55 protein-coding genes, 1 rRNA gene, 1 other RNA gene, 1 pseudogene and 2 riboswitches (1 of these 60 running past the window's edge) are annotated in these 57,671 nt (G+C 55.7%); of the genes and pseudogenes, 39 read left to right on the top strand and 19 right to left on the bottom strand.

From position 1 onward, the window contains the following. A protein-coding gene (locus ABD76_RS23295; RefSeq protein ID WP_197259449.1) for a GNAT family N-acetyltransferase crosses the window boundary here: on the bottom strand, nt 1-415 show its 5' portion. Its footprint begins 35 nt before the window's first position; only the first 415 of its 450 coding nucleotides appear in the window; its start codon is at nt 413-415; the stop codon falls past the left edge of the window. 316 nt (nt 416-731) lie between these two features. Here ABD76_RS23295 and ABD76_RS23290 point away from each other — a divergent pair, with 316 nt between their 5' ends. Then, nucleotides 732-1,586 carry a sulfurtransferase gene (locus ABD76_RS23290; RefSeq protein ID WP_197259425.1) on the top strand — a complete coding sequence of 285 codons (855 nt, stop codon included), beginning with the start codon at nt 732-734 and terminating at the stop codon, nt 1,584-1,586. A gap of 279 nt (nt 1,587-1,865) precedes the next feature. On the opposite strand, the gene ABD76_RS23285 is transcribed toward ABD76_RS23290, so the two are convergent. From ABD76_RS23285 to ABD76_RS23275, 3 genes are all read right to left on the bottom strand, one after another. Continuing rightward, the gene (locus ABD76_RS23285; protein WP_197259424.1) at nt 1,866-3,236 is read right to left on the bottom strand and encodes an ADP-ribosylglycohydrolase family protein; all 1,371 of its coding nucleotides are present in this window, start codon (nt 3,234-3,236) and stop codon (nt 1,866-1,868) included. A gap of 23 nt (nt 3,237-3,259) precedes the next feature. Beyond that, a complete protein-coding gene (locus tag ABD76_RS23280; RefSeq protein ID WP_197259423.1) occupies nt 3,260-4,171 on the bottom strand; it encodes an AraC family transcriptional regulator in 912 nt (303 codons plus the stop codon). A 308-nt stretch (nt 4,172-4,479) separates the two neighbouring features. Continuing rightward, complete coding sequence (locus tag ABD76_RS23275; RefSeq protein WP_197259422.1) at nt 4,480-5,073, bottom strand: TetR/AcrR family transcriptional regulator; 594 nt, start codon at nt 5,071-5,073, stop codon at nt 4,480-4,482. A 173-nt stretch (nt 5,074-5,246) separates the two neighbouring features. On the opposite strand from ABD76_RS23275, the gene ABD76_RS23270 reads away from it, so the two are divergent. After that, the gene (locus tag ABD76_RS23270) at nt 5,247-5,903 is read left to right on the top strand and encodes a DUF2306 domain-containing protein (protein ID WP_197259421.1); all 657 of its coding nucleotides are present in this window, start codon (nt 5,247-5,249) and stop codon (nt 5,901-5,903) included. 239 nt (nt 5,904-6,142) lie between these two features. After that, complete coding sequence (locus tag ABD76_RS23265) at nt 6,143-6,334, top strand: DUF418 domain-containing protein (RefSeq protein ID WP_197259420.1); 192 nt, start codon at nt 6,143-6,145, stop codon at nt 6,332-6,334. Between the two features lie 214 nt (nt 6,335-6,548). Here the strand turns inward: ABD76_RS23265 and ABD76_RS23260 are convergent, their stop codons facing one another. From ABD76_RS23260 to ABD76_RS23255, 3 genes are read right to left on the bottom strand one after another with little or no spacing between them, the layout of a single operon-like run. After that, entirely contained in the window at nt 6,549-6,779 is a 231-nt protein-coding gene (locus ABD76_RS23260; RefSeq protein ID WP_338125185.1) for an ABC transporter substrate-binding protein, read from the bottom strand. Between the two features lie 9 nt (nt 6,780-6,788). Beyond that, nucleotides 6,789-7,382 carry an ABC transporter substrate-binding protein gene (locus ABD76_RS29890; RefSeq protein WP_338125184.1) on the bottom strand — a complete coding sequence of 198 codons (594 nt, stop codon included), beginning with the start codon at nt 7,380-7,382 and terminating at the stop codon, nt 6,789-6,791. Next, on the bottom strand, nt 7,352-8,434 hold the full coding sequence (locus ABD76_RS23255; RefSeq protein WP_242069754.1) for an AraC family transcriptional regulator: 1,083 nt from the start codon (nt 8,432-8,434) through the stop codon (nt 7,352-7,354). Before ABD76_RS23255 ends, ABD76_RS29890 begins: the two co-directional genes overlap by 31 nt. A gap of 252 nt (nt 8,435-8,686) precedes the next feature. On the opposite strand from ABD76_RS23255, the gene ytxJ reads away from it, so the two are divergent. Beyond that, nucleotides 8,687-9,025: a bacillithiol system redox-active protein YtxJ gene (gene ytxJ / locus ABD76_RS23250; RefSeq protein ID WP_197259419.1), complete on the top strand. Its 339-nt coding sequence runs from the start codon at nt 8,687-8,689 to the stop codon at nt 9,023-9,025. Nucleotides 9,026-9,106: 81 nt separating this feature from the next. Here ytxJ and ABD76_RS23245 read toward each other — a convergent pair whose 3' ends face one another. Next, complete coding sequence (locus tag ABD76_RS23245) at nt 9,107-9,697, bottom strand: hypothetical protein (RefSeq protein WP_197259418.1); 591 nt, start codon at nt 9,695-9,697, stop codon at nt 9,107-9,109. Between the two features lie 204 nt (nt 9,698-9,901). On the opposite strand from ABD76_RS23245, the gene ABD76_RS29885 reads away from it, so the two are divergent. The 6 genes from ABD76_RS29885 (at nt 9,902) to ABD76_RS23220 (ending at nt 15,320) form a co-directional block, all read left to right on the top strand. After that, nucleotides 9,902-10,408, top strand: coding sequence for a hypothetical protein (locus tag ABD76_RS29885; RefSeq protein ID WP_242069753.1), 507 nt, complete (start codon nt 9,902-9,904; stop codon nt 10,406-10,408). Between the two features lie 98 nt (nt 10,409-10,506). Then, nucleotides 10,507-10,923: a hypothetical protein gene (locus tag ABD76_RS29880; protein WP_242069752.1), complete on the top strand. Its 417-nt coding sequence runs from the start codon at nt 10,507-10,509 to the stop codon at nt 10,921-10,923. 290 nt (nt 10,924-11,213) lie between these two features. Continuing rightward, nucleotides 11,214-11,990 carry an exodeoxyribonuclease III gene (locus ABD76_RS23235; RefSeq protein WP_197259417.1) on the top strand — a complete coding sequence of 259 codons (777 nt, stop codon included), beginning with the start codon at nt 11,214-11,216 and terminating at the stop codon, nt 11,988-11,990. 595 nt (nt 11,991-12,585) lie between these two features. After that, entirely contained in the window at nt 12,586-13,479 is an 894-nt protein-coding gene (locus tag ABD76_RS23230) for an effector binding domain-containing protein (RefSeq protein ID WP_197259416.1), read from the top strand. 283 nt (nt 13,480-13,762) lie between these two features. Continuing rightward, nucleotides 13,763-14,809, top strand: a complete 1,047-nt coding sequence (locus ABD76_RS23225) for a DUF4097 family beta strand repeat-containing protein (protein WP_197259415.1) — start codon at nt 13,763-13,765, stop codon at nt 14,807-14,809. A 103-nt stretch (nt 14,810-14,912) separates the two neighbouring features. Beyond that, a complete protein-coding gene (locus tag ABD76_RS23220) occupies nt 14,913-15,320 on the top strand; it encodes a serine protease (protein WP_197259414.1) in 408 nt (135 codons plus the stop codon). 341 nt (nt 15,321-15,661) lie between these two features. Here ABD76_RS23220 and ABD76_RS23215 read toward each other — a convergent pair whose 3' ends face one another. From ABD76_RS23215 to ABD76_RS23205, 3 genes are all read right to left on the bottom strand, one after another. Next, nucleotides 15,662-16,135 carry a C40 family peptidase gene (locus ABD76_RS23215; protein WP_197259413.1) on the bottom strand — a complete coding sequence of 158 codons (474 nt, stop codon included), beginning with the start codon at nt 16,133-16,135 and terminating at the stop codon, nt 15,662-15,664. 3 nt (nt 16,136-16,138) lie between these two features. Then, a riboswitch (cyclic di-AMP (ydaO/yuaA leader) is annotated at nt 16,139-16,285 on the bottom strand. Between the two features lie 239 nt (nt 16,286-16,524). Beyond that, a complete protein-coding gene (locus ABD76_RS23210; RefSeq protein ID WP_197259412.1) occupies nt 16,525-17,346 on the bottom strand; it encodes a carbamoyl transferase in 822 nt (273 codons plus the stop codon). Nucleotides 17,347-17,351: 5 nt separating this feature from the next. Beyond that, complete coding sequence (locus ABD76_RS23205; RefSeq protein WP_197259411.1) at nt 17,352-19,328, bottom strand: M1 family metallopeptidase; 1,977 nt, start codon at nt 19,326-19,328, stop codon at nt 17,352-17,354. A gap of 140 nt (nt 19,329-19,468) precedes the next feature. Here ABD76_RS23205 and ABD76_RS23200 point away from each other — a divergent pair, with 140 nt between their 5' ends. The 3 genes from ABD76_RS23200 to ABD76_RS23190 all read left to right on the top strand — a co-directional run bounded on the left by ABD76_RS23200 (nt 19,469) and on the right by ABD76_RS23190 (nt 22,503). Then, complete coding sequence (locus ABD76_RS23200) at nt 19,469-19,969, top strand: YwhD family protein (protein ID WP_197259410.1); 501 nt, start codon at nt 19,469-19,471, stop codon at nt 19,967-19,969. 539 nt (nt 19,970-20,508) lie between these two features. Further along, nucleotides 20,509-21,186: an FCD domain-containing protein gene (locus ABD76_RS23195; protein ID WP_197259409.1), complete on the top strand. Its 678-nt coding sequence runs from the start codon at nt 20,509-20,511 to the stop codon at nt 21,184-21,186. A 105-nt stretch (nt 21,187-21,291) separates the two neighbouring features. Next, nucleotides 21,292-22,503: a CynX/NimT family MFS transporter gene (locus ABD76_RS23190; protein WP_242069751.1), complete on the top strand. Its 1,212-nt coding sequence runs from the start codon at nt 21,292-21,294 to the stop codon at nt 22,501-22,503. A gap of 153 nt (nt 22,504-22,656) precedes the next feature. On the opposite strand, the gene ABD76_RS23185 is transcribed toward ABD76_RS23190, so the two are convergent. Next, complete coding sequence (locus ABD76_RS23185) at nt 22,657-24,711, bottom strand: transglycosylase domain-containing protein (RefSeq protein WP_197259408.1); 2,055 nt, start codon at nt 24,709-24,711, stop codon at nt 22,657-22,659. A 399-nt stretch (nt 24,712-25,110) separates the two neighbouring features. Here ABD76_RS23185 and speE point away from each other — a divergent pair, with 399 nt between their 5' ends. Beyond that, nucleotides 25,111-25,938 (top strand): polyamine aminopropyltransferase, encoded by an 828-nt coding sequence (gene speE / locus ABD76_RS23180; RefSeq protein WP_197259407.1) that lies wholly within the window; start codon nt 25,111-25,113, stop codon nt 25,936-25,938. 36 nt (nt 25,939-25,974) lie between these two features. After that, nucleotides 25,975-26,844: an agmatinase gene (gene speB / locus ABD76_RS23175; RefSeq protein ID WP_197259406.1), complete on the top strand. Its 870-nt coding sequence runs from the start codon at nt 25,975-25,977 to the stop codon at nt 26,842-26,844. Between the two features lie 458 nt (nt 26,845-27,302). On the opposite strand, the gene ABD76_RS23170 is transcribed toward speB, so the two are convergent. The 6 genes from ABD76_RS23170 to ABD76_RS23150 all read right to left on the bottom strand — a co-directional run bounded on the left by ABD76_RS23170 (nt 27,303) and on the right by ABD76_RS23150 (nt 30,633). Further along, a complete protein-coding gene (locus ABD76_RS23170; protein ID WP_338125183.1) occupies nt 27,303-27,764 on the bottom strand; it encodes a LysR family transcriptional regulator substrate-binding protein in 462 nt (153 codons plus the stop codon). After that, nucleotides 27,745-27,990 carry a LysR family transcriptional regulator gene (locus ABD76_RS30525; RefSeq protein ID WP_338125182.1) on the bottom strand — a complete coding sequence of 82 codons (246 nt, stop codon included), beginning with the start codon at nt 27,988-27,990 and terminating at the stop codon, nt 27,745-27,747. Before ABD76_RS30525 ends, ABD76_RS23170 begins: the two co-directional genes overlap by 20 nt. 15 nt (nt 27,991-28,005) lie before the next feature. Beyond that, the gene (locus tag ABD76_RS23165) at nt 28,006-28,518 is read right to left on the bottom strand and encodes a nucleoside deaminase (RefSeq protein ID WP_242069750.1); all 513 of its coding nucleotides are present in this window, start codon (nt 28,516-28,518) and stop codon (nt 28,006-28,008) included. Beyond that, nucleotides 28,515-29,618 carry an amidohydrolase gene (locus ABD76_RS23160; protein ID WP_242069749.1) on the bottom strand — a complete coding sequence of 368 codons (1,104 nt, stop codon included), beginning with the start codon at nt 29,616-29,618 and terminating at the stop codon, nt 28,515-28,517. Before ABD76_RS23160 ends, ABD76_RS23165 begins: the two co-directional genes overlap by 4 nt. Then, on the bottom strand, nt 29,618-30,010 hold the full coding sequence (locus tag ABD76_RS23155; protein WP_242069748.1) for an ankyrin repeat domain-containing protein: 393 nt from the start codon (nt 30,008-30,010) through the stop codon (nt 29,618-29,620). Before ABD76_RS23155 ends, ABD76_RS23160 begins: the two co-directional genes overlap by 1 nt. A gap of 323 nt (nt 30,011-30,333) precedes the next feature. Beyond that, complete coding sequence (locus tag ABD76_RS23150) at nt 30,334-30,633, bottom strand: KGG domain-containing protein (RefSeq protein ID WP_197259405.1); 300 nt, start codon at nt 30,631-30,633, stop codon at nt 30,334-30,336. Between the two features lie 193 nt (nt 30,634-30,826). Between ABD76_RS23150 and ABD76_RS23145 the strand changes: the two are divergent. From ABD76_RS23145 to tenA, 7 genes and pseudogenes are all read left to right on the top strand, one after another. Further along, nucleotides 30,827-31,023, top strand: a pseudogene (locus ABD76_RS23145) (IS91 family transposase); the annotation flags it as partial. Nucleotides 31,024-32,073: 1,050 nt separating this feature from the next. Beyond that, nucleotides 32,074-32,565: a YwiB family protein gene (locus ABD76_RS23140; protein ID WP_197259403.1), complete on the top strand. Its 492-nt coding sequence runs from the start codon at nt 32,074-32,076 to the stop codon at nt 32,563-32,565. Between the two features lie 22 nt (nt 32,566-32,587). Next, entirely contained in the window at nt 32,588-34,267 is a 1,680-nt protein-coding gene (argS, locus tag ABD76_RS23135) for an arginine--tRNA ligase (protein WP_275100854.1), read from the top strand. Between the two features lie 149 nt (nt 34,268-34,416). After that, nucleotides 34,417-36,186 carry a sensor histidine kinase gene (locus tag ABD76_RS23130; protein ID WP_197259402.1) on the top strand — a complete coding sequence of 590 codons (1,770 nt, stop codon included), beginning with the start codon at nt 34,417-34,419 and terminating at the stop codon, nt 36,184-36,186. Beyond that, a complete protein-coding gene (locus ABD76_RS23125) occupies nt 36,180-36,935 on the top strand; it encodes a LytR/AlgR family response regulator transcription factor (RefSeq protein WP_197259401.1) in 756 nt (251 codons plus the stop codon). Before ABD76_RS23130 ends, ABD76_RS23125 begins: the two co-directional genes overlap by 7 nt. A 198-nt stretch (nt 36,936-37,133) precedes the next feature. Further along, on the top strand, nt 37,134-38,930 hold the full coding sequence (gene cstA, locus ABD76_RS23120; protein ID WP_197259400.1) for a carbon starvation protein CstA: 1,797 nt from the start codon (nt 37,134-37,136) through the stop codon (nt 38,928-38,930). A gap of 117 nt (nt 38,931-39,047) precedes the next feature. Next, nucleotides 39,048-39,152, top strand: a riboswitch (TPP riboswitch). A 129-nt stretch (nt 39,153-39,281) separates the two neighbouring features. After that, nucleotides 39,282-39,974, top strand: coding sequence for a thiaminase II (tenA, locus tag ABD76_RS23115; RefSeq protein ID WP_197259399.1), 693 nt, complete (start codon nt 39,282-39,284; stop codon nt 39,972-39,974). Between the two features lie 623 nt (nt 39,975-40,597). On the opposite strand, the gene ABD76_RS23110 is transcribed toward tenA, so the two are convergent. After that, nucleotides 40,598-41,752, bottom strand: coding sequence for a S8 family peptidase (locus ABD76_RS23110; RefSeq protein ID WP_197259398.1), 1,155 nt, complete (start codon nt 41,750-41,752; stop codon nt 40,598-40,600). Between the two features lie 388 nt (nt 41,753-42,140). Here ABD76_RS23110 and rpoE point away from each other — a divergent pair, with 388 nt between their 5' ends. From rpoE to ABD76_RS23025, 17 genes are all read left to right on the top strand, one after another. After that, nucleotides 42,141-42,686, top strand: a complete 546-nt coding sequence (gene rpoE / locus ABD76_RS23105) for a DNA-directed RNA polymerase subunit delta (RefSeq protein ID WP_197259397.1) — start codon at nt 42,141-42,143, stop codon at nt 42,684-42,686. A 534-nt stretch (nt 42,687-43,220) separates the two neighbouring features. Continuing rightward, nucleotides 43,221-44,822, top strand: coding sequence for a CTP synthase (locus ABD76_RS23100; RefSeq protein WP_197259396.1), 1,602 nt, complete (start codon nt 43,221-43,223; stop codon nt 44,820-44,822). Between the two features lie 216 nt (nt 44,823-45,038). After that, a complete protein-coding gene (locus ABD76_RS23095; protein WP_197259395.1) occupies nt 45,039-45,440 on the top strand; it encodes a response regulator in 402 nt (133 codons plus the stop codon). Between the two features lie 247 nt (nt 45,441-45,687). Next, entirely contained in the window at nt 45,688-46,542 is an 855-nt protein-coding gene (fba, locus tag ABD76_RS23090; protein WP_168183010.1) for a class II fructose-1,6-bisphosphate aldolase, read from the top strand. A 155-nt stretch (nt 46,543-46,697) separates the two neighbouring features. After that, nucleotides 46,698-47,951, top strand: coding sequence for a UDP-N-acetylglucosamine 1-carboxyvinyltransferase (locus ABD76_RS23085; RefSeq protein ID WP_197259394.1), 1,254 nt, complete (start codon nt 46,698-46,700; stop codon nt 47,949-47,951). Between the two features lie 288 nt (nt 47,952-48,239). Further along, nucleotides 48,240-49,532: a transcription termination factor Rho gene (gene rho / locus ABD76_RS23080; protein WP_168183008.1), complete on the top strand. Its 1,293-nt coding sequence runs from the start codon at nt 48,240-48,242 to the stop codon at nt 49,530-49,532. A 164-nt stretch (nt 49,533-49,696) separates the two neighbouring features. Then, nucleotides 49,697-49,894, top strand: a complete 198-nt coding sequence (gene rpmE / locus ABD76_RS23075) for a 50S ribosomal protein L31 (protein WP_197259393.1) — start codon at nt 49,697-49,699, stop codon at nt 49,892-49,894. A gap of 151 nt (nt 49,895-50,045) precedes the next feature. Further along, entirely contained in the window at nt 50,046-51,011 is a 966-nt protein-coding gene (locus tag ABD76_RS23070; RefSeq protein ID WP_197259392.1) for a helix-turn-helix transcriptional regulator, read from the top strand. A 6-nt stretch (nt 51,012-51,017) separates the two neighbouring features. Continuing rightward, nucleotides 51,018-51,653: a hypothetical protein gene (locus ABD76_RS23065; RefSeq protein WP_197259391.1), complete on the top strand. Its 636-nt coding sequence runs from the start codon at nt 51,018-51,020 to the stop codon at nt 51,651-51,653. Nucleotides 51,654-51,696: 43 nt separating this feature from the next. After that, an RNA gene (gene ffs, locus ABD76_RS23060) (signal recognition particle sRNA large type) lies at nt 51,697-51,964 on the top strand. A gap of 181 nt (nt 51,965-52,145) precedes the next feature. Continuing rightward, the gene (locus ABD76_RS23055) at nt 52,146-53,294 is read left to right on the top strand and encodes an ATP-binding protein (protein WP_197259390.1); all 1,149 of its coding nucleotides are present in this window, start codon (nt 52,146-52,148) and stop codon (nt 53,292-53,294) included. A 128-nt stretch (nt 53,295-53,422) separates the two neighbouring features. Then, complete coding sequence (dnaX, locus tag ABD76_RS23050; protein WP_197259389.1) at nt 53,423-55,186, top strand: DNA polymerase III subunit gamma/tau; 1,764 nt, start codon at nt 53,423-53,425, stop codon at nt 55,184-55,186. A gap of 37 nt (nt 55,187-55,223) precedes the next feature. Continuing rightward, on the top strand, nt 55,224-55,535 hold the full coding sequence (locus ABD76_RS23045; RefSeq protein ID WP_168183002.1) for a YbaB/EbfC family nucleoid-associated protein: 312 nt from the start codon (nt 55,224-55,226) through the stop codon (nt 55,533-55,535). Nucleotides 55,536-55,750: 215 nt separating this feature from the next. Next, nucleotides 55,751-56,350, top strand: a complete 600-nt coding sequence (gene recR / locus ABD76_RS23040; RefSeq protein WP_197259388.1) for a recombination mediator RecR — start codon at nt 55,751-55,753, stop codon at nt 56,348-56,350. Between the two features lie 155 nt (nt 56,351-56,505). Beyond that, nucleotides 56,506-56,778 carry a DUF2508 family protein gene (locus ABD76_RS23035; RefSeq protein ID WP_197259387.1) on the top strand — a complete coding sequence of 91 codons (273 nt, stop codon included), beginning with the start codon at nt 56,506-56,508 and terminating at the stop codon, nt 56,776-56,778. Continuing rightward, complete coding sequence (locus ABD76_RS23030; RefSeq protein WP_197259386.1) at nt 56,779-57,042, top strand: pro-sigmaK processing inhibitor BofA family protein; 264 nt, start codon at nt 56,779-56,781, stop codon at nt 57,040-57,042. It abuts the gene before it with no gap. 318 nt (nt 57,043-57,360) lie between these two features. Beyond that, a 16S ribosomal RNA gene (locus tag ABD76_RS23025) occupies nt 57,361-57,671 on the top strand; the annotation flags it as partial.

Genomic DNA, 57,671 nt, shown 5'->3' with positions numbered 1-57,671 from the left:
GCCCGGTCGGCGTCTGCCGCGTATACGTATCGGTGATCCGGAATCCGGCCCGCCGGTATGTGCGGATCGCCCGTTCATTCCAGGTCAGCACTTCCAGATCGATCATATCGCCGGGATGGCGCCGCCGGGCTTCTTCGACGATCGCCTGGACGAAGGGGACGCCATATCCTTGCCCAAGCCGATCGGGGCGCATCCCCAGACCGAGACGGGTCACGCCGAGCAGAGGGAAGAACTGCGCGAAGCCGAACAGTTCCCCGTCGGCATCCGTCACCGATACATATTGCTCGCTCCGGATGCGGGGATCGCCGAATTCGATCTCCAGGGCCTTCATTTGCTCCCACGGGAGGAATCCGTACAGTTGATAAGGCGGCTCATAGTTCCATGAGCAGATATGTGCGCCGTCCTCCTCGCTCATCGGGCGCACCCGGAAGGGCAGCCTTGGCGGGCGGGACGGGGAATGGCGGTAAGAAGCCGGCAATGCAATCACTTCCTTAGACAGGAGATACCGAGCGATGCGGCGTCGGTTCCAGGTTGCTGCATTCTGTTGCTTGATTTTTCTTAGTTGCTATTTTCGCATGTTTGCATCGGCTTGACAATGCGGGATGCAGAGCACTTGTCAACTAGCGGGCCGGCGATCCATGGGTTAAACGTTATGGCGCGAAAGAAATAACAGGCGGTTCGGTCTCTATGATACACTATGCATAAGCAGTACACGATGAAGGAGGCGCTATATGAGTGGATCAATTCTCGTATCCAAGCAATGGCTGTTAGCCCGCATGTATGAGCCAGATATCGTAATCGTCGATTGCCGCTTCGACCTTGGACGGCCCGAGGCGGGGAGAGAAGAATATGCTTCCTCCCATATCCCGGGCGCCGTCTATCTTGATCTGAATACGGACCTGTCGGCGCCGGTGATAGCCCATGGAGGCCGCCATCCGCTGCCTGATCCGGCCGTACTGGCGGAACGGCTCGGGCGCGCCGGCATCAGCAATGCCAGCCGGGTCGTCGCATACGACGATCAAGGCGGCATGTACGCTTCGCGGCTGTGGTGGACGCTGCGCTGGCTCGGGCATGACGCCGTCCATGTGATGGAAGAGGGCTTCACGGCGTGGAAGGATGCCGGGTACCCGGTTACCGGCGCGCAGCGGGTTGTCGTGCCGGCCGCCTTCGTGCCGAAGGTTCGGGCGGACATGCTGGCGCGCATGGAGGAGGTTCGGGAGAAGCTGGGCCAGCCTGATGTGCTGCTCGTCGATTCGCGCGACGCGGCTCGCTATCGGGGCGAGACCGAGCCGATCGATGCGAAGGCGGGACATATTCCAGGGGCGATCCATCAGTTCTGGAAGGATAATGTCGATGAGCGCGGCGCCTGGAAGCCGGAAGCGCAGCGCCGGCAGCAGCTCTCCGCTATCGTGGACGCGCTGGAAGCCGGGCGCGAGGTTATCGTCTACTGCGGCTCCGGGGTCAGCGCCTGCCCGAATGTGCTGGCGCTGCATGAGCTTGGCTACCCGCAGGTCCGCTTGTATGCCGGGAGCTGGAGCGATTGGATCAGCTATGAGGACAATCCGGTTGCGACGGGGGAGGAGTAAGAGCCAGGAGACCGCGTGCAACACGAAAGCAGAATAAGCGCATAGCGATTCTGTCGTTATTAAAAAGAGATGGCAGGCTCTAAGTATCGTACATCACGTTATAGGCGCGTTGTACAACCGGGGAGCCTGCCTTTTTTTGTGCTGCACGCCCATCTGCGACGGTTCGGTCTGACACTTTCGGCTGGAATAAAAAAGCTTGAATGTCCCCTTCCAGGAGGGCATGTCGTTGGAACGGCCCACGGATGCTTGCCATTTGCCAAGAACAAGCCGCAGCGGAGATTACCCGCTAATCTTCCGGAATACCTCGTAGCTGCGCCGGGCGCATTCCGAGATGGCGATCGGATGGAAGCCGCTGATTTCCGCGTACAGCGTATCGTTCAATCTGGCCGTCCACCGTTCCGGCAGCCGCTTCGCTCCGAGCATGGCCCCCATAATCGAGCCGACGGTCGCGCCGTTGCAATCGGTGTCCCAGCCGCCCAGCACCGCCGTCGTGATCGCCAGCTCATAGTCGCCGCGGGCGAAGACGAGCGCTTCCGCACAGAGGGCCGCGTTGTTGATTGTATGGACCGGGTGGTAATGCTTGAATGCATCCCAGATTTGTTCCACCAGATCCACTTGATTGGCGGCCGTCCGGGCAATGGCCACCGCCTTGCGGACATCATGCGCGAGCCGGCAATTGGCCGGAATTTCGCTTAGCCCGATCTCGACGATCCGCTCCGCATCCGTCTCCGCGAAAGCGGCCGCGATCATTGCCCCTGCGAACATTTCGCCGTAGATGCCGTTCTTCACATGGGAGAACGAAGCGTCCCGCCAAGCGAACTCTGCGGCCAGCTCCGGGTGGCCTGCCGCCCCGTAGGCAAGGCCGTCGGCACGAATCTGCGCCCCGATCCATTCACGGAACGGGTTCAAATGCATTCGAACCCACTCGATTTTTTCCTTCCAATCGGCCGGTCTATCGAATTCGGTCACATGCGCAAAATTGCGATAGGCCTGCATCTCGGCGGTGAACACTTGCCCGTACGTCAATCGCGCATGCCACAGCTTGCCTATATCCCATGAGTCCCAATCCGCGCCATGTTTCTCCAGCATAAGCAGGCCAAGGACCGTATAGCGGATATCGTCGTCCGTTTCCATGAAGCCGATCGTATCCCGCAGGCTCTTGCCGCCATACGGAGCGAGATCAAGGCCTTGTTCCTTCCCCGCCCGGGACTGGGCTGGGGTGTAGTCGCGGATAGGCCAGGCATCCGCGCCTTCGAACCAGAGCCGGATGTTGGCCCAGCCGGGCTGGTCGCCGGTGCCGTACATGTAAGGCCCGATCTCCAACGGCTTGCCGAGCGCGCAGCCGGCACATCGGCCAAGCCACGCCCCATAGAATTTATCCTGCCATTCGGTCTCGGTCCAATCCGCCTGCAGCTTGCGCGGGCCTTCCGGCCGCTCAGACCGGCTCTCGGCCAAGCCGTTCGGCTCCGAATAAGGAAAATCGGGCGCGGGTTCCAGCGCCGAGAGCTCCGCATATACGGCCATCAGCTTCCCTTCATCCCCGGCTGCCGCCTCCAGCTTCGCATGAAAACCGCCGATAGGACAGCCTTCCTCCTCACGCTGCTTGATTTCCTCCCGTACCCATCCGTACAACACATCCACAGACGCCATCGTTCCACTCTCCGTTTCCCAACTTATTGTGGTTCCACCGCTGCAATATCATTGTAAGCCGGGCCTTGCTCGAACGTCCTCCCAAGAACAACCGGATTATTATCAAAAAGGGCTAACTTCGCCGCATTCTTCCGGTATTCGTTCGGCGCCGCCCCGACCCATTGCTTGAACGACCGATAGAACGGGGCCTGGCTCTGGAACCCGCTGGCATGCATGATGTCGGCGATTGGCAAATCGGTGGCCGCAAGCAGCCGCTTCGCTTCATTGACGCGCAGTTGAAGCAAATACTCCTTAAACCCCTGACCGAGTTTTTCTTTGAACAGATGGCGGGTGCGGGACGGGCTCAACGACAGTACGCGGGCCGCGTCGGACAAGGTCAGCGGTTCCCGGAAACGCTCCTTCATGTAGTCCAAAGCCGGCTTGATGCGGTAATACGATGCTATCGCCCGGCTCCGTTCCGCAAGCGGCGTGAACTCCCCATAGTGGCGCAGCAGCAGCGCGCATATCTCGATAATTTTGCTACGCATCATCCCATTGTAGCCGCATTGCTTCTGCCGATCCTCTTCCCATATTTGGCGAAATAACGCGCCGATGCGGGCCGCGACAGGCAACGAACCGGCAATGCGGTTCTGGAACTGCTGCGGAAAATAGACAAATGGAAGCAGAAGCTCCGGATCCGTGTGCTCGATAATCATGGCGTCGAAGTAAATAAAAAAGTAATTGCTCGGGTTGCGCGGATCCGAGGACGCGGCGTGCCGCTCCATATTGTTGACGACAAACACGTCGCCGGGCTCGGCCGTATACCGCTTTTCTCCGAAATAAAATGTTCCTGTTCCGGAGAGGCAGTACCCGATTTCCAGATGATCATGCGTATGGAACGGGTCGATATGCGTTCTCGGCGACCATTCGAAAATATAGATTGACCGGTCCTTCAACGCCGTCGCTTCCTTTCTCGTCCTGTATAAGAAAATAACGGTTGCTTATGTTGATTGCGCTTTCAGTTTATCATAAATAATTTGGGCATAAAGGGCTCGCGTGGCCGGAGTTTTCGTTTGCATAACCGAAGAGAGTAGAGTAGTATAAAAAAGAGACCGAACCGTCCGGTCTCAAAATTGGAGGGTTCACGCATAAGGGGAGAGTAACGATCTGGCAGCTCCGCGTAATGAACCCGATGACAGGCAGGCGGGGCTTTGGCCGAACCGTTGGAGGCGCCTGCATTGGACTGATCCGGAGGAACCGGCGCCTACGCAGGATTAAAAGTCGCCAACCATCTCTCGATCTGCGCCGTCGCATGATGAACATGCCGGTTGTCCCGCGTTAGGCGGCTTGCCATAATCCCCCCTTCGATCGATGAGAAAATAAAGGAAGCGGCCGCTTCGGTATCCATGTCCGGCCGGAATTCCCCGGCGGCTACTCCCTGCTGGAGGATTTCCTGAATAAAGGACAGCATCTGGTTGTAAGCTTCGAGCGCCTGATCCCGAAGGACGGGAAAGGAATGATCGCTTTCGATGGCGGTATTCAGGAACGGGCATCCCCCTTTCATCGGAGGATTGTGCGCGGCATCGCTGTATACTTCGCACATGGCCCGGATTTTGTCCGCTGCTGTCCGGCAGTTCTCCAGGGCGGCGGAGAAATGGCTCCAGAGCACCTCGCCCGCATATTTGAACGCTTCGATCGCGATATCGTCTTTGCTTGGGAAGCTCCGGTACAGCCCGCCCTTGGTCAAGCCGGTGGCGTCCATAATGTCCTGCATCGTCGTGGCGGCGTATCCCTTCTGGTTGAAGAGCTCCGCCGATTTCATGATGATATGTTGCTTTGTTTTTTCTCCTTTGCGCATGATCCTGATCCTTTCGGGAATCCGTTCATTTCCGTTTTCCGTTCAATGGCTTCTCATTTTGTATACCAATCATAGCATAACTTCTCTGGCAAAGGGGAAAGAGGACAGGACGGAACGATCCTGTCGGCGCCCGCTACTGCCGCATATTTTGATCCGAGCGAGGTATCCGTATAATGTCCAAACGAAAACTATCCACCTGGACTCTGCTTGCTGTCATGGCCGGCTACATCATCTACGTCCTGTATATCAATTACCTTCACGATCCGCAGGCCGCTGCATTTTTGAGCCGCAAGTCCAATCCCGCCCGCCCCGTCAACGCCAATGTCTGGTTGCCAGTGATGAAGGTTCATGTGGCATTCGCCTGCCTGGCGATCCTGTCGGGAGCGGTTAACTTCATACATACGCTGCTGAGAAAATACCGCCTCTTCCATCGAATCAACGGCTATCTGTATGTGATCTCCGTTTTTGCGGTGGTGCTGACTTCAGGCTATATGGCTCCGTATGCGACAGGAGGGAAGCCCGCGAGCATTGCCTTCAATCTATTGAATATGATCTGGATGTTCATCACCGTGATGGCGATCGTGAAAATAAAAAAGAAGCAGATGAGCCGCCACCGGGAATGGATGATTCGCAACTACGTCTTTTGCTTCACCAATCTGGCCATTCATCTCCTTACCTTTGCGCTTCATGACGGAGCAGGCTTGCCGTATCCGGCCAGCTACACGGCAGCCGTCTATGCTGCGATCCTGCTGCTCTTCGGATTGGCCGAAATCATCATACGCCGAATTGGCCGATCTCCGATTGACTTTAACCGCTCCGAAGCGGCATAGCGAGCAGGAGGAGTCTATCGATTGCATGTATAGGTTACGCAGCCCCGACAGGGTAAGCGTGTTTATGTCATTCTCTGGAGCGATACGGCAGTTCCGGCATGGGGAAGGCAGTTGATCGCCGAAATGCCGTCCGAAGCTTCTGCTCTATACGGTGCTGTAATCGCGATCAGCCTGTACATTACCGACCGATGGGCGAATGCGAAGCGGAATTACGCCCTCATTTATACTGGTCGTCGCTGATGCATTATCTCGGAAATATCGTTATCGGTCTTGGGCTGCTTGAAGCGTCGGGCTATTTAGAAAATGGCAGTCTGCCGTTTGCCGTGGCCTACAGCTGCGGATTTTTCATCATCGCGGTCGTCTTGTCATATGGATGGAGGCAGCGAATGAAGCGGGGGCCGGTAGAGCATCTGCTGCGCAAATTAAGCTGAGTTGCTCGAACGAAGACGGGGCGCTTTATGCCTCAGCTTAATTGAATATCACTTCCAGGAGCAGGGCAAATAGCCCCCCCGGCAAATCCTCCATAGCAAGGAAGCCGGCACGATAGGAAGATTCAACGGACGAATTCACCTGAATAGCAAGCCGAACAGCCCGGGGACCCCGGGCTGCGGTATTTTCAGAGATGCGGTTCGATGCCCGCCTGCGCTAATGAGCAGCTTGATTGGCCAGCCAGCCGGCCAGTTCTTCGGTCTGGGCAAGCACGGCGAGCGGATCGTAATACCAGGAGCGCTCTTCGGGCCATATGTAGAGCCGATTGTTCTTCACCGCCGGAAGATTGCCCCATATCGGATCGGCACGGAAATCATCCACCGTCCGCACGTTGGAGGTCATAATGATATAATCGCCCGCATACTGCTCCAGCACCTCGTCCGATATTTCGGATGGCTATGCCTTGAAATGATGCCCGGTCATGCACTTTTGTGATGTCAGCGCCCCAAGCAGCTCGCGCAGTTGGGCCTGCGATGAGATCGGATCATAGCCGAAGAATAATTCCGGCTGGTTCATCACATAGACCCGATGATTCCGGACGGGATCCATATCCAGCCATTCCGTAGATTGGAATAATCGCGGGATACGCTGCTGGGATCCTGGGGCGGAGGGCAGCGCGACAATGAAAATATAATCGGCCGTAAAGGACGGGATCGATTCGATATCGGCTTCTATATATCCTCGCGTCGCGATGTCCAGCTCCAGCAGCCGGGTGGGAGGACGGAAGCCGAGATCCTCGTAGAGGATGTGGCATCCTCGTCCGAAGCTGCTGCCGAAGCAGTAAGCGGCATGGGAACCGATCTCCCAGACGATCGCGGTTCCCCGGCTGCCCAGCTCCTGATCAAGCAGAAGATTGCTCCTGTCAATCCGCTCATCATAATGGGCCAGCCAGCGCTCGGCTTGGAACCTCTTGTCTGCAATGTCGGCGATGAGGCGGAATTGTTCGCGCCAGTTCATCGTCATGAACGGCAGACCGAGGACCGGCGCCACCGGAAGGAGCTTCCGTTCTCCTCCGCCGTGCTGTAGTTGATGATCACATCCGGCTGCGCGGCGGCGATCGCTTCGCAGTAAGCGGCTCGAGTATGTCCATACGGATTCAGCCTCGGCCCGATAGCCTGGTTGCTTCCAAGCTGCATCTGTTCGAGCCACGAGGAGTAGACGCCCAACTCGGGTATGATATCCAGCGCCAGCAGGCTGGCGGTATGGTTGAGGTTCAGCGCGGCGATTCGTCTGCGCTTCCGTTGATAGGCGGTGGGGGATATCCCGACCGACTGTTTGAATTTGCGGCTCAAATAAGAGCTGTCCTTGTAGCCTACCTCCTCGGCCAGCGTGGCCAAATTCGGCGCACCGGTCAAGAGGCGGCGTTGGGCGCTGCGAATTCGAAGCAGGGTCAGATGGGCATTGAAGGTTCGTCCGGTACGCTTGCGGAACGTGCGTGAAAAATGCTCCGGACTGACATGGGCCAGCGCAGCCATATGCTCCCGCGTCAGGTCGTCGCTGTAGCGGCTCTCCATATAATGCAGGGCTTGCTCCACCCAGTCGCTGGCCGGCTGTTGCCGGCTCTCCAATTCGCTGTACAGCTCTGCGAGCAGCTCGATGAACAGTTGTTGCGCCCGGAATGGCTTGTCTCGCTGAGGCTCTCGCCATGCACGTTCCAGCTCGCACGCCAATCGGATGACTTTGGCTGGACAACGGTGCAGCGGCACAGGGTGCTTCAAGCCGTTCGGAGCGGAACCGCCAGCGGTCAAGCCGCGGTAATCGATCAAGATTCCCCGCAGCGGAGAATCCGGCTTCGGCTGCAGCTCCAGCGAGGGCCTGGCGTCGCACAGCACCGCGCTTCCCCGGGACAGCTCATGCTGAACCCCGTTGATGCGGAGCATTCCGTTCCCGCCCCTTACGATGAGGATGCGGAATAGCGAGGCTGCTGCCTCCGAGTCATCGTCCCCGGTTGGTTCGCCCCATTCGGTTACGCGAACAGGAATATAGAAGGAGTCAGGGGCTACTGTCATCGTAATGCGAGCAGAGGGGGATTTTTGCATCATGCTCTCTCTCCTGGTTATTGATAATCATTCTCACTGCGTAGTATACCAGATGCTTCGATTGCTTGGCGAGGCGCTCTGAGCAAGTTGCTTTCCCACATTAGATTACCCATGCCATGCATGTGGGAGTGGCTCGGTCGGACTGCTTCCCATACGGTGAGCCTTGCGAATATCTGCAATTTGTGATAAAAGGTCTATAACACATAAAACCAGTCGCTAGTGGCAGCAAGACTACGGTAAAGGAGCGATCGAACGATGGAATGGAAAGAGATTACGACAGCAGACGAGTGGGCAGCCCTGTTGGAACAATCGGCGGAGCGCGGGGTTGTCGTGCTGAAGCACAGCACCACCTGTCCCGTAAGCTCGAATGCGCTGAACGAGTACGAGCAGTATTTGCAGGGCAATCCGAACCGCGATATCGATTATGTTCTCGTCAAGGTGATCGAGTCCCGCCCTGTCTCCAATCAGATTGCCGAGGATCTCGATGTGAAGCATGAGTCGCCGCAAATCATTTATGTGAAAGACAAGCAAAAATACTGGACGGCCTCCCATTGGGCGGTAACGACCGAGCATATGGCGGCGGTATTGGATTAGAGCGGCCATGAAAAAAATGGAGCCCGTTCCGGATGACCGGGGCGGGCTCTTGTCATGGGTGAACACGTACCGTACTGCAGCCTAGTATTTTTTCTCGAATAGAACTTCTCCACTTTCGGAGACGGCTGTAACCGATGCAGGATAACCTTCAATACCTATTGCGATTTCTGTATAGATGGTTTGATTTGGTCCTGCTTTTATTCCTGAAACCTCTCCATCAGGATAGCTAATATAGATTGTATTGACACGATGATCATTGATGCTTCCCGTTACGATATGAATTCTTTTTTTATCAGATATCGTTTCGCTAACCATATTATATATGCTAATCGGGTCATGATTCGTACGCTTCGTTCCATGTATAAACCCAAGCTCATAGTTATCATTGGGCATTTTTTCAGCATACATGACACCATGCCAATTCACACTGTCTTTTTCAAAAAGATAGGTTACGAAGCTGGATTTCCCCAAGACACTCACATCCGCGACGCGAATATTTTTCACATTACTTCCAAATTTCGTTTTTGCGGATGTTGTCAAAAGCTCTTCTAAGCTATCCTCTAGTACATGTACGCTCTTATCCTCCGTTTCTTTTTCCCTGTTATCAGTACAGCCAGCAATCATACTCACAAGAAAAGCGAAAAGAACAATGATGATTTTAAATTTTTTCAACGCACATCACCTTTGATTTCCTAATTTCTTACTTCGTGGCGGCATGATCTTCTGTGTATATGTATGAGAACCAGCCGAAAAAAAACCTTGTTCCTAAAGAAATCCGGGGGAGTCGCCGATGATATTCAAGGAAGGAAAATTGTGGATGATCATTCCATCCTAGTATAGCACTCGTATAGAGAGAAAGAGGGTAAAAGAGAAACGATGAAATGGCAGTGGCACAAGATCGCAATGGCAGTAGTCATCGGGTCCATGCTGGTCACCGGATGCGGCGTCGGGTCGCAGGGCGGCTTGGACAGCAAGAAGGAACAGGGGGAAGCCGATAGCGCCTCCGCACAACCCAGCGCGGAGAAATCCGCGCCGAAGGAGAAAACGTTCACCAGCCTCGACGGCACGATGCAACTGACCTTGCCGAGCAGTTGGAGACAGGATGATGAGCTTAACAGCATGGCGCAGTTCGCTGCATTTCATCGGAGCAATAACAGGTTCGCCTTCATAAGCAGGACGCCGACGGCCGATCTGGAGGAAGGGGCAACGATAGACGATATTATTGATCGGACCATCAATGCCGGGGAAATCTCGATGGAAGATATGGAGTTATCGAAATCCGGGATGACTCCGTCGGTCCTGACGCAGCCAAGCAGCTGGAATTCCGCGGCATTAACAAACACGTCGCCAAGGATAAGTTCCATTACCTTGTTACGACTGTAGAGAAGGGGGATTATTTCTACCAAATCGTATTTTGGACAAAAGAATCCAAGTTCGACAAATACAAGGAAGAGTTTGAACAGGCCACACAGACATTCAAGGTGCTGAAAGCAAACGACTCGGAAGCGGCCCCGGCAAAGCCGAAAGTGTTCAAGAGCGCCGACAGCCGGATGGAGCTGACGCTGACGGCCAATTGGATGGAATATCCGTTGAACGAAGAGGCCGAGATATCCGCCTTCTATCCTGCGGAGAGTGAATTCGTTATCGTCATCCCAGAAGCACGCGAGGAGATGGTGTCGGATATCCAGACGCTCGAAGACTACTATGACCTGCTGAATGAGTATAACTATAGCGAGTTCGCGCCAGGGGGACCTGTAGAAGAGCCGAAGAGCGTGACAATCAACGGCTTGCCTGCCTTGCAGTTCGAGATCCAGGGCGTCTCGGAGGACAAAGAAAAAATCGCGATGCTCATTACGCTGATTGAATCACCGCAGCAGTTCACGCAGGTGGTTTTCTAGACAACCCAGTCGAGAATCGAGCAGAAGCGCGCACGCTTCATCGAGGCCGCGGCCTCCTATAAGGAGCATGATGCTTAACGTCGTTCTGTGAAGCGGCGAATCGGCTGGCCGGGCATCTCCGCTGAGAGATTCGCGGCAGCCTTCTTGCATCAATATTTTCCTATGTCTCATCCAACGGCAAACAAATATTTTATAAATCGCGAATGTCTATAGAGCTCTCTCCCGTCGGGCCGGACAACTATGTTACACTAGCAGTAACAAAACGTGGCTATCATAAGGAGATAATGGGGATGAAGCTGATTTCGTGGAACGTCAACGGTCTGCGGGCCTGCGTCAATAAAGGGTTTATCGACTACTTCAGGGCAAGCGATGCCGATATTTTTTGCGTGCAGGAGACGAAGCTGCAGGAGGGGCAGATCTGCCTGGAGCTGGGCGATAAGTATCGGCAATATTGGAATTATGCGGAGAAAAAAGGATACTCCGGCACCGCCGTTTTTACGAGAATCGAGCCGCTCTCGGTACGCTATGGCATGGAGGAGGACAGTGAACCGGAGGGGCGGATCATTACGCTGGAATTCGAGTCTTTTTACCTCGTTACGGTGTATACGCCCAACGCGAAGCGGGATCTGTCCCGGCTGGAATACCGGCTGCAGTGGGAGGAGCGCTTCCGCCGCTACTTGCAGGAGCTGGATGCCCGCAAGCCGGTTATCGTGTGCGGCGATTTGAACGTGGCTCATCAAGAGATCGATCTGAAAAATGCGAAATCGAACCACGGCAACTCCGGCTTCACTCCGGAAGAGCGGGAGAAGATGACCCGGCTGCTGGATGCGGGATTTACCGACACGTTCCGCCATCGCTATCCGGACCGGACGGACGCTTATACATGGTGGTCGTTCATGCCGAAGGTGCGGGAACGGAATATCGGTTGGCGGATTGATTATTTTCTTGTCTCCGCCCGCTTGAAGGAATATATCAAGGACGCGGAGATTGACGCGGCCATTACCGGCAGCGATCACTGTCCCATCATCCTGGAGATGGAGGATATCCCGGCGGAGGCAACGAAGTGAACCTGTATTACAGATGTGCCGCAGCTTGAAGCTGCGGTTTTTTGCATGCCGGAGTGCTTGCGCTGCTGTTGATACCCTGCGGAGCATGTCGAGCAGCCGTATTCGGTATGCGGATCGCGAGACTCGCATCATCTGCGACTCGCTTCCTGCAATTTTACAGCAATTTCTCGCTCCGGATGGCGAAGGCGACAGAATTCCTGCACAGCGGCAGCTTTTATCCCGTAATCTTACAAGATAGGCAGAAATGGCCCGAAATTGATGCAGATTTGCAGGATTCTCTTCTTCGTTAAGGGGGTGACGGTAAAAAGCTGCATTTTTGCCGGATTTTTTGACAGTCGAGCGCTCAGGACATGCTCCAAACTTCAACATCCGGGAAGAAGCGGGGATCCGCCTGTCCGAAAACGGATGTGGACATGTCCGTTTGGGGTCCCGGGCTACACACGTCACAAGCCTTCATACATAGCCGAACGAGGCAGCTTCAGCCGGACATACCAACTCCATATGAGCCCTGGAATATCCCGCACGGATTATCAAGAAATCGGCACCGAAATACGGCATAATGACAGTAGATAACAAACAGAGGGTAGAGGATGAGATGAACGACTATCGAAGAATTCAAGATGCGATCGAGTATATTGAAGACCATCTCCAGGAAGAGCTGCGCATTGCGGACATCGCCGCCCAAGCATGGTATTCGCCGTTTCATTTCCAGCGCATGTTCCGGGCCATCTCCGGCTTCACGGTTCAGGAGTATATCCGCAAGCGGAGGTTGTCGGAAGCGGCCCAAGCGCTGAGAAGCACCGGCAACAGCATTCTCGAGATTGCTCTTGCCTATCAGTACAAGTCTCAGGAGTCATTTACCCGCGCTTTCGAGAACTGCTTCGGCATATCGCCGGGCAAGTACCGTAAGGCGGATCTGGCCTATCCGCGCCAGGAAAAAATAAATTTCATTGACGAATCGTCAATCCGAAAGGGGAATGATGCTTTGATGAAGCCAACCATTGCAGACCTGCCGGGCAAGGAGATTGTAGGATATGCTTATCGAACGAGCTTGAATGATGATCGGCACTATGCGGAGATTCCGGACTTCTATCGGGAGTTCGGAGCATGTCAGCGCTATGCGCGCATCCCCAGCCCGGCGGCGCCCAACATGGCGTACGGTGTGTCCTGCGAGTTCGAGGACAACGGCGAGTTTACGTTCGTAGTCGGGGAGGAGGTACAGCCCGGCATCGATGCCGGCCAATTGGAGCCCGGTTATGTTCATATGCACCTTCCGGCAGGGACCTATGCGGAGTTCAAGGCATACGGACCGGCCCATACGGTGCAGGAGGTTCGGGATTATATTTACGGCACCTGGCTTCCCCAGTCGAACTATGACCGCAGGGAGGGGCCCGATTTCGAGGTGACGGACGTGATGAAGTCTTCTTATCCGGATGAGATGAGAATCAAAATCTATATACCGATATGCAACGGGGATGAGCGGAAGTAAATCGGTATATGAATTAGCGGCGGAGCACGAAGCTCCGCCGCTGAACGTATTGGGGCCGCGCCTCCGGGGGCGGCGCTTCTTAGTTAGATCGTTTTGATGGGGCATTTTTTACACGGACAGCTCTATCGGTAACCCATTCGTTTCCACGAACTGGACCTAAGTCGGGTTTCGTTTACTTCGTCCGACCGGAGATGGATACGGCTCGGCGTGCTATACTGAAACAGATCAATCAGGCGGATCGCGTGTCCATCTGTAAAAAACGGGCGCTTATAGGAGAAGAGATATGAGAAAAGTTATCGGGGTATTGTTAATCATTGCGGGGGTAATCGGAGTCGTGTTTATGTTCAATCCTGCTATGGCGGATAAGTCTGGCGAATGGCTCTCACAGGCGGGCGACAGTCTGCTCAACACGGCGACCAAGGAGGTACATATCGAGAAGTCGGTTGCTGCGGCCGGGATAAAAAATGTAGCTGTCGAGACCGGAAGCGTGGATGTGGAGATGATGCCCGGAAATACGGGCGATATTGTCGCCCGCTTGCACGGACGAGTCAGCCACAATGATGCGGACCGCCTTGACCTGAAGGCGACCCCGCACGGGGATACGCTTCAATTAAGTGTTGAGCTGCCTGAAGGCGTGAATTTCGGCGTTCATATTTTCGATGTCAAGCTGACGGTCGAGCTGCCGGAACAGCAGTGGAACGCGCTTCAGGTTGCGGCGGGAAGCGCCAATGTGGAGGCGGAGAACCTCAATAGCGCCTTAATGGAGGTCACCTCGGGAAGCGGCAATATCCGCATGAACGGGATCGAGGCGCGGACCGCCGCGCTGCAGGCCGGATCGGGAGATATTGCGACGGGGGACATCCATGCCGAATCCTTCACGGTTCAGACGAAGAGCGGCAATATTCGCGTCCAAGATATCGAAGCGGTTGAGATGGAAGCCATTGCTCTCTCCGGCAACCTTCGGGTGGAGCAATATGAGTCCAGCGTGTTGAACTTCCGTACGAGCAGCGGAAATGCGAGATTATCGGACGGACATGCAAAGCTGAACGGCGAATCGGGCTCCGGCAACATTACGATTGAAGCCGATGAGCTGAGGTACGATGCGGAACTGAAGGCGTCCAGCGGCAATGTAACAGTGAACCTGACCCAGGAGCCGGCAGACTTGGCGGTCGACTTCAGCGGAGGCTCGGGCAGTGCCCGCATCCGTTGGGACGGCATGCGTTACGAGGAACAGGACGAGAATGACCACACGGTACGCGGGGCATTCGGCAACGGCGGAACGATGCTGAAGGTCCGGACCCGTTCCGGGGAGTTCACGTTGGACAAATAACGACTTTCTAGCAGACCTGAACAAACTTTTAGCCTCCTTTCAGTTTCGTTTCAGGTTGGATGAACATACTAGTACCAACTTCGGCATAAGGAGGTGGATACTCATGAAGCGGACACCAGCCGTAGCAGCATGGACGACCCTCATGCTTCTGCTGCTCGCCTCTCCGGCCGCGGCAGAAGCGGGCAGCGCCAATGAAGCAGCCCAGTGGCAGCCTTCCGGACAGGTCGTATCGGATACCGCGCAGCCGAAGAACGCGGCGGATAAGGGCAGTTCCGTCCAAGCGGCCGATACGGACAAGGAATTGGAGCAGATCAAGACGCAGATGCAAGAATTGCGGAAGCAGATGAAATCGCTGCACGAGAAAAAAATACAACTGCTTGCGAAAAAGCATGGCATTGCGACCGAAGGCAAGACCAGCAAGCAGATTCGACAAGAGTTGAGGGAAAAGCTGGGCAAAGAAGGCAGACTGTTCCACGAGAAACATCGCAATATGGAGCGTCATGGCGAATAAATGCCGGTCTTGCTGAAGACAGATGAGGTAGGAGAGTAAGCCAAGAGCTCTTCTGTTCGGCCCGAGCAGACTGCCTTGCTGGATGAGGCAGTCTGCGCTCTTTATGAGGGGGAAGCTGGACCCTCGATCATCGGAATTCAAAATCCAGTTCTAATTGAGGCAAAACGGGGTAAATCATAGATTGGTTTTCTTTTCTGCTGGCAAATGACCAGAACGTATCCGTGCCAGCAAGCATATGATTTATAGTCCAGACTCAATGGCAAGGAAATGTAAAAACCCGATAAGCAGCGAGTATTCGCTTCCCATCGGGTTAGGTAACCAATATAAAAATGATTGCGGTACTACTCTTCCGTAGCGTAGGTGGTATACTCCTTCTCGCTCATGACGCGGCGAGCACCAACATAACGCTTTTCATAGTAATCCATGCTCAACTCATCAATGCGCGTGCCCTTGTTCGTCGAAGCATGGGCGAACTTGCCGTCTCCGACATAGATGCCGACATGCGATACGCCATTGCCGCCGCTAGTGTCAAAAAAGACCAAGTCGCCAGGACGAAGATCGCTCTTGCTGACCTTCTCGCCAACTTCGAATTGGGAAGAAGACGAACGCGGCAGATCAATGTTGAATTTGTCGAATACATACTTCGTGAAGCCAGAACAATCGAAGCCACTTGTTGTCGTTCCGCCATACATGTAAGAAATACCCAGCAAATCGTCGATCGTCGAATCCATCTTCGTGGCTGCAAATGCGCTGCCTGCGCTGAAAGAGAACAGGAGGCCAAGCCCCAATGCAGCAGTTACCAGCTTCTTCTTCAAATGATAAAGCCCCTTCCTTGCCTGCGAGGTTAGCTGGAGGGTTCGGTTGAAGGTCCCCTATGATCTCTGATCGAAGCGAATGAGATCAATTCACCCAAAAAACTGGTTCCCCCGCTTTCCGGACATCCGGAAATTCGGCATCCTTTGTCAAAGTTTTAGGTTCAATGATATGTAACAAAAATGCAAGAGATATTGCCGCTTTCATGACAAAGTTGTAATAAATCTACGACTTATTGTAACAGACCTTTTTTGCTTTGACAAATACTTTTTGTCCATAAATACCAAAAAAACTTGCCCGGATCGCCACGGTGTGACGAAATGGACAAGTTTTTTGGAGTTATGGGCAGGGATTAACCTCTATCGGACAGAAAATAGCCTCTTCACTCGCCTTATTTCTCTGCCGTTCCCGATTGCTGCCATACCGAAAATCTGGAGGATAATCCCCACAGCTGCAGCACCGTGCGGACGGCAGGGAATGCCTGCTGCAGAATCAGCGCCGTCAGCCCCGTCCAGAACATGGCCGCTGCGGTGAACAGAAGACCGGACAGCAGGGCAATGCCGGCGAATATAGCGGACAAGCCCAGCAGCGGAGCCATGCGTCGAATCCCTTGGAGGAGGGCATGCAGGATAGGGAGCTCCGATGCGGCCCCGAATTGCATCGACAGGAACAACTGGCGGAGAACCCATGCGCCCAGCAGCCACAAGGCAGCGTAAGGCACGATGCCGGTCATCACGGCCGCCAGCGTTGGACGATCCGCGAACTGACGCACGGCATGCGGGATGAACCAGTAGGCGGGAAGCGCGATAATCAAGGTCTCAAGCCAGTAGAGGAGCAGCATCGGCTTCCAGATTGATTTGATTCCTTCGAAAAAAGCGGGCCCCGACCCGGATTGCCGTGCCATGGAATAGAATACGCCCGCCCGGATGAATGGAGTCAGCAGGAGACGGATGAAGATAAAGGCGGCCAACGACCATAGAAAGGGCAAGTAATCGTTCGTCTTCATGAGATGGAATTGACTCTCCGCCAGGAACAGCCGTGCCGTCATCTCGGTCGGTGCGGGATCGGGATAACGCTGCAGGACGGGCAGCACCGCGCCGTCAACGAAGCGATAGACGAAGAAGCCCCATAACAATTGATATAAGAAGAGGATGACTGCGATATAAATATGCTCCTTCACCCAGGATAGACCATGGCTCATATAGGCTTTCATTCGATTCACCACCCCACTGCGCTCGAGATCATTTCAAGCATTTTGATGATGGACAGATTGACGCGGGTGCGGACGGGCTCCTCCACATGCGCCTTCATATAATTGTTGATATGCTTATTCTCAACGACAATCGTATAGAGCGGGTCGATCATGACCCAGTCCAGCGGCGCCGTATGGCTGATCCGGTACTGCATCCGTTCGCCGTCTCCGTTCCACACCTTGCGGGTGGTGTTACCATCCGCGAAGTGAAATACAATCGGCACGCTCGGATAATCGGCCCCCTTCTTCACGATGTGGACCGTGGCTTCGTAGCGGGGGGTTCCCTCACTGTCCACGACGCGGGTATCGATCCCCTCGACAGCGAAGTCCGCCATCTGGTTCCCGTAAATATATTGGTTGAAGAAATCGGTCCACTTCCGCTTGGTGACCTCCTCGACGACACGTTGGAAATCTGCGGTCGTCGGATGCTTGAAGCGGTATTTTTGCGTGTATGTCCGCATGATGCGGCGCATCGTCTTTTCACCGACCTGCTTCTCGATGGCGATCAGGACCAGCTTGGAACGCATGTACACATTTTCGGCATAGTGCCGATGGCCCTTGTATTCCCACGCCGCCAGCTTGAGCGGAGCCGGGTCCGTCATATAGCTCCCTTCCACGGCCAGATTCGGCGTAACCCCGAATTCATGCTCCATCAGCTTGTCTTCGGCATAGGAGGTGAAGCCCTCGTCCATCCATGCTTCCTCGAATTCATTGGAGGCAAGCAGCCCGTAGAAATATTGGTGGCCGATCTCATGAACGACAGTTCGTTCCAGATTATATCCCGGGCTGTCGTCCTCCGCCCCGAAGGCGGTCACAAGCGTGGGATATTCCATGCCGCCTGCGCCGTTGGCCGCCTTGGGCGGGACGACAATGGACAGGGTCGAATAAGGATACGGGCCGTACCATTCGCTGAACTTGGTCAGCGCGGCCTTCACCGCATACAGATAGCGTTCCTTCAAATTCTCATGCTTCGGATCGAGATAGAGCTTGATTCGCACGCCCGGCACATTCGGCGAGGAGAACGGCTCCTCTGCATAGATGAAGTTCGGCGAGGCGGCCCACGCGAAGTCATGAACATCATCCGCATAGAACTGATACGTCTTGCGGCCGTTCGCCAGGACCGGCGTCTTCGTAGGGAAGCCCGTTGCCGCGACCGTATAGGTGTCGGGAACCTGAATTTTGACGCTGTAAATGCCATAATTGGCGTAAAACTCGGAATTGCCATGGTATTGGTGCAGATTCCAGCCTTCTGCCGAGCGCCCCCTTACCCCGACCTTCTCATAAGCGGCCAGCTTGGGGAACCATTGCCCGGCCATGACGAAATTCTCCGCGTACCCCATGCGGGCAAATATTTTGGGCAGCTTTACTTCGAATTTCATGGTGAGCGTAATTTTCTCATAACTCTTGACCGGCTGAGGAAGTCGAATTTTCATTAGTGTCTTGTCCTTCGCATTGCCGTCATCGGGTTGGACATATTCAATCCGGTTCATTAAGGACATTCCGTCGGTCGTCTCCAGCGCCGTCAAGCTTATGCCGCCGTATCCGTCCGCCGGCATGGCATCTTCCCGCAGCCTGCCGCCCGACTCCCGCATAAAGGTCGTGTCCGGAGACTCGAATGCATTCGGATACAGATGGAAGTAGAGCTCGTTCACCGTTTTTTTGCCCGGGTTGATCCACGTTACGGTCTGGGCGCCCTGGAGCAGATGAGCGGACTCGTCCAATCTGACATTGATATGATATTCAACGATACGTTCACTGAGCACTTCTGCAGCCGGAGTCTCGACGTTCTGCGGAGTAACGGGCTCCATAGCGATATTCTTCGGCATGTCCGAACCGAGGGATGGGACCGACTCAGAAGGCCAGAAGCGGACATACAAGACGGAGCTTACGATGAGAAGTGCGGCGATCCAGAGCAGAGGGCGATAATTTTTGCGTCGGGTCATACGATTCTTACCTCCCGTTGACAAGCATCTATGGCATGTATATGTTGGCTTTTTGCGGAATATTAGCTAAAATGAAAATGATTTTGATACCCGGCCTCTCCGCAGTCAGGAGCATCGGGTGAGGAAGGAGTGTGTGCGGAATGGAATCTTCCGATAAGAAGATGAAGAAGCCACTCGCGCTCAATGTCGTGAGCGGCACTAAGCATAAAGGATTTGGCGCCGGCAGCATCGATTTGAACAATGTCTCTCCGGTCATTATTGACGAAGGCCGGGCATACATCGATATGGGAGCCATGCATGCGAAGAGCAAGGTGGAGCGGGGCATCAAGTTCTCCCCGAACCGCGAGGACGTGCCGAATGGCCGCCGCTGCTGGATCGTGTGGGTGGCAGTCGATCGGACGGCGGAAGGAACCTCCTATGGCGGAATCACAGCCTGCGAGATGCTCATCGATACGGAGGCAAGACGCGGCTGGAAGATTCTCGCCGATCATGTGAACAATATGGATTACGCGATGAAGCGCCGCATCATTGTGGACGGACTCGACGCGGAAGAGAAGGCGGCGCTGCGCGAGCTGCTGATGACGCATAACGCGGAATGGTGGGAGCGTTCATCCGAGGAATTGAAGTCGAAGCTGGCGTAAACGAGAAGAAGACCTGTATCCCTGCATACTTGAGGGAACAGGTCTTTTTGTATGCCGGCGGCGAGGGCGAAGCGCTGCCCCGCTTGCTGTAGCTCGCTGCCAATCCTGCATTACTACGGCATTTTTCCCTTGTATCTCTCGGTTGGGCACAGATTCCTGCAGTTATACATGTTTTTGGCTTGTTCCATTGCACTTAGAGCGGCAGCGGCCAGAAATTGATGTATATTCGCAGGATTTTCTTTTAAGTCAAGGCGGTTCAATGAAGAAACTGCACTCTTGCAGCTTTTTTGGGAACGCAGCGCATAAGCTGCCTGTCTACGACCACATGGCGCAGCGGCCAAGCCCGAGCGAGCCGGCAAGGAGCCAGTATCCCTTTGCCTCAAATCGGCGTGTTGTTCCATTCGGTTGATAGGGCCGATCGGAAGGCATGTATGCAGAGGCCGAAAATTTAAAATTTGATTGACAATCATTGTAAGGCCCATGTATGATTACAAACAATCATCCAATCATCCTATGTTTATAAACTGAGGAGGAGTAAAGTGGAGCTTCGTCCGGTTAGAAGACAAACGCTAGTCGAGCAGGTTATCGAACAGATCGAGCATCTGATTCAATCGGATTCATGGCCATTGGGGAGCCGCATCCCCCCTGAGCCCGAGCTGATGCAAGTGTTCAATGTAAGCCGCAACAGCATTCGGGAAGCGGTGAAGTCGCTTATTCATGTCGGCGTGCTGGAGGCGCGGCAGGGCGACGGAACGTATGTCTGCTCCAAGAGCAGCTTGAATGCGATCCTTCATCATCAATTAATGAAGGCGGATATAAGGGAGGCGGCCGAGGTCCGCTTCTGTCTGGAGCGGGAGATTGCCCGTCTGGCTGCGGAGCGACGCAAAGATACGGATCTGGAAGCGATGCGCCGCTGGCTCAGCCTGGCGAACGATGCGTTCCGCATCGGGGACGATGACGCTTATGTCCGTCATGATTATCAGTTTCATCTGGCATTGGCGGCGGCGACCCATAATCAACTGCTGGTCAACCTGTACAGCAGCATTGCGGATGCGGTCAGGCAATCGGTCAACCTGTTCATCAAGCGCAGCCCGCAGCGGGAGAAGATGGCCTGCTTCCACGAAGAACTGGTCGACGCGATCGAGCGGCAGGACGGGAATGCGGCCCAGCAACTCGTACGCCAATTGCTGGAGCTGAATTTCGATATCTCCAAATGAATGGCTGTCCGGAAGACGGATGGCTAGTCGAACATACACATAACACATAGAGAGAGAGACAAATAGAAACAGACGATTAGAGATAAAAATAGGGAGAGATGCATATTGAGACCCGCACTGCAGGCAGAACAACCGGTTCCGTCTAATAAAACGTTAGTGATGCTCTTATTGGGGATTTTGCTTGTAGGCGCGAACATGCGCGCCGCCATCGCTTCGGTGGGACCGCTTATCGGCTTTATTCGCGATGATACCGGCTTGTCGAACGGGGCCGTCGGCTGGCTTACGACGATACCGCTCATCGGCTTCGCCGTGCTGTCCCCGTTCGCGCCTTCGCTGGCGCGCCGCTACGGCACCGAACGCACGCTGGTTGCGACGCTGGCGCTCATGACGATCGGGATCGGGCTTCGCGCCTTCGAATCCATCCCGCTTCTATTCGTCGGCACCGCAGGCGTCGGCATCGGGATCGCCGTCTGCAACGTCCTGCTGCCGAGCATCGTGAAGCAGAACTTCATCAACCGGGTCGGCTTCATGACCGGCCTGTACAGCATGACGATGAGCATCTTTGCCTCGATCGCATCCGGTATCAGCGTTCCGCTAGCTCAGGGCGCAGGCTGGGGATGGCGGAACACGCTCCTGATGTGGGCCGCGCTGTCGCTGATCGGCCTGCTGGTCTGGCTGCCGATGGCCCGAGCCGCCAAGGCACGCAGTGGAGGAGGTACGAAGCGTGCCGCCTCCGGCAAGACCGCGAATGTATGGAAGTCCGGTCTGGCCTGGCAGGTTACGCTCTATATGGGCTTCCAATCCTTCAATTATTATGTGTCCGTAGCCTGGCTGCCGGAGATTCTGCTGAGTCACGGCTGGTCCCCCGTCAATGCCGGCTGGATGCTGTCGGTCATGCAGCTAACCGGCATTCCGTTCAACTTCCTGGTTCCGGCGATCGCGGAACGGTTGAAGGACCAACGGCTCGTGGCCGCAGCCGGAGCGCTCGTCGGCATGGCGGGGTACGCCGGCCTGCTGATCGATAACCCCGCCATCGCGACCGTATCGGTTATCTTGATGGGGATCGGGCAGAGCATCTGCATCAGCCTGGCGCTTACCTTCATTGCGCTTCGCGCCAAAAATGCGACGCAAGCGGCGGCGCTGTCCGGCATGGCGCAATCGATGGGCTATGCGTTGGCGGCGCTCGGCCCGATATGCCTCGGGGCGTTGCATGATGTGACAGCGGCCTGGACATGGCCGATCATCACCTTGCTCGCGACATCCTCGATCATGGTCGTCGCCGGGCTGGGAGCGGGGCGGAACCGGCATATCGGCTAAGCAGCAGCCGGGTTCCGGGCTTATCCCGCTTCGGGATCACGCCAAGCAGCCGGACGCCGGCGCAACTCCCCGGAAGGAGCGGCGCCGGCGGTCCGGCTTTTTTTGTCGTCCTATACATCTGGTTGAGGGGCTGATCGTCTCATGGTCGACGCCTTATCCGGTCCACCAGCGTTTGAAGTGCTGCCACCACGAGCGCTTCTCCGGCTGCTTCTCGATCGGCTTCTCCGGCACCGGTTCCGGCTTCGCCGAACCGTGCAGGCCGCACCATTCCGTCGGCTCGGTCCCTTTGACGAACGTCTCCAGCCGCTTGCCCGGACAATCCTCTCCGGCAAGCTGTCCGGAATCCGGATCAATATAGAGACTGACCACATCATCCGGCACCGTGAAAATTTTGGGCGGCACGCTGTGCAGCGCCTTCTCCATGAACTCGGCGAAGATCGGCGCGGCCTTGTGCGATTCGGTCAGCGAGATGTTCTTGCCCCGATCGTAGCCCACCCATACGGCGGTCGACAGCTCAGGGGTATAGCCGACGATCCAGGCGTCGGCATCGGTCGTGCCCGTCTTCCCGGCGACGGGCCGCTTGATGACCGGCGAGACGCGGTTGCCGGTCCCGCCCGCTTCGAAAACGCTCTCCATCAGACTGGTGAGCACATAAGCTTCCGCCGGGTTCACGACCTGCTCCGCCTCCACCGGCGGCGCTTCGTACAGGATTCGGCCTGCCTGATCCGTAACCTTCAGTATAGCCCGCGGGATGACCCGCTTGCCCTCATTGCTGAAGACGCCGTAGGCGGCGGCCATGTCGAACGGACTGACCGGATAGGTGCCGAGCGCCAAGGACGGGAGCGGCTTCATCGCTCCGTCGATGCCGAGCCGCCGTGCCAGCGAGATGACCTTGTCGGGGCCGATCTGCATCAACGTATGCACCGCGTAAATGTTGTCGGAAGCGGCAATCGCCTGGCGGAGATCGATGTCGCCATGATACTTCCCGCCATAGTTGCTCGGCCGGTACACCTGCCGTCCCTCATCATAAGGAAAAGCCGTCGGCTCGCTCACGAAGTGAGTCGCCGCCGTGATCGCCATCTCCTCCAGGGCGGCCAGATAGACAATCGGCTTGAAGGCCGAGCCCGGCTGGCGCGTGTCGGCGAAGACGCGATTGTATTGATTGAGGCGGTAGTTTTTGCCGCCGACCATCGCCTTGATGTACCCGTTGCGCGGATCGATGGCGATAAGGGCCGCCTGCAGCTCGCCTTCCGCCGGAATCTGCTTCGCCACCGCTTCCTCGGCCGCTTGCTGCGCCCGGGCGTCAAGCGTTGTATAGACGAGCAGGCCGCCGCCGTCGACCGCCACTTCCGGAATGCCGAGATCGGTCAGTTCCCGCCGCACATAATCGCGGAAATAGGGGGCCACGAGCGTATCCGGGCGCTCCGTCTGCGGCTGGAAGGTCAGCAGCTCGTGGTAGGCCTTGTCGGCTGCCTCCTGCGAGATATAGCCGGTCTCGACCATGCCGTTCAGCACGGTTTTCTGCCGATCCTTCGCATTTTTCATTTGCAGGAAGGGAGAATAATAGACGGGGCCGCGCGGAATGCCTGCCAGCATGGCGCTCTCGGCCAAGGTCAGATCGCGGGCCGATTTGTCGAAATAGAGCTGCGCCGCCGCTTCGATTCCATAGGCGCCGTGCCCGTAGTAGATTTGATTCAGATACATCTCGAGAATCTCGTCCTTGGTGTACTTCATCTCCAGTTGCAGGGCGTACAGCGCTTCCTTCGCCTTCCGCTTCCATGTCCGTTCATGGGTCAAATACAGATTGCGCGCCAGTTGTTGGGTCAGCGTGCTGGCTCCTTGCCGGGTGGACATGTTTTCCAGATTGACGAGCACGGCCCGGGCGACGCCCTTCACGTCGATCCCGGGATGATGATAGAACTGCCGATCCTCCGTAGCCAGCGTCGCATGCACCAGATCCTCGGCAATATCTTTCAAGGGGACATGCACCTGCTGCTTCTGGCCCGGGGACAGCGTCGTCAGCAGTTGGCCTTGGCCGTCCAGAATCCGGGAGCTCTGCTCCGTCGCGGTGACGGGAAGATCGCTGACATAGAGGTAACCAAGCACGGAGGCAGCCACGCCAATCGCCATGACGAAGGCGGCGCTGGAGCTGATCAGCAGCAAGCGAAGCCGCTTGCGGTTTTTGGTTGATGTGCGGCGACGATCCATGATGACTCCTCCTTATCCCCGATTTCCCGTTCGTTCGACATTCATTCGCGTTATTTCTCAGTATGGAAAAGAATAGAATGGCTTATTCCTGGGAAGCTAAAAAATCGGCACCTCCGCGCCTGGAAGCGGGCCTTCATCCGTAACCGGGGATACCGGAACAGGGGCAAAATGAGGAGGAGCCGAAGCCCGAACGGGCGCCGCGACAGGATTCCGGGCCGGCCGTTTTTTTATTTTGCTAAGACGGGGTGACTCGCGTATAATACAAATGGTCTATTTATACACTAAGCAGCTTGGTGCGATATGTAGATGAAGTGTTACGAATGTACACATGGGAACCATTACGAGCATTTCAGCAGGGACCAACGATACCATTACCGATAAGAAAGAAGGTTGATTCCTATGGAATTGTGGTTTACAGAGAAGCAGACGGAGAGCTTTGGCATTACGGCGAAGATCCGCGAGACCTATGTGAATGAACAGACGCCGTTTCAGCATTTGACAATGCTGGATACCGAAGAATTCGGACGAATGCTCGTACTGGACGGCATGGTTATGACTACGGTGAAGGATGAATTCGTCTATCATGAAATGGTGGCGCACCCGGCACTCGTAACGCATCCGAATCCGAAGAAAGTGCTTGTCGTCGGCGGAGGAGACGGCGGAGTGATGCGCGAGATTATGAAGCATCCTTCGGTCGAGAAAGCCGTTCTCGTCGACATCGACGGCAAAGTCATCGAATATTCGAAAAAATACCTTCCGGAAATCGCCTGCGAGCTGGACAACCCGCGGGTTGAAGTGCAGGTGAATGACGGATATATGCATATATTGAACAGCAAGAACGAGTACGACGTCATTATGGTCGACTCGACCGAGCCGGTTGGCCCGGCAGCTCCATTGTTCGAGCGCGGCTTCTACCAAGGCATCTACGATGCGTTGAAGGATGACGGCCTGTTCGTCGCGCAGACGGACAATCCTTGGTTCAAGGCGGATCTGATTCAGAAGGTGAACCGCGACGTGAAGGAGATCTTCCCGATCGTGCGCGTCTACGCCGCGAACATTCCGACCTATCCGAGCGGCATGTGGACGTTCACGATGGGCAGCAAAAAGCATGATCCGCTGAAGGTGGAGGAAGCGAGCATTCCGGAGATGGAGACGAAGTACTACTCGCCGCGTCTGCATCACGCCGCCTTCGTATTGCCGAAATTCGTCGAGGATCTCTGCAAGTAGGCCATTAGGCAGGCTGCAGCGAGGAGGAGCATACCTATGAAATTGGATCAAAAATATTCGGGCAACGTGTTCATCTACAGTTCGGAAGACTATGAGAGCGCCAAGGCGGTCATTTACGGCATGCCGATGGATTACACGGTATCGTTCCGTCCGGGTTCGCGCTTCGGCCCGGCCCGCATCCGCGAGGCCTCGATCGGGCTGGAGGAATACAGCCCTTATCTCGACAAGAGCATTGAGGAGCTGAATTACTTCGATGCCGGGGACCTGCTGCTGCCGTTCGGCAACGCGGGGAAGAGCCTTGAGATCATCGGGGAATTCGCAAGCAAGCTGCTGGCAGACGGCAAGTTCCCGGTCGGCCTGGGCGGCGAGCATCTCGTCTCCTGGCCGGTTATCCAGGAAGTGTACAAGAAGTATGCGGATCTGGCGATTATCCATATCGATGCGCATGCCGACCTGCGCGATCAATATGAAGGCGAACCGCTGTCGCACTCGACGCCGATCCGCAAGGCGGCGGAATTGATGGGCGGCAAGAACATCTATCAATTCGGCATCCGTTCCGGCTCCCGCGAGGAGTGGGCTTATGCCCGCGAGAACATCAACTTCCATCCGTTCGATGTGGCTGCGCCGCTGAAGAGCGTGCTGCCGGAGCTGGCAGGACGTCCGGTCTACGTCACGATCGACATCGATGTGCTCGATCCAAGCTGCGCGCCGGGCACCGGCACGGCCGAAGCGGGCGGCATCACGTCGAAGGAGCTGCTCGAGGCGGTGCATCTCATCGCCCGTTCCGAGGCGAACGTCGTCGGCTGCGACCTCGTGGAAGTCGCGCCGATCTATGACCCGACCGAGCAGACGCCGATTACGGCCAGCAAGATTATCCGCGAGATGCTGCTCGGCTTCGTGAAGTAGCATCGATCGCATCACGTCAATACCCCCTCCATCCCCTCTCCCGCCGTTGGTGCGGAGAGGCGAATGGAGGGGGATTTTTGATAAGGGATGATCATTCCAATAATGGAAGCCTGCAAACATGCTCACAAAAAGCAGTGAAATTAGTAAAATTGAAATTTTTCGATTCATTTTCTTTCTTGCCCCCTAGACTCCCCATGATTCGGAAATTAAGATTCACTCTATTAAGATTCCATGTTTATCTATGTATTTCCTCGAATTGCCATACATCTTGTTGTCTGCTGGTATTGATTGAAGGAGTTGGCACCTACGATCTCTTGGACCAAAACGATGCAGGAGCAGGTGAAGGGGCATTTACGATGAGTTCTCATAGGAATGACGCGTTGCTTGAGTACTAGAAAATGTAAGAGCAAGTAAGACTGCCATCCACGGGCATCCACTCTTACTTGCTCCCAATCCCTTTATCGCGATACGATCTCGATGAACTGCTGCGCCGCTTGGGACAAATGATGCTCCTTCAGCCAGATGATAGCCGAAGCGCCGTGAATCTCGGGGAGAGGGAACGCTTGAAGGTTCTCCTCCGCCCAGCGGCCCTGCACGGTCAGCGGCACGATGCTCATGCAGAAGCCGGTGGAGACGAGCTCCATCAATAGCGAAATATCGGAGCACTCCCCGAGGATATCAGCCTCGAGGCGGCGCTGGCGGAACGCGTCCATAATGACCTGATAGACTCCGAGCCCTTCCGTGCTGGGCAGCAACAGCGGAGCGGCGCCAATATCCTGCAGCGTCAGTTCCGGACGCGGGGGCTGGAAGGTGCGGCCGGCCAAGAAATAGAATGGCTCGGCGGGGAAGGGGTGAACGCAGAACTCCGACAGATCGAGCGGAAGCCGGATCAGGGCGAGTTCAATATCCCGTTCCTTCACCAGCTTGCACAGCTGGCATTGCCGCGTGCCGGTAGAGGGCTTGGCCCGCCTCGGTCAGCTCCAGCCCTTTGCGGCCGCGGCAGATTAATTGCACTCCCAGTTCCCGTTCGAGCGCCTTCAGCTGCTGGCTGAGCGGCGGCTGGGCGATATGAAGCCGCCGAGCCGCCGCCGTAATCGTCCGTTCCTCCGCGATGGCGATAAAATAGCGAAGCTGTCTTACATCCATATCGGCTCCCCCTTGTTATGGTCCGCTGCTCCCGTCGGACTGGCCAAGCAACCAGACGCCATACGGCGAGTCCGCTCCGGCGTCCACCCGCAGTGCGACGGTTCGGAGCGTTCTCGCCTCTGCTGGCAGGGCGATCTGCTTGTACAGCCAGCTCGTGCCCAGCCCGGCCGCCTCGGCCTCCGCTTGGCCGTAGGCGTAATAGATGACGGGCAGCTTGGCCAGATAAGCCGCGCTCAGGCACATCGGGCAGGGCTCGCCGCTGGCGTACAGCACGCAGCCGGACAGATCGGGGGTGCCGAGCTGCCGGCAGGCGTCGCGAATGGCGCGCATTTCCGCATGATCGGTCGGGTCATGGCTCGCCAGCACTTCATTCACGGCAGTCGCGATGACCTGGCCTTCGCGGACGAGGACCGCCCCGAACGGCTTGCCTCCCCGGCGGACCGTATGCTCGCAGGCGAGTCGGACCGCCTGTTCCATGAACGCCTGGTGATTCATCGCCTGCCGCTCTTGTCTGTCCGGGCGAATCATAGCGACCCCGCCACGATCCGGCCTTCGTGCAGCACGGCTTGCCGAATGCTCTTGCGGGCTACCGCTTCGGCGGAGCAGCTCGCGTGAACGAGCACGCCGCCCGCCGGAACGCCCGGCGCCGGCCAGGCTTGCTGACCGTCCGGATTCAGCGGGGTAATTCCGCCGGTAATATAGCCAAGCGCCTGAGACAGCCCATGCTCATGCGAGTAACCGTACAGCTCCGCCAGTCGTCCCGCCTTCTCCAGCATGTCGCCCGTACCGAACGGCGACCAATGATCGGTCAGGCTGTCCGTGCCGAGCCCTACAGACACGCCCCGTTCCTTCAGCATCGGCAGCGGCATGACGCGCCGCCCGATCGGCACGGTCGAATGGACCGCAATGCCGAGCGCGGCGAACCGGTCAGCCAGCTCGGCGGCCTGTTCCGCGGAGGCGCTGGCGAAGGCGAAGGAATGGCTCACGGCGACGCGGCCCTGCCAGCCGGCATCCTCGGTCAGATCAGCCAGATGATGCAGGGTGGCCAAGCCATGTTCCCCGGCGTCGTGGACATGGATGTCGATGCCCGTATTCGTCTCGACGGCAATGTCCATCAGCGTAGCGAGCGATTGCTTCATATCGCCGTCCACCGAATGCGGATCGACCGATCCGATGAGGCCTGCGCCGCTGCGGGCCGCCTGCCGGAGCAGCCCGGACACGTTCGAGCGGAGGAGCCCGTGCTGGGTGAAGGCGACGATCTCATACGTAAGCATATCGCGGTAAGCTTCCAGCACCTCCAGACACTTCTCCAGATTTTGAAGCTCGGAGACCGGATCAATATTGACGTGAGCCCGGATATGAGTGGAGCCGTGGCGCAGAATCAGATCGAGAATTTGCGCTGCTCGTTCTCTGACATAGGGAGCTTGCTCCACGAGCAGGCGGCGCTCCTCCTCGATTCGCTCGAAGATGCTCGAGACCGGGCGCACCGCTTTCCATGGCCCGCCGTAATAGGTTTTGTCCAGATGGATATGCATCTCGCGGAAGGGCGGCAGCAGGAGCAGCCCCTGCGCGTCGATCCGCGGCAGCGGGTCGGCCGGAAGTGAGGCCGCCGGACGAATCTCCTCCATCATCCCGTCCTTGACGCGGATATGGAACAGCGATGTCGAGGTGCCCGTACAGCGATATGGCCGCGTTCGGCTGCCGGAATAAGCGCGGTGCCGCCGAACCGGTTCGTCCGGCGGGTGTCGGCGCCCGCCTCCAGCAGAAGGAGGACCATGTCGAGCAGCCCTTCCGCGCCTGCATGGAGGAGGGGGTTGTCGCGGCGCCGATCCTGCTTGTTCACGTCGGCTCCGAGTTCAATCAGCGCGCGGACCGTGCCCGTATGCCGCCCGTGCACGGCAGCCAGAATCGCAGTCCGGCCTGAAGCGTCCGTGGCATTGATGTCTGCCCCTTCCCGGATGAGCGCAGTGACGGTATCCGTCTGTCCGTGCCCGGCCGCTTCAATCAATCGGTTGTTCATCGAGATCACACTCCTGTCGGATAAGTCCGGCCGGCGCATCCTCCGGTGAGGAGGCGCCCAGCCGTCCGCAACGTCAATCCAACCCAAGATGCCAGGACAGGGGGCGAAGGCCCCGCCTCGAATACCGTGTTGATGCCATCGTATCACTGGTTCGTCTATATGAAAAATATATATTTTATTCGTTTTCGATATCTTTTCCATATATACAGGGTGCGCAAATCGGGCTTACACAACCCCAAAAGAGGAGCCGCCCTGGAGGCAGCTCCCCTCATTTTCCTTATCTAAGCCGGCGTCCCTTCCGGAGACCGGCATGTCTTCAGCATCTAGCGGTCATTCCGCTGCCGGGCGCGGGCCTCTCCGCCCTTGCGTCCCGCTTCCTCGCGGCTCATCTTCCCGTCATTGCCATTGGAGCGGTTATTCCCGTTCTCATCATTATCCGAATGGCCTCGGGCTTCGCCGTCCTTGTGGCCGATCTCCTGATAGAACTCCTTGTCGTGAGTGCGGGAGGTGGCTTCGCCGCCCTTTTGCCCAATCTCTTGATAGAACTCCTTGCCATGACTTTGGGATGTTGCCTCTCCACCTAACCGTCCTGCTTCTTCACGGCTCATGTTGTTTTTTGCCATTCTGAATCACTCCTTGTAGGTTTTTGAGTTGCGGGTGAAGCTATTATTGTTTTACCCGCCTGCGCGATTATGAAACAAAAGGAATATTGTCCAATAAAAAGAAAAAACGAATCTCCTCGGAGGGAGATCCGGCCAGGTAGTCTATATATAACTCGTGTGTCGAGAGGTGAATCAGGATTGAGCTTGCGGTTCACTACCATTCGAGATGCTTCGAAAGCACTGGCAGATGGTCGTGATAGAACGGATTCGCCGGAAGCTAAGCGAGCAAGAGAAAAATCAAGTGCCGTCGTGAATACAGAAGGCCTGCTCGGAGAATGGGGCGGCTTCTATGTGCATGCGCCGAAACAGAAGGGCAACGTCAAGCAACGGCTCGGATACATCGGGCGTTACTCGAATATAAGGGAGAAATCTGCCTTGAGAATGGGAAGTTGAAGGTGAAGTCGCCGTGTGCTCCACCTCGAAGGCATGTCTGGAAAGGATGAAAAGGTTTTTGATCTTTTGTTGATCATGTCTTCTTTGTCAAATGCCTGATCACAAATATGGCGACAAAGAAAAATGAACACGCTAAAACGATATCTTTAAGCCGTTCATTCCCAGAGAAAATGGAAATGAAAAATTAATCCTAAAATGAAGACGAGTAAAATTGGAATTCTCGATACATGTTGTTTATTACTGTGCTTTTTCCTTAAGGCAAGTATTATAATGCACAGATAAAGAATTATACTGGAAAAAGCAATTTCCTTAATTATATTATCACTGCCAATCACATGGAGAAAAAGAGTAGCTCCTACCATGATGGCAAGCACAATATAAGGTATTGCCGCTTTCCTCAATTAAACCACTCCTCTCCTTTTTTAGAAAATCAATACACTATAACTGTATTACACCTGCTTTGCTTGCGCAAATAGAAGCTGGTGGTTATTTTAACGATACTTGAATCCGTGAGCCTTCAACGAGCTATTTTCAAGCTATGGTTTCTTGTGTTAGATTATAATTTTTTACCCTATATTGAAGTTTTATGGTAACAATCTAATGGATCTTAGTCATCGCGTCGTTCTCGCACAGGCTTTCTTGCCCGATGATACGCCAGGCAGTGGAACGTAGAGTGGCCAGCGCGCATTGACCTCATAGGTTCCTTGGTAAGTGCGGGAGGCTCCTTTCTTCTTCGTGCCGGATTAATCGAGGGCGACGGCATGGATATCCCAAGACAGCTAGATTAGGAACCGGCAGGCAACTCCGTCAGTGTGACCGTCGTCGTTAGGTATGGTTCAGGCACAGCGCACGAAATACGCCGGTACGGACCAGGCTGGATAATGCCGTTCGAACGCCTCGCTGCGAATGAAGAAGCCGTCTCATTCCATGTTGCAAAAGATGCACGCATACCGGATAATGAAGTGATAAGATGAACAGGATGCACATCAGGGATTGAGGTTGAATTCGATGAGCAATAACCACACAGGAGCCGAGCGCGTCCGCATCGCCATAGAGAGCCGGCAGGATGGCGAGGTTACCTTTCTCCATGCGGATGGCGAGCTGTACCGGAAAGGAAGCAGCTTCTATCTGCTGTACAAGGAATCGGCTTCCGATATGGAGCATCCGGCCGGGCCTGAAGCATCCGGACATCCCGGGGGAGACCCGCTGGTGACCTCCGTCACCTTCAAGGCCGGCGAGCATGGCGGCAAGCTGATGCGCCGGGGCGGGGTGAACTCGGAGCTGTCCTTCGTCAAGGACGGGCGGGGCATTGGCTATTATCAGGTAAGCGGCATGCGGTTCTCCGTCGTTACGGAGACATCGGACTGGAAGCCGCCCGTATACGAACAGGATGAAGCGGGAAGGCTGCGCGCGTGGACGGCGTCATGGTCCTATACGCTATATATGGAAGAAGAGCGAGCCGGTTATTTTCAACTACAGATACGGGCGGAAGCCCGCTGAACCATTAGGAGGAGCAGGTTACATGAGCATGAGTGTAATGGAAAAAGTGAACGAGTCTGTCAAAGCGGCGATTGAGCAAGCGGTCGTCAAGGCCGGACTGGCGCAGCAATCGGAGCTTCCGCCCTTCGTCATCGAGGTGCCGAAGGACAAGTCGCACGGCGACCTGGCGACGAACGCGGCCATGCAGTTGACCCGCATCGCCAAGCGCAATCCGCGCCAGATCGCGGAGGCTATCGTGGAGCATCTGGATCTGGCGGCGGCTTCGATCCAGAGCGCGGAGATCGCAGGCCCGGGCTTCATCAACTTCCGGATGGATCGGTCCTATCTCTATGATGTGATCCGCGAAGTCAGCGAGCAGGGCGATAATTACGGGCGCATCGGCATCGGCGCCGGACAGCGCATCCAGGTGGAGTTCGTCAGCGCCAATCCGACGGGGAGCCTTCACCTGGGCCATGCCCGGGGAGCGGCCGTCGGCGACGCGCTCTGCAATCTGCTGGATTTCGCCGGCTATGAGATGACGCGCGAGTATTACATTAATGATGCAGGCAATCAGGTCAATAATCTGGCGAAGTCGATCGAATGCCGGTACAAGCAGGCGCTTGGACAGGAAGCGGAGATGCCGGAGGACGGCTATTACGGCGAAGATATCAAGGGATTCGCGCAGGAGCTGGCCGAGAAGGAAGGCGATCGGCTGCTGAACCTGCCGGATGAAGAGCGGCTGGCGTTCTTCCGCAGCTATGGCCTGGAGAAGGAGCTGGACAAGATCAAGCGCGATCTGGGCCGCTTCGGCGTGCCATTCGACATCTGGTTCAGCGAGACCTCGCTGTATGAGAACGGGGAAGTGATCAAGGCGCTGGATGCGTTGAAGGCGCGCGGCAAGGTGTACGAGCATGAAGGCGCGACATGGCTGCGCACGACCGAATTCGGCGACGACAAAGATCGCGTGCTGATCAAAAATGACGGCTCCTACACGTATTTGACGCCGGATGTAGCCTATCATATGGACAAGTATAACCGCGGCTACGATAAGATCATCAACATTTGGGGAGCGGACCACCACGGTTATATCCCGCGGATGAAGGCCGCCATGGAAGCGCTCGGCAACGATCCGGACAAGCTTATCGTGCTGATCGCCCAGATGGTCAGCCTGTATCAGGACGGCGAGAAGGTGAAGATGTCCAAGCGCACGGGCAAAGCCGTGACGATGCAGGATCTGATGGACGAGGTCGGCGTCGACGCCATCCGCTATTTCTTCACGATGCGTTCCATGGACTCGCATCTCGATTTCGACATGGATCTGGCGATCTCGACCTCCAATGAGAATCCGGTCTACTATGTGCAATATGCGTACGCGCGGATTTGCAGCATCTTCCGCCAGGCGGAAGAGCAGGGAATCGCGCGGAAGCCGCTGGCGGAGCTTCAACTGGCGAAGCTGACCGCGGAGCATGAGTACGACCTGCTTCGCAAGATGGGCGAGCTGCCGGAGGAGATTGCGGTCGCCGCGCGCGATTATGCGCCGCACCGCCTTATCCGCTATGTCTATGAATTGGCGTCTCTCTTCCACAGCTACTACAAGGCGGAGCGCGTCATTACCGAGGATGCGGAGCAGACCCAGGCCCGCCTGGCCTTGCTGGGCGCAGTGCGCACCGTGCTGGCCAATGTGCTCCGTCTCGTCGGCGTCTCCGCTCCGGAACGGATGTAAGGCAGAGACGAATCATATAACGCAGTTGAGCCGGTTCCCGCTCCTCGGGGCCGGCTTTTTTTGCGTGCCTGGAAACATGTTTCTCCGTCGTCTATGGCCGGTTCTCAGGTATAATAGAAGCACAATCATCATAAGAGAAGGTGAGGCCCATGGTTCACCTGCTTCCGTTAATGCTGGAGCGGGTCGGTATATTGCTGATTATCGCGTTTGTGCTGTCGCGGATGAAGTCATTCCGGCAGATCATCCAGAACGAGCATGGCATTGCCGAGAAGCTGATGCTGATCGTCGTCTTCGGCGCATTCGGAATCGTAAGCAATTATACCGCCGTCCAGATTCATGACAATCTCATCTCGACCCAAGCCTGGAACGCCGGCGTCGAAAGCGGCAGCGCGCTCGCCAACACGCGCATCATGGGGGTGGCCATAGGCGGGCTGCTCGGCGGGCCTCTGGTCGGTACAGGCGTCGGCCTGCTCGCGGGCATTCACCGGCTGATGCTCGGCGGGTACACCGCCTTCGCCTGCGGCATCTCGACGATACTCGCCGGGATGGTCACCGGCCTGATCGGTAAGCGCTTCCGCGTTCAGAACCGTTACGCCGCCTGGCATGCAGCCCTTATCGGCATATTGATGGAGGCCGCGCAGATGGGCATCATACTGCTGGCGGCCGAGCCCTGGCCCCATGCGCTGGAGTTGGTCAAAATGATCAGCGTGCCCATGATTGTCGTGAACGGCTTCGGCACGCTGCTCTTCATGCTGATTATCCAGTCGATATTCCAGGAGGAGGAACGGACCCGTGCCCTGCAGACCCATCAGGCGCTCTACATCGCGGATCAGACGCTGCCTTATTTCCGCCAAGGCTTGAATGCCCATTCCTGCCGGGAGGCGGCCCTTATTATATTAAAGGAGACCAATGCCGATGCGATCTCGATTACGAATGAGCATCAGATACTGGCCCATGTCGGAGCAGGCTCCGATCATCATGTGCCGCTCCAGCCCATCTCGACCCAGTTGACGCAAACCGTGCTGAAGGAAGGGCGGATTCATATGGCGAGATCGCGGGAGGAGATCCACTGCCTCAATCCGGATTGCGTCCTCCAGGCTGCACTTGTGCTGCCGCTCAAGGCGCATCACCGGACCGTGGGCACCTTGAAGCTGTATTTCGCCCGCGCCTCGCAGCTCGATCAGGTTGAGCAGGAGCTGGGGGAAGGGCTGAGCAAGCTCTTTTCCACCCAATTGGAGCTGGCCGAGGCGGAGCTGCAGAGCAAGCTGCTTCGCGATGCGGAGATCAAGGCGCTCCAGGCCCAGATTCATCCGCACTTCCTCTTCAACGCCTTCAACACGATCTCGGTGCTGTGCCGGACCGATCCGGAGAAGGCCCGCGATCTGCTGCAGCAGCTCAGCATCTTTTTCCGCAGCAATCTGCAGGGCGCACGGACGATGCTCATCCCGCTGCACAAAGAATTGGAGCATGTGGAAGCGTATTTGTCCCTGGAGCAGGCCCGCTTCCCGGACAAGTATACCGTCTCGACGGATATCGATCCGGAGCTGGAGGATGTGCTCGTGCCGCCGTTCACGCTTCAGCCTCTCGTCGAGAACGCGGTGCGCCATGCCTTCCCCCGCGGCGCGGCTCTGCCCTGCGGGAGCGTGACCTTGCAAGCGTACCGGGAAGGCGATCGGATGATTCTGCTGACCCGGGACAACGGCCAAGGCATACCGAAGGACATCCAGGGGACGCTTGGCAAGCAGGCCGTCGATTCGGCGGAGGGCACCGGAACGGCGCTGTACAACATCCGGCAGCGGATGGCCGAGATATACGGGAAGCAGGCGTCCTTCCGGATCGACAGCGAGCCTGGGCAGGGGACGACCGTGATGATCGCCGTGCCGATTCAGTTCCATGAATGGAGGGAAGCGTCATGCTGAAGGCCTTTGTCGTCGATGACGAGCCGTTGGCAAGAGACGAGCTGATTTATTTGCTGAGAAGGACGAGGCAGGTGGAGGTGGTCGGCGAAGCGGATGCGGTGGAGGATGCCTTGGCGGGAGTCGCTGCGGCGCAGCCGGATGTGGTCTTCCTCGATATTGAGCTGCAGGAAGAGAGCGGGCTCGATATCGCCGGCCGGCTTCGGGAACTGGAGACGCCGCCCGATGTCGTGTTCGCTACCGCATATGATGAATTTGCGCTGAAGGCGTTCGAGCTGAACGCCGCCGACTATATATTGAAGCCGTTCGACGAGCAGCGGGTGCAGCAGACGATCCGCAAGCTGCTTCGTCTCCACGAGCGGGAGACCTATCCGGCATCGGCATCGCCCGCCGCCCGGGGCGGGATGGCGGAGCGGGAGCGGCAGGAGCGTCTGGCCATCACGGTTGACGAGCGGATTATCGTGCTGCATGTCAACGATATCGTCTACCTTGGGTTCGAAGAGGGGAAGACGGTCATCGCGACGGCGGAGCGGAAATACAAGGTCGGCGAATCGCTGACCCAACTGGAGCGGAAGCTGAATCATCCTTGCATCGTCCGCGTCCACCGGGCGTTCCTCGTCCACCTGGATCGGATCGTGGAGATTCAGCCGTGGTTCCATTCGACCTGCCATCTTCGAATGCAGGATGGATCCCGCATTCCGGTCAGCCGTACCTATATGAAGGAATTGAAGCAGCTGCTCGGGATATCATGAAGCCAGAAGATTCGGCCGAAGCCGGATCGGGCTTTCCCGGAGGCGCTGGCGGCGTCCGGGCGAGGGGCGTAATCGCTTGCATTTCGAAGGGTCCTTTTTGCAGTTGAATCGGCATCTCTCGCATTCTGTCATGAAAACGAAGCAGGGAAGCTTTCATATTGTATGATGACTCCAAAACGATTGCAGGGAGTGGTACACATGAATGCGGTAACGATTGTAATCGGATCGATATGCATCCTGATGATCGCGTACCGGCTGTACGGAACGTTCATGGCGGCCAAAGTGCTGAAGCTGGACGATTCCAAGCCGACCCCGGCCCATGAACTGAATGACGGCAAAGATTATGTCCCGACCAACAAGTGGGTCACCTTCGGCCACCATTTCGCCGCGATCGCGGCGGCCGGGCCGCTCGTCGGCCCGATACTGGCGGCGCAGTTCGGATACTTGCCCGGCCTGCTGTGGCTGCTTATCGGCGCGGTCATCGGCGGCGCGGTGCATGATGCCGTCGTCTTGTTCGCCTCGATGCGCAAACAGGGCAAGTCGCTCTCCGAGGTCGCGAAGGACGAGCTCGGCCCGGTAGCCGGCTTCTGTACCGGTCTGGCGATGCTCTTCATCATTACGATCACGATGGCCGGACTGTCGATGGTCGTGCTCCACGCGTTGGAGCATAACCCATGGGGCACCTTCGCCGTCGGGATTACGATTCCGATCGCGATGGGCGTCGGCTTGTTCTACAAGAAGACAGGGAATCTGAAGCTTGCGTCCACCATCGGCTTCATTCTGCTCATGGCCGGCGTCTTCCTCGGGCCCTCCATTCAGGGCACCGTCCTGGGCGACTGGCTGACGCTGGATACGAAGACGCTTGCCCTCCTGCTGCCGATCTATGCGTTCTTCGCGGCAGCCCTGCCCGTCTGGCTGCTCCTGGCGCCGCGGGACTACTTGAGCAGCTTCATGAAAATCGGCGTTTTCATCGCCCTTATCGTCGGCGTGTTCATCATCAACCCGGCGATCCCGTTCCCGGCCTTCACGGAGTTCGTGAACGGCGGCGGCCCGATACTGGCCGGCCCGGTCTGGCCGTTCATCTCGATCACGATCGCCTGCGGAGCCATATCCGGCTTCCACGCCTTCGTCGGCTCGGGCACGACGCCGAAGATGATTAACCGCTGGAGCGACATCAAGGTGGTCGGCTTCGGCGCGATGCTTGTCGAATCGCTGGTAGGAATTATGGCGCTAATTGCGGCGGCGGCGCTGCAGCCGGCCGATTATTTCGCGATTAATTCGGCGCCGGAAGTCTTCAAGACGCTCGGGATGTCGACCGTGCATCTGCCGGAGCTGGCGCAGCAGATCGGCCTCGATCTCGAAGGGCGGACCGGCGGAGCCGTCACCTTGGCCGTCGGCATGACGTACATTTTCACTAAAATTCCGTGGTTCAGCCACTTGTCGTCCTACTTTTTCCAGTTCGTGATCATGTTCGAGGCGGTCTTCATTCTGACGGCGATTGACGCCGGCACGCGGGTGGCCCGCTATCTGATTCAAGACTTCTTCGGCGATATCTACAAGCCGCTGAAGCAGGTCGATTGGGTGCCCGGCTCCATCTTCGCCAGCGCCTTGGCCTGTCTAATGTGGGGCTACTTGCTCTACTCGGGCGACATCGGCTCCGTCTGGGCGCTGTTCGGCGTCTCCAACCAGCTGATGGCATCGATCGGACTCATTGTCGGGGCGACGGTCATTCTGAACATCGCGGATAAGCGGAGATACATGCTGACCTGTCTCATTCCGCTCGCGTATTTGTTCGTCACGGTCAACTATGCCGGTTACTGGATGGTCAAGAACGTGTATCTGAACCCGTCCGCTTCCGGGTACAGCGTGTTGAACGCCGCGCTGTCCATCATTATGCTGGTGCTCGGCATCGTCATTATGGTATCCGCCATCAAGAAGTGGATCGAACTGTGGAACGGGCCGCGGGCGAATCTCGAACCGCTTAGCGTCACATGAACGGTTCAGGATCGCTTGTCCGGCAGGCGCTTCGGCGCGCGGGCAATAAATCGGGAAGAATAGTTTGACAAGATTGGCAATCACAGCTAAAGTAAGACGTGACAATGAACTTTATACGAAATCCGCTGGGGGAGCCGCGCAAGGCGGCTGAGACAAGAGACGCTTGGACCCTTTGAACCTGATCCGGTTAATACCGGCGTAGGGAAGTGGAGACGGCCTTCACAGGTTCGAGTTGAAGCTCTGTTGCAGGATGACTTGACGAAGCCGCTCCATTTCGGGGCGGCTTTTTTGTATGGCTGCGCCGGCGCCCCTGAGTTGGATTTCATCGAAAATGAGGCGGAGGTGCTAAGTATGGCCAGTTTTACCGAAGAACTCCGGCGTACGGCGGATCCGATTTTTGCGGCGATTTTTGCGCATCCGTTCGTTCGGGGCATTGCGGAAGGAACGTTGGCGAAGGAACAGCTCATTCACTATGTCAAGCAGGATTTTGAATACTTGAACGCCTTTATCCGAGTATACGGGATTGCGATCTCCAAATGCGACCACCGCGCCGCGATGGCTCTATTTAACGAGCAAATCTCGTTTATTCTGGACAGCGAGACGCATCCGCATCAAAATTTTTGCGACGTCGCCGGGGTGACGTACGAAGAACTGCAAGGCTTCCCTCTGGCCCCTTCGGCCAATCATTATGTAAACCATATGCTGACGGTCGCCCATGCAGGAACGCGGGAAGATATCGTGGCGGCATTGCTGCCCTGCCCTTGGACGTATACCGAAATCGGCCGCCGGCTACTGGAGGAAGTGAAGCCGGATTCATCCCATCCGTTCTATGACTGGATGCATTTTTATGGAGAGCGGGAGAGCGGGATCACGATGCAGCTTCGCGGACTGCTTGATGAGTGGGTGGAGTCTTTGCCTGTCGTCCGCAAGCGGCGGCTGGAGGAGCATTTTCTGACCAGCTGCCAGTTGGAATATCTGTTCTGGGACATGGCCTATACGTTGGAGGACTGGCCGGCGCCTGTCACGGAAGCGCTGCGGGCGTAAATCCGGGAGGGGCAGCGGCTTCCCGTCGCCATCAAGAAGCATCAAGGAACGGCGCTCCCTCGTGCATAATATGACGAATACGGTCGCCACCAACGGGAAGATAATTCATGTCATCGCCGTGGTGGAACGCCGAATTCCTGCTATAATGCAGGATTCTGCCTCGGTTCGGGGCCTGATTGAGCATCATTCCTGCAAATGTACATCATTTTCCCGGCAGAATTCGAGTTTGTGCAGAAATGCCCGGTGATTGCTGTATATTTGCAGGATTTTCTATTGCAATAAGCGGCAACGGGGGACAAAGCTGCAGTTTTGCATCATTGTATGGAGATCCGAGCCTGAGACCCTGTTTCGAGAAACGCTGCGGCATTCCGTAGAGCGGAAGCCCGGTGTTCAACAGAGCAAAGGCCGTGCATCCCGCAGAGCGGAAGCCCAACGTTCCACAGCCGCGGAAGTTGATGCCTCGCCGGAACGGGAATAGCCCCTCCCGGGAGCCAATTCGTGGCGCCCCCTGATTGGGAGCGGCACAGTTGGCAGCCCATCATTCCGGAGGGGGACGATTCATGCGCATAGCCCATTCCTGACCGACCGCTTCCAGCCCGCCCAGGGATACGTCCGGGCGACCGCTACAGCCGCTCGGCTTCCTTCAGCAGCCGCATTACATCTACCTCGCCAGGCACCTTGGCCTGGAGGTTGCGGGTTTTGCGGCCGTGAACCGGGTTCGCTGTCCGCCGGAGCAAAGCCTTGATCTCGCCCGGCTTCAAGCGCGGCCGCACGGCAAGCAGGAGCGCGATCGCACCGCTGATGTGCGAGGTGGCCATCGAGGTGCCGCTCATCTCGTGATATTTGCCCTTAATCCAGGAGGACACGATCTTCTCGCCGGGGGCGTAAATATCGACGAATTGCCCCCGGTTGCTGAACGGCGCAATCCGCCGCATGCGATCGGTGGCCCCGACGGAGATCGTCTGGGGATAGCGGGCCGGGTAATCGATGGACTTGCGCTTCGCGTCGTTCCCGGATGAAGCGACGACGGTGACCCCGGATTGATAGGCCTGGGTCACCGCTTGCAGCAGCGACTTGCTGCGGGATTTCATGCCGAAGCTCATATTGATGATGTGCATCCCGTTACGGACGCACCATTCAATGCCGTTGATAATATCAGACACATAAGCGGCTCCGTTCTCATCAAATGATTTTACGGGATGGATTAAGGCGCGGGGAGCCACGCCGATAATGCCGTACATTTGATTGGCCGCAGCTATCGTGCCCGCAATATGGGTCCCATGACCGTTGTCATCATACGGCGGCATGCCGCGGTGAACGAAGTTGACTCCGCGCATCAGCGACTGGCGAAGATCGGGATGGCGGTAATCGGCCCCTGTGTCGATCACGCCGATGTGCACGCGGTGGCCGGTGGTCGTTCCCCATGCTTGCGGAGCCTTGATCTGCCGCACGCCCCACGGAATCCCCCGCTCCCAGGAGACCGGCCTGTGGGAAGCGGCCTGAATCGCGATCAACGCGTCTTCCTCTATCGTGAACTCGTTCGGATACCGTGACAGCAGCTGTGCAACCGATTCGGGAACCGGACAGCTCCAGGCGCGGATGAGCGGAAGTTCGCGGAGATGCTGGAGCTCGGGCCGATCCCGGCGAAGCGTGCGGAGCGCCTCGCTGAATGCGGCGAACCGCTCCGGCCGATGGAAGCGAATCAACCGCTTCGCTCCAGGCCGTCCGCTGAAGGACATCTCTTGAAGCAACATGTGCAATAAGGCCGTCATATCCAATGTCGAGTCCCTCCCGACAATTCCTTGTGGGGTATCGTATGCCAAGGGGAGGAGGGTGGACTGGGGTAGCTGCCTTTTTTGCGAAAGTTAGGCCTTCTCCCGTGTCAAAAGGCGGCTGCGGACATAGGATGAAGAAGAGCCGGCGAAGGGCTTTGCACACGGTAGACGAGGTGTAAACCTGTCTGTGGTGCGGATACAGTCGAACGCGAAGGGATGCCCTTCGCGTTTCTTTTTTTCTTTCAATGGAAGCGGAAGGAGACAGACATGTGGCATTTTTTTGTCCACGTCGTGAAAACTTGCTTTTTCATGGAAAATCGGTTTTACTTAGGTGTGAAACTGGATATGATCGTATTTATCCGTTTGAACCTTTGAGAGAGGATGTGTCCTTATGAGCACCCCGTTGGAATTGAAGTTGGATCCCGACAAAGTGCAAGAAATGCCGATGGTGGATATTGCTTTCCTCGTCTTGAAAGCAGCCAACACGCCTTTCTACTACCGTGATCTGATGAATGAAGTTGCGAAGCTTCGCGGACTCAGCGAAGAGCAAATTAATGATGTCATTGCACAGTTATATACGGAAATCAACATTGATGGCCGCTTCGCGTGCGTAGGGAACAATCTCTGGGGCTTGAAGCGCTGGTATCCTGTCGATCGCTCGGAAGAGTCGATGGGCACGAAGCGTCCTCGCATCATTAACGATGACGACGATGATCTGGAAGATGACGATATGTTCGTCGAAGAGGACGACAGCTACAACAATGATGAAGACTTCGACTTCGTGGACGAAGACGGCGAAGACGATGAAGACATGTATGTGGATGAAGAAGAGGATGCGGAAGTAGAAGAGGAAGTCATTATCGATGATGAAGAGATCGATGAAGACAACCCTGACGAGGAAGAAGAGCCGGATATGGAAGAGGATGACGATCGCTAGTCGGAATCCGAGCCAGCGGCTGTGACGGACCGTTTGCTTATGTTTCCCGGGCGATCTCCTTCGAGACGCTACGGCGGGAAGATAAGCAAACGGTTTTTATCTGAATCCGCCCCTCTGATCTTGGCTGTGATGCCCCTTATTCTGCATGCCGGAGCCGGGCCGCTGCGGCCTGGAAGGGGCGGAAATCCCCTCCTTGTGCTGGGCGAATCTGGATCCTGGCGAGACCGCGATCAATTGGCTGGAAAATCCGCAAACGTTCCCTTGACACGGCATGTCCTACAGAGTAAACTAGCATATGGGCTTTTGATTTGTTTGTAATTGAATAGGTTGATTGACGCTAAAAGATGAAAGTGCCCCGTGACACTACGGGAGTCACTTTTTTATTTTTTTATTGACATTTTTTCATCAATTTTTCTCGTGCAAATGGGTTACGATAACATCAGGCAGCATGTGATTTCTTCGAACCCTGACTCAAGAGTCAAAGCCTCCCGAGAACATGTCTTGTATGCATTTGATCATAGGAGGGTTTCACCAGTGGCAAAGTATATTTTTGTGACGGGCGGCGTTGTATCTTCTCTAGGCAAAGGGATCACTGCGGCGTCCCTGGGAAGATTGCTGAAGAATCGGGGGCTGAAGGTTACGATCCAAAAGTTCGACCCCTATATTAACGTAGATCCGGGCACGATGAGCCCGTATCAGCACGGCGAAGTGTTCGTGACCGACGACGGAGCGGAGACCGACCTCGATCTCGGACACTACGAGCGCTTCATCGATATCAACTTGTCGAAGAACAGCAATGTTACGACCGGCAAGGTTTATTCATCGGTCATCTCCAAAGAACGCCGCGGTGAATATCTGGGCGGCACCGTTCAAGTGATTCCGCATATTACGAACGAGATCAAGGAGCGCGTCTTCCGCGCCGGCAAGGAAGCCGGTTCCGACGTGGTCATCACCGAGATCGGCGGCACCGTCGGCGACATTGAGAGCCTTCCGTTCCTGGAAGCCATCCGCCAGATTAAGAGCGATGTGGGCCGCGACAACGTCATGTACATCCATGTTACTCTGATTCCATACATCAAGGCTGCCGGCGAAGTGAAGACGAAGCCGACACAGCACAGCGTGAAAGAGCTGCGGAGCATCGGGATTCAGCCGAACATGCTCGTATGCCGGACAGAGCACGCCTTGTCCGAGGACTTGAAGCGCAAGATCGCGCTTTTCTGCGATATTGATGCCAATGCCGTCGTGGAATGCCGCGACGCCTCCACTTTGTACGAAGTCCCGCTGATGCTTCGCGATCAAGGCATGGATGACATCGTCGTCAATCATTTGAAGCTGGAGACGAAGGAGCCGGATATGACGGAGTGGATTAAGCTCGTCGATCGCGTGAAGCAGCTCCAGGGACAAGTCGAGATTGCGATCGTGGGCAAATATGTCGCTCTGCACGATGCGTATCTGTCTGTCGTCGAAGCGTTGGCGCACGCAGGGTTCGATGCGAATACGGAAGTGAACATCCGCTGGGTCAACGCGGAGGAGATTACGGACGACAATGCGCGGGAGCACCTCGAGGGCGTGCACGGCATTCTGGTGCCGGGCGGCTTCGGAGATCGGGGCATTGAAGGCAAAGTATCCGCGATCCGCTATGCCCGCGAGCAGAAGATTCCGTTCTTCGGCATTTGCCTCGGCATGCAGGTGGCGGTTATCGAATATGCCCGCTCCGTGCTGGGCATGACAGGAGCGAACAGCTCGGAGATCAATCCATCGACCGATTACCCGGTCATCGACCTGCTGCCTGAACAGAAGGATATCGAGGATCTGGGCGGAACGATGCGTCTGGGACTGTATCCTTGCAAGCTTCAGGAAGATTCGCTTGCGATGGCAAGCTATCAGGACGAGCTAGTGTATGAGCGCCATCGTCACCGTTATGAATTCAACAATGAATACCGCGAGGCGATGGAGCGCGCCGGTCTGAAGTTCAGCGGCACATCTCCGGACGGCCGGCTGGTCGAGATCGTGGAGTTGGCTGACCATCCATGGTTCCTGGCGGTGCAATTCCATCCGGAATTCACTTCCCGTCCGAACCGCCCGCAGCCGCTGTTCCGGGAGTTTGTCCGGGCGGCCGTGGCGCACCGCGGATAATGATCCAGGCGGAAATTCCCATAATGGGGATTTCCGCCTATTTTTTGCTCTTTGGAAGGGGAAGATCATGTTTTTCCGTATTTCAAGCAGGATTTTAATATATCAAGGCGAATAAGTACCATTATTCTTGCTTTGGAAAAAAAAGCATGTTCATACGAGGCGACGCCTGTATTAACGGGTGCACTCGCTCGTGTTACACGATGGGAGGGGTACCAGTTGGAGAAGAAGAAAGTATTGATAGTCGATGATCAAAACGGTATTCGGGTTCTTCTGATGGAAGTATTCAGCAGTGAAGGATACTCGACCTACCAAGCTTCCAACGGAAAGGTTGCATTGAACATCGTGCGTGAGGAATCTCCGGATATTGTCTTGCTGGACATGAAGATTCCGGGCATGGACGGCTTGGAAATTTTGAAGCAGATTAAGAAGATGGAGCCGGAGATGAAAGTCATTATGATGACAGCCTACGGAGAGTTGGATATGATCAAGGAAGCGACCGATCTTGGCGCGATCATGCATTTTACGAAGCCGTTCGACATTGATGAGATGAGAGTGGCGGTGAACATGACGCTGCAACAGGACCATTCGGCGGCGAACCCGGCGAATATGACGACATGACCCGATAGACAAGGCAATGACATAGGTTTGAACGATGCTGGGCGCTGACACCCGGCTTCTTTGCTTTGAGCGGGACGGATGAAGGGCGAAGCGCGGAAATGGCGGTCGGACGGCGTCTTCGAAGCGGCAGGGTTTGTCAAGAGGTTGTTTACTTTTTTACGGTCAAATGTGATATAATAACACCGTACTGGATGTCGGCTAACTACAGAAATACAGACAAAGACAACTTCTTAGGAGGATGGAGACCATGCCATTAGTTTCGATGAACGAATTCCTGCCAAAAGCAAAAGCGGGCAAATTTGCGGTGGGCCAATTCAACATTAACAACCTAGAATTCACTCAAGCGATTACGGAAGCAGCCATGGAAGAGAATGCGCCAATCATTTTCGGTGTATCCGAAGGGGCATTGCGTTACATGGGAATGGAATATACCGTTGCCATGGCGGAAGCGGCTGCGAAGAAATCCGGCTTGCCAATCGCTTTGCATCTTGACCACGGCAGCACATTTGAAGTCGCTATGGCTTGTATCCGTGCAGGATTCTCTTCCGTCATGTTCGACGGATCCCATCATGCATATGAAGACAACATTCGCTTGACCAAGGAAGTCGTTAAAGCGGCTCATGCGATGGGCGTATCCGTCGAGGGCGAATTGGGAACTATCGGCGGGGTCGAAGACGACCTGGAAGTGGATGAAGCATCCGCACAACTGGCTAAACCGGAAGAAGCGATCCGTTTCTACGAAGAAACGGGCGTAGACGCCCTGGCGATTGCGGTCGGTACGGCTCACGGCATGTACAAAGGCGAGCCAAAACTTCACTATGATATCATTGAAGCAGTAGCTTCCAAAATTCCTGTGCCAGTCGTGCTTCATGGCGGTTCCGGGGTGCCTGACGAATCCATCCGCAAGGCTATCGCGGCGGGCGCCGGCAAAATCAACGTGAATACCGAGAACCAAGTCGCTTGTACGGCAGCGATTCGCGAAGCATTGGCGAAGGATGCCGACATGATCGACCCTCGTAAATATTTGACTCCGGCTCGTAAAGCGATGGTGGAAGTCGTTCGCGCCAAAATTCGCTTGTTCGGCAGCAACAACCAAGCGTAACAAGCGCAATTCCATAGTTAATACTACGTTTACGAATACGGGAATAGCACCGGTTCGCCGGTGTTCTTCCCTTTTTGCATTATGGGGAGCCGATATAGGCCGGATGTCGCCGGCTGTCGGGGTTGTCAGCAACGCATGGGAGGAACTGGCTTGTCATGGAGAAGTTAATGATTAGCGGCGGTCGGCCGCTTCGAGGCTCCGTTCAGATCAGCGGTGCCAAAAATAGCGCGGTTGCGCTTATTCCTGCAGCAATCCTTGCGGAGACGGAAGTCGTACTGGATAATTTGCCCGAACTGAGCGATGTCGCCACTTATATGGAGATTTTGACGGAGCTTGGCGGACAGGTTAGCTGGGAAGGTTCCTGTCTGCGCATCGATCCGTCGCGGATGATTTCGGTACCGATGCACAATGGACCCGTCAAAAAATTGCGGGCCTCCTACTATTTGATGGGCGCGCTTTTGGGTCGGTTCGGCGAAGCGACCATCGGCATGCCGGGCGGCTGCAATTTCGAGCCTCGCCCGATCGATCAGCATATCAAAGGCTTTGAAGCTTTAGGCGCGACGGTTACCAACGATCACGGCTCCGTCCATATTTATGCGCGGGAACTTCGCGGCGCCAAAATCTATTTGGATGTCGTCAGTGTAGGGGCGACCATTAATATTATGCTTGCGGCCTCGCGCGCCAAAGGCACTACGATTATTGAAAATGCGGCCAAAGAGCCTGAAATTATAGATGTTGCCACACTGCTTAATGCGATGGGCGCCCGCATCAAGGGAGCGGGCACGGAGACGATCCGCATTGAAGGCGTGGACAGCCTGCGCGGCTGCACGCACTCGATTATTCCGGACCGCATTCAGGCGGGAACGTATATGATTGCGGCTGCGGCCACTTGCGGCGATATTCTGATTGACAACGTTATCCCAAAACATCTGGAAGCCCTTACGGCGAAGCTGGAAGAAATGGGCGTTCGCGTCATCGAAGGCGATGAGTCGCTTCGCGTTATCGGACAGCCCGAATATAACAGCATCGATGTGAAGGCGCTTGTATATCCCGGATTTCCGACGGATCTCCAATCCCCGATGACCAGCTTGCTGACGCAGGCCAAAGGGGTGAGCATGCTGACGGACCTCGTGTACAGCAGCCGGTTCAAGCATGTCCCCGAACTGGCCCGCATGGGGGCCAAAATACGGGTGGAAGGGCGAACCGCCGTCATCGAAGGCACGAAGCTGAATGCGGCGAAGGTCAGAGCGTCCGATCTGCGTGCCGGCGCTGCGCTCGTTATTGCCGGCTTGACGGTAGATACCGATGTCACGGAGATTTCAGGAGTCGAATTTATCGACCGCGGGTATGATCATCTCGTGTCCAATTTGCGCAATCTTGGCGCCGATGTATGGCGTCAGGTGGAATAAATCGATTCTGTTGGGGTAAAGATAGGTTAATAATAGATTGATATGGGCACAATCCATACAGAGACAAGATTTCTATTTCTACGATATATCAACCTATGATGAAGAATTGGCTGCCTCTGGCTCACCATCTTCTCATCTTCATTCCGTCCACGATTTCTTTCCGGTGAAACAGCCCATCAATACAAATGACATAGAAAAAACAACTGCTGTATTCCCGTGCTGAATAAGGGAAAGGGACTTATTGATACGACATTGTCCGCATTTCATAACAGAATAGGAGTTGTATTTATGGATTTACAAATTTCCGATTTGGAAACGAAGAAATTGACCGAATTGTACAAGCTGGCGAAGGAATTCCAGATACCAGGCTATGGTCAATTGAAGAAAAAAGAATTGATTTTCGCGATTTTGCGCGCGCAAGCGGAGCAAGGCGGCTATATGTTCATGGAGGGCGTTCTTGACATTTTGCCGGAAGGCTTCGGCTTCCTTCGGCCGATTAACTATTTGCCGAGCGCGGAGGATATTTATATCTCGCAGTCGCAAATTCGTAGATTCGATCTGAGAACGGGGGATGTCGTCTCAGGCAAGTGCCGCCCTCCGAAAGAGAACGAGCGCTATTTCGGGCTGCTGCAGATTAATGCCGTGAATGGCGAAAATCCAGAAGATGCCGCGCAACGGCTGCACTTTCCTGCATTAACCCCTCTTTACCCGCAGAAGAAGCTGGTGCTCGAAACTTCCCCATCCCGCATTTCAACACGGATTATGGATTTGATTGCTCCTGTCGGCTTGGGACAGCGCGGCTTGATCGTCGCACCGCCTAAGGCCGGGAAGACGCTGCTCTTAAAAGAAATCGCCAACAGCATCTCGGAGAACAATCCTGAAATTGAGCTGTTCGTGCTGCTGATCGACGAGCGCCCGGAAGAAGTCACCGACATGCAGCGTTCCGTCAAGGGCGAAGTCGTGGCATCCACATTCGATGAAGTGCCCGAAAATCATATCAAGGTCGCCGAGCTCGTGCTTGAGCGGGCGCTTCGCCTTGTAGAGCATAAGAAGGACGTCGTTATCCTGCTGGACAGCATCACCCGGCTGGCACGGGCCTATAACCTGGTTATTCCGCCATCGGGGCGGACGCTGTCGGGCGGTATCGATCCGGCTTCCTTCCATCGTCCGAAGCGCTTCTTCGGTTCGGCGCGCAATATCGAGGAAGGCGGCAGCCTGACCATTTTGGCGACGGCGCTGGTCGAGACCGGGTCGCGCATGGATGATATCATTTACGAGGAATTCAAAGGCACAGGCAACATGGAGCTGCACCTGGATCGCAAATTGGCGGAACGGCGCATATTCCCGGCCATCGATATCCGACGCTCCGGAACGCGCCGCGAGGAGATGCTGCTGTCGAAGGAAGAGCTCGACAAGCTGTGGATGATCCGGAAAAATATGAACGAAACGCCGGAATTCATCGATCAGTTCCTCAAAAAGCTGCGTGATACGAAGACGAACACGGAATTCCTGGCTACCTTGGACGCGAACGGCAACACGCCGACGCCGACGCGCCGTACCCGGAGCACTTCGGTCAGCTAATAGAGTGCGGCGGAACTAGATTGGACGAGCCGGACGGACGCTATGGCTTTTCCCGATACGCTACTTTCTGGTTGCGCTGTTGGGCGAGCCGTGATATAATTCATTATTGTTCTATATAACTCTGGGAACGCAAAGGGCTCAGGGCGGAAAGAAGGTGAATTCGAATGAAAGAAGCGATTCAACCAAAATACCACATTACTACGGTAACTTGCGCATGCGGTAATACGTTCGAAACAGGTTCGGTTAAGGAAAACCTGAAAGTAGAGGTGTGCTCGGCTTGCCATCCGTTCTTCACAGGCAAACAGAAGTTTGTTGATGCGGGCGGTCGTGTGGATAAATTTAAGAAGAAATATGGCATGTAATACGTTAAATATAGACTCTCTTGCTGGAGACAGCGAGAGGGTTTATTTTTTTATGCCGACGCGCCGTTGAGCACAAAATGTCAAAACCGCACCCGATCCGGCGGGATATGATATAGAGGAAAGCCGGGAGGACAGGAAGGATCGTGTTCTCATGGGAGGAAGGGAGCATGAGCGGTGGATACGCCGCGCGGTGGCTTATATTGAACGGCATCTGACCGATGATGTGAACTTTGATGATGTAGCCCGCCACACGGCAGTGTCCCGCTTTCATCTGCATCGGGTATTCCAGAGGCAGTTGGGGTACAGTGCGGCTTCCTATTTGCGGGAGCGGCGTCTCGCCCGCGCCGCGGCCGATCTGCTTCGGACGAACAAGCGGATTCTGGACATCGCGCTGGAATACCGCTTCGCCGGACAGGACTCCTTCACGCGCGCGTTCATGCGCCTCTACGGCATGACGCCGCACCAATACCGGAGCGGCTTCCGGATATTTCATCGAACGGAGGAGGGATTGATGGTGAGTGATGTATTTCATGACGATGCGCAGCCGTCTAACCCGCTGCGGGCTCCGCAGACCGCGCCCCAAGGCTGGATCATTACCGGGCTCTACCCGCATGAATACACGGCAGGCATCGATCGGGTTCAGGTGCACCGGGGGAAGGCGTCCGGCACGCTGCGGGGAGATGCGTCGGCCAAGCCGGACGGCTTCGGGACGCTGATGCAGATGTTCGATGCCGGGCAATATCGAGGACGAAGAATCCGGCTCAATGGATTTATGAAATCGGAGCGGGTAAAGCAGTATGCGGGGATGTGGATGCGCGTGGACGGACCGGAAGAGAAGGTGCTTGCCTTCGACAATATGACGGCCCGTCCGATACAGGGAACGACCGAATGGGCGTTGTATACCATTGTGCTGGATGTGTCGGAGCAGGCGGAGGCGATTGCCTTCGGGGCGCTGCTCAGCGGACCGGGACAGATCTGGATAGACGGATTGCGCTTCGAGGAGGTCGACGAGACCGTCCCGGCGACCGATATGCTGCCGGAGATCGGGCAGTCCCTGCCTGCCGCCCCGGTCAATCTTGACTTCGAGGCGGATCTCTCCGCACCGGGGCAGGAGTGAGATCCAATGGCAGAAAAACTGCTCGGCTTCGGCTTCGGATATCTTATCCGGCTCCTGCGGGGCGATCTGTCCCCTGCGCTGCTTCTCGCTGCGGGAGCGATGCTGCTGCTGGCCGCCGCCGTAGAGGCATGGGGGAAGCGGCGCTATCAAGCCTGGATACAGGCGGAACGGGGCAGTCATCCTATACATGAGAGGAAGCTCTCCAGCCTCGCCGCCGATAGTCTGCTGTCCATGGCGGGAGCGCTCGTCGTGTGGGGCGTCATCTATGGAATGCTTGTCCTGGCCAAGAGGACGTTTCCGGCATGGGGCTGGCCGGGGCAGACGGATGCGAATCCGGCCCTGGCATGGCTGAGCCTGCTTGTCGCGTACAGCATCATTATTGGCTTTGGTTGTCTCCATGCGCTGTTCATCGGCCGCAGACTGAGTCTCAGCCCGTTCTGGATCGTAATCGGGACAGCATGGATGGTGCTGGTCACCTGCGCCTTCCTTCGCTTATATCCGTTGGATACCACGCATATAGGCGCATATGCGCTGTGCGGCTTCATGAGCGCCGCCGGCACGCTGCTGTTATGGGGCTTAAGAGAGGCCGAAGCCAAGGAGGAGAAGGAAGCGGCGGAGGACCGTGAAGCTGTAAAGAATTGACTTCGGTTGCACTTTCGGCACAGATCGTCTATACTAAGTTATGCCGTGCTAGACGGGGAGGTAGCGGTGCCCTGTAACTCGCAATCCGCTGTAGCGAGGTTGAATTCCTGTTAGAGGTTTTGTTGATGTGAGGCTTGGTATTCGTCTTTGGTGTTGACGGCTGGGTCCTTCGCAATGAATACCTATGAATCTGGTCAGGTCCGGAAGGAAGCAGCCATAAGTAGGGTTTTTCATGTGCCGGAGGGAAGCCTGGCCTGAGCTGTAAGGCGGAGGTGCCGCTCGGATCACAATTATCAATAACAGGTGCACGGTTCCATATCGTATATCGAACACCGAGCGAATCGGTGTTTTTTGTTCTCCTTTTATGAATACATGTTCAAATATTAAATAAACGAGGCAGGATTTTATTTGCGTTTACGGAATACTATACATATCCCCCAACATCAAGAGGGAGCGGTAGAGATGGGCGCAATAATACGATGAGGTGAGCCTATGACGGAATTGAATCGGCCTCTTGGTTCTCAGCAAGCGTGTACCCTCTCCTCTGCCGGATCGACAGAGGGACAGGATCAGGAGCAAGGAAAGCTGAATTTGCTGCAGCAGTTTGCGGGTGCTTTTTTGCAGGACGTCAATCTCGGCATCCTGCTGCTCGATGCCCAGTTCCGCCTGGTGGATATCAGCGACATGGCGTGCCGGATTCTCGGATGGACCAAGCCCGAAGTGCTGCATCGCCGGGTCAATGATCTGTTCGGAGAGATGCCGACGGAGTACCATCTTGTACAGCGGTCGCTTCTGGAAGGTGTCGTCACCCACAACCATGCCGTCTCCTGGACCAACGGATCGGATCGCTATGATCTGCTGATGGACTCGAATGTTCTGCGGGACGAGCAGGATCGGATTGTTGGCGCTTACGTGCTGCTCAAGGATGTGTCCAATCTGCGCTCGCTCGAAGAGCAGGTGCAGCGGAGCGACAGACTCGCCATGATCGGCCAGATCGCGGCCGGAACGGCTCATGAGATACGGAACCCGTTAACCTCGATCAAGGGCTTCCTGCAAATGTTCAAAAAGAAACTCGACGAGCATGGCATGATCAAGGAAGTGCATTACACCGATATTATGCTGACCGAGATTAACCGGATCAACGAATTGGTCGGCGAGTTTTTGCTGCTGAGCAAGCCGAAACATCTGACGATAGAGCGGGTGAATCTCCACCAGGTGCTGGGCGAGATTTTACCTATCATTCAGAATGAGGCGGTTCTTCATGCGGTTCAGGTCAACTACAAGGCGGAGGAGCCGCTGCCCCTGGTCATTGGCGACCGCGAGCTGCTCAAGCAGGTGTTCATTAATATTGCCAAAAACGGCATCGAGGCGATGAGCGAAGGCGGCGTGTTGAACGTGACGGCAAGACGGGATGACGAGAGCAAGCGGGTCTTGATTGACATTCAGGATTCGGGTCCAGGTATCCCTTGCTACATTATCGACAAAATTTTCGATCCGTTCTTCACGACCAAGGCGAACGGCACAGGTCTAGGATTATCGGTCTGCCAGCGCATTATTCATGATCTGGGCGGCTCGATACGGGTTTCGACCAAAGGATATGGCACGACTTTTACCCTTTATTTCCCATTCCCGGCACCATAAATCACCGCCTTATCGAACATAATAGGACTCAAGAACAGCCGTTTTCCTGATTGCCAAAGAGAGGGAATGGCTGTTTTTTTACAATTTGTGATATAGTATAATAAGAAAAACGCTCTCGAGGTTACAGCATGGGACATATTGCATTGTATCGCGCTTGGCGGCCACAGTCATTCGGTGACATGGTTGGACAACAGCATATTATTCAGACATTGCAAAACTCGCTGCGTGAGCGGCGATTTTCGCATGCCTACCTTTTCAGCGGTCCCCGGGGAACCGGCAAGACCACCGCTGCGAAGATCATGGCCAAAGCGGTCAACTGCGAACAGGGTCCGGGTCCGGAGCCTTGCAATGAATGCGAAGCCTGCCGGCGCATCACTGCCGGTGCGGTCATGGATGTCGTCGAGATCGACGCCGCATCCAACCGGGGCGTGGAAGAAATTCGCGATCTTCGGGAAAAGGTCAAATACGCGCCTTCCGAAGTTCGCCACAAAGTGTATATTATTGATGAGGTTCACATGCTGACGACGGAGGCCTTCAACGCGCTGCTCAAGACGCTGGAAGAACCTCCTGCTCATGTCATGTTCATCCTGGCCACGACGGAACCTCATCGCCTGCCGGCGACCATCGTCTCCCGGTGCCAGCGGTTTGATTTCCGCAGAGTGACTCTGGAGGAACAGGTAGCCCGTCTGGAGCAAGTGTGCAGGGATGAGGGAATTGAGGCCGACCGGGACAGTCTGATCTATATCGCGAAGCTGTCGGATGGCGGCATGCGCGACGCGATCAGCCTCCTTGATCAGGCGGCATCCTTCACTGACGGCCGTCTTGACTACCGGCAAGTGCTGGACATTACCGGCGGGATACCGGAGGAGCAGTTCGCGGACATCGCCCGCGCCGTTCAAGCCGGGGATGTAGGATCCGTGCTTGCCACGGTGGAGTCGATGATGCAGGAAGGGAAGAGCGCGGACAAGTGCATGGAGAGTCTGCTCTACTTTTTCCGCGATCTGTTGATGCTGAAGATGGTGCCGGACGGAGAAGGGATGACGGATCGTCTGACGCGTGTCGAAGCGTTCCGGGAGCTGGCCGATGCCTTTGAAGCGGCAAGCTTGTTCCGGATTATCGATACCTTGAACCGGTATCAGACGGACATGAAATATGCGGTGCAACCGCAAACCTTATTCGAGGTAGCCTTGCTGCAGTTAGCCGTGCAGAATCAACCGGGGACGCTGACAAGCCAACCGGAGGCGGCTGAACGGCAGGCCGATCGTTCCGATGGGGCGGTATCTTCTTCCGTCGTGCAACAATTGCAGCGTCAAGTTGCGTCATTAGAAGCGAAGCTGAATGAATTGGCGAAGGCGAGAATACCGGACGGGCGTTCAGACGGGGGACAACCCGAACGGGCCCCGGCTGCCACCAGAGCGCCTGCGCGGGTGTCGCGGATGGCGAAGCAGCCGCCTCATTTCGAACGGTATACCGCCTCGAAGGATTCCTCCGACTCGAACCGCATCCGCTCCAATTGGGGACAGGTGCTGCAGCGAGTGAAGGAAGCCGGCGTCACGATTCACGCTTGGCTTGTCAATGGGGAGCCTGTATCGGCACTGGAAGATCGGGTGCTGGTCGCCTTCAAAAATACGATTCACCGGGATACGACCGAGAAGCCCAACAACAAGCAGGTGATTGAGCGTGTCCTGTCCGAAGTGTTCGGCAAGCCGTATCAGCTCGATACGATGATGCTGAAGGATTGGGAAGAGGCGGCGGAGCGGTCTGCCGGAGAGAAGGAAGAGCCTGCGTTCCGGCTGGAGCCGGAAGGTTCCGAAGCGGAATCGGCGCAAGAACCTTGGATTGACGAGGCGCTCCACATGTTCGGGGAAGACCTCGTTGTCATAAAAGAGTAATTATATTATTCTATGAAAAAAAGGAGAAATTACAGCGATGAACAATATGAATCAAATGATGAAACAGGTCAAGAGAATGCAAGAGCAAATGCTGAAGGCCCAGGAGCAACTGGCTGACAAGAAGACGACGGGGACTTCCGGCGGCGGCGCAGTCACTGTTGAAGTGAACGGCCACAAAAAAGTGCTCAGCATTGTCATTAAGCCTGAAGTCGTTGATCCGGAAGATATCGAAATGCTTCAAGATCTCGTGATTACCGCTGTCAATGACGCGCTGACCAAAGCAGAAGATATGGCGAATGACGATATGGCCAAATTTACAGGCGGTATGAAAATTCCTGGCTTGTTCTAATAAGGCGACATGTTCGGCATATACCATTCGGTATATGCCCTTCTGTTATTGTAGGGGAAGTTCAAAGTCCGCGTTGCAGCCTTTCGGTGCTGAAAGCCGGCCTTTTTGAACACGCCCTATGGGAGCGGAGATTTCCATCTCGCGAAGTCTGCGCGGATCGCCGGTTCGCGAGAAGCGGCGTCTGCATCCTATGCCATTGAAAAGGAGAGGCAGCCTTGTATTATCCAGAACCGATCGCGAAGTTGATCGAGGCATTTTCCCGCTTGCCGGGCATCGGGCCCAAGACGGCTGCCCGCCTTGCGTTCCACGTCATCCGCATGCCTGAAGATGATGTCATCGACTTCGCCAAAGCGTTGGTCAACGTGAAGCGCAATCTGCAATATTGCTCGGTATGCTGCAATATAACCGATTCGGATCCGTGCCGGATCTGTCAGGACAAGAACCGGGATCCTTCCGTCATCTGCGTGGTGCAGGAAACGAAGGATCTGGTGGCCATGGAACGAACGAAGGAGTTCCAGGGGTATTATCATGTGCTGCAGGGCGCAATCTCTCCAATGGAGGGGATTGGGCCGGAGGATATCCGTCTTGCCGAATTGCTGAAGCGGTTAAGCGATGAACGGGTGAAGGAATTGATCTTGGCCACGAATCCGAATATCGAAGGGGAAGCGACGGCGATGTATATATCTCGCCTCGTGAAGCCCTTCGGTATCCGAGTGACGCGCATTGCCCACGGCTTGCCGGTGGGGGGCGACCTGGAGTATGCCGATGAAGTGACGCTGTCCAAAGCGCTGGAGGGACGGCGGGAAATTCAATAGAAACATGCGTTGAACAGGATTGGCGGCGCATAACATAGCATGAGCCATCTCGGCCCCTGGCATTCAGCCAGGGGCTTTTTGTCGGCATTTTCGGTTCTAGTCTTGTCCAGATTCCCATAACCATAGTTATACCAAGGAATGGGGAGGGACGGAACGTGCGATGGCTGACGATCAAGCGCTGGTTCTCCGGGGTCCAAAAGCAGGAAGTCGCGGAGGCAATCGAACATGAGCAGTTGATGGATGATATTAGGCAGGCGCTCCGGGAATGGGAGCGGGCCCATTCCCGATTCCAGTATGCGGTCGGCGAAGATGAGGTCGACTATGCAATCTTTACGTTGGAAGCTGCCGAGAAGCGAGTGGCCATGCTAATCAAAAAAGCAAAGCGGAATGAACTGCATGCTCTTAAGCTGGGAAAGGGGTGGACCTAAATGAAATGGGTGATGATCGGCATACTCATCGTATCGGCGGCAGCGCTGCTGTTCGTCTTGCTGCGCCAGCGATTGGCCTGGCGGGGAATCTTGAGCTTCCTCCTCCATGGCACAGCGGCCTTCGTGCTTCTGTATATCGTGAATACGACCGGCTTGGCGGCTGAGGTATATGTGCCTGTCAATCCGGTTACGTTATCCGCGGTCGGGTTGCTTGGAGTCCCTGGTTTGGCGGCGATTATTTTCTTGAAAATGGTTATGATTTAGTTATTGACTTGCTGTATACGTCTGTGGTACATTATAAAGCGTCGCTTCGAGAACCGAGGCAAGCAGTCGAAAGATGTCGAACGACATCGAAAAAAAGATTTAAAAAAATGCTTGACGAAGAACGCTCGAATGTGATATATTATAAAGGTCGCTGCTGAACGCAATGACAACGCGAGAAAGAAAGATATAAAAGCTTTTAGAAGCTTTATAGAAGACTTTCGAACGAATAATTGTTCTTTGAAAACTGAACAACGAGTGATGTTTGTGCAAGAGGTCAAATGACCTCGTCGGCAATACATGAGCAAGTCGAACTTAACTTTTATGGAGAGTTTGATCCTGGCTCAGGACGAACGCTGGCGGCGTGCCTAATACATGCAAGTCGAGCGGAGCGGATGGAGTGCTTGCACTCCTGATGCTTAGCGGCGGACGGGTGAGTAATACGTAGGTAACCTGCCCTTAAGACCGGGATAACTCACGGAAACGTGGGCTAATACCGGATAGGCGATTTCCTCGCATGAGGGAGTCGGGAAAGGCGGAGCAATCTGCCACTTATGGATGGACCTACGGCGCATTAGCTAGTTGGTGGGGTAACGGCTCACCAAGGCGACGATGCGTAGCCGACCTGAGAG

The organism is Paenibacillus dendritiformis, from assembly GCF_015845845.1.
Classification (GTDB): Bacteria; Bacillota; Bacilli; order Paenibacillales; family Paenibacillaceae; genus Paenibacillus_B; species Paenibacillus_B dendritiformis_C.
Note: the sequence above shows the minus strand (reverse complement) of the source record. Positions and strands in the feature narration are given on the sequence as shown.

Coding starts and splice junctions, on each gene's coding strand:
- ABD76_RS23290 (WP_197259425.1), top strand. CDS start 732: ATGAGTGGATCAATTCTCGTATCCAAGCAATGGCTGTTAGCCCGCATG.
- ABD76_RS23285 (WP_197259424.1), bottom strand. CDS start 3,236: ATGGCGTCTGTGGATGTGTTGTACGGATGGGTACGGGAGGAAATCAAG.
- ABD76_RS23275 (WP_197259422.1), bottom strand. CDS start 5,073: ATGCGCAAAGGAGAAAAAACAAAGCAACATATCATCATGAAATCGGCG.
- ABD76_RS23270 (WP_197259421.1), top strand. CDS start 5,247: ATGTCCAAACGAAAACTATCCACCTGGACTCTGCTTGCTGTCATGGCC.
- ABD76_RS23265 (WP_197259420.1), top strand. CDS start 6,143: ATGCATTATCTCGGAAATATCGTTATCGGTCTTGGGCTGCTTGAAGCG.
- ABD76_RS23255 (WP_242069754.1), bottom strand. CDS start 8,434: ATGATGCAAAAATCCCCCTCTGCTCGCATTACGATGACAGTAGCCCCT.
- ytxJ (WP_197259419.1), top strand. CDS start 8,687: ATGGAATGGAAAGAGATTACGACAGCAGACGAGTGGGCAGCCCTGTTG.
- ABD76_RS29885 (WP_242069753.1), top strand. CDS start 9,902: ATGAAATGGCAGTGGCACAAGATCGCAATGGCAGTAGTCATCGGGTCC.
- ABD76_RS23235 (WP_197259417.1), top strand. CDS start 11,214: ATGAAGCTGATTTCGTGGAACGTCAACGGTCTGCGGGCCTGCGTCAAT.
- ABD76_RS23230 (WP_197259416.1), top strand. CDS start 12,586: ATGAACGACTATCGAAGAATTCAAGATGCGATCGAGTATATTGAAGAC.
- ABD76_RS23225 (WP_197259415.1), top strand. CDS start 13,763: ATGAGAAAAGTTATCGGGGTATTGTTAATCATTGCGGGGGTAATCGGA.
- ABD76_RS23220 (WP_197259414.1), top strand. CDS start 14,913: ATGAAGCGGACACCAGCCGTAGCAGCATGGACGACCCTCATGCTTCTG.
- ABD76_RS23210 (WP_197259412.1), bottom strand. CDS start 17,346: ATGAAAGCCTATATGAGCCATGGTCTATCCTGGGTGAAGGAGCATATT.
- ABD76_RS23205 (WP_197259411.1), bottom strand. CDS start 19,328: ATGACCCGACGCAAAAATTATCGCCCTCTGCTCTGGATCGCCGCACTT.
- ABD76_RS23200 (WP_197259410.1), top strand. CDS start 19,469: ATGGAATCTTCCGATAAGAAGATGAAGAAGCCACTCGCGCTCAATGTC.
- ABD76_RS23185 (WP_197259408.1), bottom strand. CDS start 24,711: ATGGATCGTCGCCGCACATCAACCAAAAACCGCAAGCGGCTTCGCTTG.
- speE (WP_197259407.1), top strand. CDS start 25,111: ATGGAATTGTGGTTTACAGAGAAGCAGACGGAGAGCTTTGGCATTACG.
- speB (WP_197259406.1), top strand. CDS start 25,975: ATGAAATTGGATCAAAAATATTCGGGCAACGTGTTCATCTACAGTTCG.
- ABD76_RS30525 (WP_338125182.1), bottom strand. CDS start 27,990: ATGGATGTAAGACAGCTTCGCTATTTTATCGCCATCGCGGAGGAACGG.
- ABD76_RS23165 (WP_242069750.1), bottom strand. CDS start 28,518: ATGATTCGCCCGGACAGACAAGAGCGGCAGGCGATGAATCACCAGGCG.
- ABD76_RS23160 (WP_242069749.1), bottom strand. CDS start 29,618: ATGGAGGAGATTCGTCCGGCGGCCTCACTTCCGGCCGACCCGCTGCCG.
- ABD76_RS23155 (WP_242069748.1), bottom strand. CDS start 30,010: ATGAACAACCGATTGATTGAAGCGGCCGGGCACGGACAGACGGATACC.
- ABD76_RS23150 (WP_197259405.1), bottom strand. CDS start 30,633: ATGGCAAAAAACAACATGAGCCGTGAAGAAGCAGGACGGTTAGGTGGA.
- ABD76_RS23140 (WP_197259403.1), top strand. CDS start 32,074: ATGAGCAATAACCACACAGGAGCCGAGCGCGTCCGCATCGCCATAGAG.
- argS (WP_275100854.1), top strand. CDS start 32,588: ATGAGCATGAGTGTAATGGAAAAAGTGAACGAGTCTGTCAAAGCGGCG.
- ABD76_RS23130 (WP_197259402.1), top strand. CDS start 34,417: ATGGTTCACCTGCTTCCGTTAATGCTGGAGCGGGTCGGTATATTGCTG.
- ABD76_RS23125 (WP_197259401.1), top strand. CDS start 36,180: ATGCTGAAGGCCTTTGTCGTCGATGACGAGCCGTTGGCAAGAGACGAG.
- cstA (WP_197259400.1), top strand. CDS start 37,134: ATGAATGCGGTAACGATTGTAATCGGATCGATATGCATCCTGATGATC.
- tenA (WP_197259399.1), top strand. CDS start 39,282: ATGGCCAGTTTTACCGAAGAACTCCGGCGTACGGCGGATCCGATTTTT.
- rpoE (WP_197259397.1), top strand. CDS start 42,141: ATGAGCACCCCGTTGGAATTGAAGTTGGATCCCGACAAAGTGCAAGAA.
- fba (WP_168183010.1), top strand. CDS start 45,688: ATGCCATTAGTTTCGATGAACGAATTCCTGCCAAAAGCAAAAGCGGGC.
- ABD76_RS23085 (WP_197259394.1), top strand. CDS start 46,698: ATGGAGAAGTTAATGATTAGCGGCGGTCGGCCGCTTCGAGGCTCCGTT.
- rho (WP_168183008.1), top strand. CDS start 48,240: ATGGATTTACAAATTTCCGATTTGGAAACGAAGAAATTGACCGAATTG.
- rpmE (WP_197259393.1), top strand. CDS start 49,697: ATGAAAGAAGCGATTCAACCAAAATACCACATTACTACGGTAACTTGC.
- ABD76_RS23070 (WP_197259392.1), top strand. CDS start 50,046: ATGGGAGGAAGGGAGCATGAGCGGTGGATACGCCGCGCGGTGGCTTAT.
- ABD76_RS23065 (WP_197259391.1), top strand. CDS start 51,018: ATGGCAGAAAAACTGCTCGGCTTCGGCTTCGGATATCTTATCCGGCTC.
- ABD76_RS23055 (WP_197259390.1), top strand. CDS start 52,146: ATGACGGAATTGAATCGGCCTCTTGGTTCTCAGCAAGCGTGTACCCTC.
- dnaX (WP_197259389.1), top strand. CDS start 53,423: ATGGGACATATTGCATTGTATCGCGCTTGGCGGCCACAGTCATTCGGT.
- ABD76_RS23045 (WP_168183002.1), top strand. CDS start 55,224: ATGAACAATATGAATCAAATGATGAAACAGGTCAAGAGAATGCAAGAG.
- ABD76_RS23030 (WP_197259386.1), top strand. CDS start 56,779: ATGAAATGGGTGATGATCGGCATACTCATCGTATCGGCGGCAGCGCTG.